This is a genomic window from Hyphomicrobium sp. MC8b, assembly GCF_905067615.1.
Lineage (GTDB): Bacteria > Pseudomonadota > Alphaproteobacteria > Rhizobiales > Hyphomicrobiaceae > Hyphomicrobium_B.
This window is the reverse complement of sequence record NZ_LR898465.1, coordinates 2,377,426-2,433,005: the sequence shown is the minus strand read 5'-3', so window position 1 is coordinate 2,433,005 and position 55,580 is coordinate 2,377,426. Positions and strand designations below refer to the sequence as shown.

General features: G+C 60.6%; 52 protein-coding genes and 1 tRNA gene (2 of these 53 only partly in view). 27 read left to right on the top strand and 26 right to left on the bottom strand.

Going from position 1 to position 55,580, the window contains the following annotated elements; translation table 11 throughout:
* The 3 genes from ACLB1Z_RS11700 to gltX form a co-directional block, all read left to right on the top strand.
* A protein-coding gene (locus ACLB1Z_RS11700; protein WP_409560013.1) for a class II 3-deoxy-7-phosphoheptulonate synthase crosses the window boundary here: on the top strand, positions 1-473 show its 3' end. 931 nt of this gene lie to the left of the window's left edge; the window shows 473 of its 1,404 coding nt (coding positions 932-1,404); the start codon falls outside the window, past its left edge; the stop codon is at positions 471-473.
* A 312-nt stretch (positions 474-785) separates the two neighbouring features.
* On the top strand, positions 786-2,510 hold the full coding sequence (locus tag ACLB1Z_RS11695; protein WP_409560012.1) for an NAD+ synthase: 1,725 nt from the start codon (positions 786-788) through the stop codon (positions 2,508-2,510).
* A gap of 213 nt (positions 2,511-2,723) precedes the next feature.
* On the top strand, positions 2,724-4,094 hold the full coding sequence (gene gltX / locus ACLB1Z_RS11690) for a glutamate--tRNA ligase (RefSeq protein WP_409560011.1): 1,371 nt from the start codon (positions 2,724-2,726) through the stop codon (positions 4,092-4,094).
* A gap of 66 nt (positions 4,095-4,160) precedes the next feature.
* On the opposite strand, the gene ACLB1Z_RS11685 is transcribed toward gltX, so the two are convergent.
* On the bottom strand, positions 4,161-5,447 hold the full coding sequence (locus ACLB1Z_RS11685) for a DUF2865 domain-containing protein (protein WP_409560010.1): 1,287 nt from the start codon (positions 5,445-5,447) through the stop codon (positions 4,161-4,163).
* A 258-nt stretch (positions 5,448-5,705) separates the two neighbouring features.
* Between ACLB1Z_RS11685 and cysS the strand changes: the two genes are divergently transcribed.
* Both cysS and ACLB1Z_RS11675 read left to right on the top strand, forming a co-directional pair.
* Positions 5,706-7,115, top strand: coding sequence for a cysteine--tRNA ligase (gene cysS / locus ACLB1Z_RS11680; RefSeq protein WP_409563265.1), 1,410 nt, complete (start codon positions 5,706-5,708; stop codon positions 7,113-7,115).
* A gap of 168 nt (positions 7,116-7,283) precedes the next feature.
* Positions 7,284-8,441, top strand: a complete 1,158-nt coding sequence (locus ACLB1Z_RS11675; RefSeq protein ID WP_409560009.1) for a hypothetical protein — start codon at positions 7,284-7,286, stop codon at positions 8,439-8,441.
* Between the two features lie 140 nt (positions 8,442-8,581).
* On the opposite strand, the gene ACLB1Z_RS11670 is transcribed toward ACLB1Z_RS11675, so the two are convergent.
* Entirely contained in the window at positions 8,582-9,472 is an 891-nt protein-coding gene (locus ACLB1Z_RS11670; protein ID WP_409560008.1) for an SDR family oxidoreductase, read from the bottom strand.
* Positions 9,473-9,562: 90 nt separating this feature from the next.
* Here ACLB1Z_RS11670 and ACLB1Z_RS11665 point away from each other — a divergent pair, with 90 nt between their 5' ends.
* Positions 9,563-10,399: a helix-turn-helix transcriptional regulator gene (locus ACLB1Z_RS11665; RefSeq protein ID WP_409560007.1), complete on the top strand. Its 837-nt coding sequence runs from the start codon at positions 9,563-9,565 to the stop codon at positions 10,397-10,399.
* Between the two features lie 39 nt (positions 10,400-10,438).
* Here ACLB1Z_RS11665 and ACLB1Z_RS11660 read toward each other — a convergent pair whose 3' ends face one another.
* The gene (locus ACLB1Z_RS11660; protein ID WP_409560006.1) at positions 10,439-10,876 is read right to left on the bottom strand and encodes a nuclear transport factor 2 family protein; all 438 of its coding nucleotides are present in this window, start codon (positions 10,874-10,876) and stop codon (positions 10,439-10,441) included.
* Positions 10,877-11,175: 299 nt separating this feature from the next.
* Between ACLB1Z_RS11660 and ACLB1Z_RS11655 the strand changes: the two genes are divergently transcribed.
* Complete coding sequence (locus ACLB1Z_RS11655) at positions 11,176-11,685, top strand: GNAT family N-acetyltransferase (RefSeq protein WP_409560005.1); 510 nt, start codon at positions 11,176-11,178, stop codon at positions 11,683-11,685.
* The gene (gene cimA, locus ACLB1Z_RS11650; protein ID WP_409560004.1) at positions 11,682-13,313 is read left to right on the top strand and encodes a citramalate synthase; all 1,632 of its coding nucleotides are present in this window, start codon (positions 11,682-11,684) and stop codon (positions 13,311-13,313) included. The genes ACLB1Z_RS11655 and cimA overlap by 4 nt, the downstream gene beginning before the upstream one ends.
* A gap of 25 nt (positions 13,314-13,338) precedes the next feature.
* Here the strand turns inward: cimA and ACLB1Z_RS11645 are convergent, their stop codons facing one another.
* From ACLB1Z_RS11645 to ACLB1Z_RS11620, 6 genes are all read right to left on the bottom strand, one after another.
* Entirely contained in the window at positions 13,339-14,622 is a 1,284-nt protein-coding gene (locus tag ACLB1Z_RS11645) for a cystathionine gamma-synthase family protein (RefSeq protein ID WP_409560003.1), read from the bottom strand.
* 165 nt (positions 14,623-14,787) lie between these two features.
* Positions 14,788-15,027 carry a hypothetical protein gene (locus ACLB1Z_RS11640; protein ID WP_409560002.1) on the bottom strand — a complete coding sequence of 80 codons (240 nt, stop codon included), beginning with the start codon at positions 15,025-15,027 and terminating at the stop codon, positions 14,788-14,790.
* A gap of 151 nt (positions 15,028-15,178) precedes the next feature.
* Positions 15,179-15,475, bottom strand: a complete 297-nt coding sequence (locus tag ACLB1Z_RS11635; protein ID WP_409560001.1) for a MoaD/ThiS family protein — start codon at positions 15,473-15,475, stop codon at positions 15,179-15,181.
* Positions 15,472-16,587 (bottom strand): WD40/YVTN/BNR-like repeat-containing protein, encoded by a 1,116-nt coding sequence (locus ACLB1Z_RS11630; RefSeq protein ID WP_409560000.1) that lies wholly within the window; start codon positions 16,585-16,587, stop codon positions 15,472-15,474. The genes ACLB1Z_RS11635 and ACLB1Z_RS11630 overlap by 4 nt, the downstream gene beginning before the upstream one ends.
* A 350-nt stretch (positions 16,588-16,937) precedes the next feature.
* Complete coding sequence (gene soxZ, locus ACLB1Z_RS11625; protein ID WP_409559999.1) at positions 16,938-17,264, bottom strand: thiosulfate oxidation carrier complex protein SoxZ; 327 nt, start codon at positions 17,262-17,264, stop codon at positions 16,938-16,940.
* An 11-nt stretch (positions 17,265-17,275) separates the two neighbouring features.
* Entirely contained in the window at positions 17,276-17,770 is a 495-nt protein-coding gene (locus tag ACLB1Z_RS11620; protein ID WP_409559998.1) for a thiosulfate oxidation carrier protein SoxY, read from the bottom strand.
* Positions 17,771-17,961: 191 nt separating this feature from the next.
* Between ACLB1Z_RS11620 and ACLB1Z_RS11615 the strand changes: the two genes are divergently transcribed.
* The 5 genes from ACLB1Z_RS11615 (at position 17,962) to ACLB1Z_RS11595 (ending at position 26,792) form a co-directional block, all read left to right on the top strand.
* Positions 17,962-19,293 (top strand): FCSD flavin-binding domain-containing protein, encoded by a 1,332-nt coding sequence (locus ACLB1Z_RS11615; protein ID WP_409559997.1) that lies wholly within the window; start codon positions 17,962-17,964, stop codon positions 19,291-19,293.
* 221 nt (positions 19,294-19,514) lie between these two features.
* Positions 19,515-21,992, top strand: coding sequence for an acyl-CoA dehydrogenase (locus ACLB1Z_RS11610; RefSeq protein WP_409559996.1), 2,478 nt, complete (start codon positions 19,515-19,517; stop codon positions 21,990-21,992).
* A gap of 37 nt (positions 21,993-22,029) precedes the next feature.
* Positions 22,030-24,048 carry a 3-hydroxyacyl-CoA dehydrogenase NAD-binding domain-containing protein gene (locus ACLB1Z_RS11605; RefSeq protein WP_409559995.1) on the top strand — a complete coding sequence of 673 codons (2,019 nt, stop codon included), beginning with the start codon at positions 22,030-22,032 and terminating at the stop codon, positions 24,046-24,048.
* Positions 24,049-24,102: 54 nt separating this feature from the next.
* On the top strand, positions 24,103-25,404 hold the full coding sequence (locus ACLB1Z_RS11600) for an acetyl-CoA C-acetyltransferase (protein WP_409559994.1): 1,302 nt from the start codon (positions 24,103-24,105) through the stop codon (positions 25,402-25,404).
* A gap of 74 nt (positions 25,405-25,478) precedes the next feature.
* Positions 25,479-26,792 carry a class I SAM-dependent methyltransferase gene (locus ACLB1Z_RS11595; RefSeq protein ID WP_409559993.1) on the top strand — a complete coding sequence of 438 codons (1,314 nt, stop codon included), beginning with the start codon at positions 25,479-25,481 and terminating at the stop codon, positions 26,790-26,792.
* A 126-nt stretch (positions 26,793-26,918) separates the two neighbouring features.
* On the opposite strand, the gene ACLB1Z_RS11590 is transcribed toward ACLB1Z_RS11595, so the two are convergent.
* Together ACLB1Z_RS11590 and ACLB1Z_RS11585 are read right to left on the bottom strand one after the other, a co-directional pair.
* Positions 26,919-27,359, bottom strand: a complete 441-nt coding sequence (locus tag ACLB1Z_RS11590) for a MerR family transcriptional regulator (RefSeq protein WP_409559992.1) — start codon at positions 27,357-27,359, stop codon at positions 26,919-26,921.
* Positions 27,356-29,080, bottom strand: coding sequence for a long-chain-fatty-acid--CoA ligase (locus ACLB1Z_RS11585; RefSeq protein ID WP_409559991.1), 1,725 nt, complete (start codon positions 29,078-29,080; stop codon positions 27,356-27,358). The genes ACLB1Z_RS11590 and ACLB1Z_RS11585 overlap by 4 nt, the downstream gene beginning before the upstream one ends.
* 331 nt (positions 29,081-29,411) lie before the next feature.
* On the opposite strand from ACLB1Z_RS11585, the gene ACLB1Z_RS11580 reads away from it, so the two are divergent.
* The 4 genes from ACLB1Z_RS11580 (at position 29,412) to ACLB1Z_RS11565 (ending at position 32,827) form a co-directional block, all read left to right on the top strand.
* Positions 29,412-29,681, top strand: coding sequence for an acyl carrier protein (locus ACLB1Z_RS11580; RefSeq protein ID WP_013947813.1), 270 nt, complete (start codon positions 29,412-29,414; stop codon positions 29,679-29,681).
* 93 nt (positions 29,682-29,774) lie between these two features.
* On the top strand, positions 29,775-31,022 hold the full coding sequence (locus ACLB1Z_RS11575; RefSeq protein WP_013947812.1) for a beta-ketoacyl-[acyl-carrier-protein] synthase family protein: 1,248 nt from the start codon (positions 29,775-29,777) through the stop codon (positions 31,020-31,022).
* A gap of 237 nt (positions 31,023-31,259) precedes the next feature.
* Positions 31,260-31,640: a cyclophilin-like fold protein gene (locus ACLB1Z_RS11570; protein WP_013947810.1), complete on the top strand. Its 381-nt coding sequence runs from the start codon at positions 31,260-31,262 to the stop codon at positions 31,638-31,640.
* A 116-nt stretch (positions 31,641-31,756) separates the two neighbouring features.
* Positions 31,757-32,827: an alpha-hydroxy acid oxidase gene (locus tag ACLB1Z_RS11565; protein ID WP_409559990.1), complete on the top strand. Its 1,071-nt coding sequence runs from the start codon at positions 31,757-31,759 to the stop codon at positions 32,825-32,827.
* A 7-nt stretch (positions 32,828-32,834) separates the two neighbouring features.
* Here ACLB1Z_RS11565 and ACLB1Z_RS11560 read toward each other — a convergent pair whose 3' ends face one another.
* A complete protein-coding gene (locus tag ACLB1Z_RS11560) occupies positions 32,835-34,061 on the bottom strand; it encodes an MFS transporter (RefSeq protein WP_409559989.1) in 1,227 nt (408 codons plus the stop codon).
* 309 nt (positions 34,062-34,370) lie between these two features.
* Between ACLB1Z_RS11560 and ACLB1Z_RS11555 the strand changes: the two genes are divergently transcribed.
* A complete protein-coding gene (locus ACLB1Z_RS11555) occupies positions 34,371-36,047 on the top strand; it encodes an autotransporter domain-containing protein (protein WP_409559988.1) in 1,677 nt (558 codons plus the stop codon).
* Between the two features lie 39 nt (positions 36,048-36,086).
* On the opposite strand, the gene ACLB1Z_RS11550 is transcribed toward ACLB1Z_RS11555, so the two are convergent.
* The 3 genes from ACLB1Z_RS11550 to ACLB1Z_RS11540 all read right to left on the bottom strand — a co-directional run bounded on the left by ACLB1Z_RS11550 (position 36,087) and on the right by ACLB1Z_RS11540 (position 38,906).
* Complete coding sequence (locus ACLB1Z_RS11550) at positions 36,087-37,061, bottom strand: substrate-binding domain-containing protein (RefSeq protein ID WP_409559987.1); 975 nt, start codon at positions 37,059-37,061, stop codon at positions 36,087-36,089.
* Positions 37,051-37,827 carry a transcriptional initiation protein Tat gene (locus tag ACLB1Z_RS11545; RefSeq protein ID WP_409559986.1) on the bottom strand — a complete coding sequence of 259 codons (777 nt, stop codon included), beginning with the start codon at positions 37,825-37,827 and terminating at the stop codon, positions 37,051-37,053. Before ACLB1Z_RS11545 ends, ACLB1Z_RS11550 begins: the two co-directional genes overlap by 11 nt.
* 68 nt (positions 37,828-37,895) lie before the next feature.
* Entirely contained in the window at positions 37,896-38,906 is a 1,011-nt protein-coding gene (locus tag ACLB1Z_RS11540) for a c-type cytochrome (protein WP_409559985.1), read from the bottom strand.
* A 48-nt stretch (positions 38,907-38,954) separates the two neighbouring features.
* On the opposite strand from ACLB1Z_RS11540, the gene ACLB1Z_RS11535 reads away from it, so the two are divergent.
* Positions 38,955-39,224, top strand: a complete 270-nt coding sequence (locus tag ACLB1Z_RS11535) for a hypothetical protein (protein WP_409559984.1) — start codon at positions 38,955-38,957, stop codon at positions 39,222-39,224.
* 55 nt (positions 39,225-39,279) lie between these two features.
* Complete coding sequence (gene fae / locus ACLB1Z_RS11530) at positions 39,280-39,819, top strand: formaldehyde-activating enzyme (protein ID WP_409559983.1); 540 nt, start codon at positions 39,280-39,282, stop codon at positions 39,817-39,819.
* 189 nt (positions 39,820-40,008) lie between these two features.
* Here the strand turns inward: fae and ACLB1Z_RS11525 are convergent.
* Together ACLB1Z_RS11525 and ACLB1Z_RS11520 are read right to left on the bottom strand one after the other, a co-directional pair.
* Positions 40,009-40,084, bottom strand: a tRNA-Ile gene (locus tag ACLB1Z_RS11525).
* A 97-nt stretch (positions 40,085-40,181) separates the two neighbouring features.
* Positions 40,182-40,949, bottom strand: a complete 768-nt coding sequence (locus ACLB1Z_RS11520; RefSeq protein WP_409559982.1) for a hypothetical protein — start codon at positions 40,947-40,949, stop codon at positions 40,182-40,184.
* 212 nt (positions 40,950-41,161) lie between these two features.
* On the opposite strand from ACLB1Z_RS11520, the gene ACLB1Z_RS11515 reads away from it, so the two are divergent.
* Positions 41,162-41,890, top strand: a complete 729-nt coding sequence (locus tag ACLB1Z_RS11515; protein ID WP_409559981.1) for an SIMPL domain-containing protein — start codon at positions 41,162-41,164, stop codon at positions 41,888-41,890.
* Between the two features lie 47 nt (positions 41,891-41,937).
* On the opposite strand, the gene ACLB1Z_RS11510 is transcribed toward ACLB1Z_RS11515, so the two are convergent.
* Genes ACLB1Z_RS11510 through ACLB1Z_RS11500 form a run of 3 tightly spaced genes read right to left on the bottom strand, consistent with a single transcriptional unit; the run spans position 41,938 to position 43,900 of the window.
* Positions 41,938-42,843 carry a carbon-nitrogen hydrolase family protein gene (locus ACLB1Z_RS11510; RefSeq protein ID WP_409559980.1) on the bottom strand — a complete coding sequence of 302 codons (906 nt, stop codon included), beginning with the start codon at positions 42,841-42,843 and terminating at the stop codon, positions 41,938-41,940.
* Entirely contained in the window at positions 42,843-43,451 is a 609-nt protein-coding gene (locus tag ACLB1Z_RS11505; RefSeq protein ID WP_409559979.1) for a GNAT family N-acetyltransferase, read from the bottom strand. The genes ACLB1Z_RS11510 and ACLB1Z_RS11505 overlap by 1 nt, the downstream gene beginning before the upstream one ends.
* Before the next feature lie 14 nt (positions 43,452-43,465).
* A complete protein-coding gene (locus ACLB1Z_RS11500) occupies positions 43,466-43,900 on the bottom strand; it encodes a ketosteroid isomerase-related protein (protein WP_409559978.1) in 435 nt (144 codons plus the stop codon).
* A 132-nt stretch (positions 43,901-44,032) separates the two neighbouring features.
* On the opposite strand from ACLB1Z_RS11500, the gene ACLB1Z_RS11495 reads away from it, so the two are divergent.
* Positions 44,033-44,653 (top strand): TIGR02466 family protein, encoded by a 621-nt coding sequence (locus tag ACLB1Z_RS11495; RefSeq protein WP_409559977.1) that lies wholly within the window; start codon positions 44,033-44,035, stop codon positions 44,651-44,653.
* Between the two features lie 6 nt (positions 44,654-44,659).
* Here ACLB1Z_RS11495 and ACLB1Z_RS11490 read toward each other — a convergent pair whose 3' ends face one another.
* Entirely contained in the window at positions 44,660-45,235 is a 576-nt protein-coding gene (locus ACLB1Z_RS11490; RefSeq protein WP_409559976.1) for a carboxymuconolactone decarboxylase family protein, read from the bottom strand.
* A gap of 87 nt (positions 45,236-45,322) precedes the next feature.
* Positions 45,323-45,742: a secondary thiamine-phosphate synthase enzyme YjbQ gene (locus ACLB1Z_RS11485; protein WP_409559975.1), complete on the bottom strand. Its 420-nt coding sequence runs from the start codon at positions 45,740-45,742 to the stop codon at positions 45,323-45,325.
* A gap of 37 nt (positions 45,743-45,779) precedes the next feature.
* Here ACLB1Z_RS11485 and greA point away from each other — a divergent pair, with 37 nt between their 5' ends.
* Entirely contained in the window at positions 45,780-46,238 is a 459-nt protein-coding gene (greA, locus tag ACLB1Z_RS11480) for a transcription elongation factor GreA (RefSeq protein ID WP_409559974.1), read from the top strand.
* A 10-nt stretch (positions 46,239-46,248) separates the two neighbouring features.
* Here the strand turns inward: greA and ACLB1Z_RS11475 are convergent, their stop codons facing one another.
* From ACLB1Z_RS11475 to ACLB1Z_RS11460, 4 genes are all read right to left on the bottom strand, one after another.
* Positions 46,249-46,743, bottom strand: coding sequence for a VOC family protein (locus tag ACLB1Z_RS11475; protein WP_409559973.1), 495 nt, complete (start codon positions 46,741-46,743; stop codon positions 46,249-46,251).
* A gap of 283 nt (positions 46,744-47,026) precedes the next feature.
* The gene (rpoD, locus tag ACLB1Z_RS11470) at positions 47,027-49,006 is read right to left on the bottom strand and encodes an RNA polymerase sigma factor RpoD (protein ID WP_013947763.1); all 1,980 of its coding nucleotides are present in this window, start codon (positions 49,004-49,006) and stop codon (positions 47,027-47,029) included.
* Between the two features lie 111 nt (positions 49,007-49,117).
* Positions 49,118-51,112: a DNA primase gene (gene dnaG / locus ACLB1Z_RS11465; protein ID WP_409559972.1), complete on the bottom strand. Its 1,995-nt coding sequence runs from the start codon at positions 51,110-51,112 to the stop codon at positions 49,118-49,120.
* A 232-nt stretch (positions 51,113-51,344) separates the two neighbouring features.
* Complete coding sequence (locus ACLB1Z_RS11460) at positions 51,345-51,782, bottom strand: GatB/YqeY domain-containing protein (RefSeq protein ID WP_409559971.1); 438 nt, start codon at positions 51,780-51,782, stop codon at positions 51,345-51,347.
* A 174-nt stretch (positions 51,783-51,956) separates the two neighbouring features.
* On the opposite strand from ACLB1Z_RS11460, the gene carA reads away from it, so the two are divergent.
* From carA to ACLB1Z_RS11440, 4 genes are all read left to right on the top strand, one after another.
* Complete coding sequence (carA, locus tag ACLB1Z_RS11455) at positions 51,957-53,156, top strand: glutamine-hydrolyzing carbamoyl-phosphate synthase small subunit (RefSeq protein ID WP_013947760.1); 1,200 nt, start codon at positions 51,957-51,959, stop codon at positions 53,154-53,156.
* 23 nt (positions 53,157-53,179) lie between these two features.
* Complete coding sequence (locus ACLB1Z_RS11450; protein WP_409559970.1) at positions 53,180-54,223, top strand: ChaN family lipoprotein; 1,044 nt, start codon at positions 53,180-53,182, stop codon at positions 54,221-54,223.
* 116 nt (positions 54,224-54,339) lie between these two features.
* On the top strand, positions 54,340-54,969 hold the full coding sequence (locus ACLB1Z_RS11445) for a hypothetical protein (protein ID WP_409559969.1): 630 nt from the start codon (positions 54,340-54,342) through the stop codon (positions 54,967-54,969).
* Positions 54,970-55,002: 33 nt separating this feature from the next.
* Positions 55,003-55,580 carry the 5' portion of a hypothetical protein gene (locus tag ACLB1Z_RS11440; protein WP_013947757.1) on the top strand. 124 nt of this gene lie beyond the right edge of the window, so 578 of the gene's 702 nt are visible here — the first part of the coding sequence; it begins with the start codon at positions 55,003-55,005; the stop codon falls past the right edge of the window.

Below are 55,580 nucleotides of genomic sequence, written 5' to 3'. Positions count from 1 at the left end.
ACCTTCTGAACCCGAAGGACGAACCGGGCCGCCTGACGTTGATTTGCCGCTTCGGCTACGACAAGGTCGAAACACACCTGCCTAAGCTGATCCGCGCCGTGAAGAAGGCGGGCCGCTCGGTCGTCTGGTCGTGCGATCCGATGCACGGCAACACGATCTCGGCTGTCACCGGCTACAAGACGCGGCCGTTCGACCGCATCCTGAAGGAGAGCCTGTCGTTCTTCGAGGTCCATCGCGCGGAAGGTACGCACGCGGGCGGCATCCACGTCGAGATGACCGGCCAGAACGTGACCGAATGCACCGGTGGCGCGACGGCGATTTCCGAGCAGGATTTGTCGGACCGCTATCACACCCATTGCGACCCGCGCCTCAATGCTGACCAGGCCTTGGAGCTGGCTTTCCTCGTTGCTGAGCAATTGAAGAAGGAGCGGAACGCGGACACGCACATGGAGCCGAAATCGCTGATCGCGTAACGGCGGGGCCTTTTGTTCGTGACGTTTGTGTGTATGCTGAACAGCGGCCCCGCTTGGCAGGGCCGCTGTTTTCATGTCGAGGGTTTGGCTCACATGGGATTGCACATCTTCGCCGCGCTGGCGGTTTGGACGTCCGCGGCCGCAGCCATCGCGATCGAGCGCCGCCCGGCGACGCTCAGCGTCGTCCAAGAGGGCGGGGGCATGTGTTGGGACCCCGACGTCGAGTTCCCGGTCCCCTGTGGCGACGACGGCGATTAAGCCAGCGGCTTCGCGGTTCTGGACCTCGGTCGCGCCGCGCCCTAAATAGCGGGCATGACATCACCCGCTTCGCTCAAGATCGCCCTCGCTCAGCTCGACCCCGTAGTTGGGGATTTGCAAGGCAACGCTGAACGCGCCGCCCGCGCCCACGCCCGCGCCAAGGAGCTTGGCGCGGACGTCGTCGTCTTCTCGGAGCTGTTTCTCAACGGCTACCCACCGGAAGACCTCGTTCTGAAACCCGCCTTCCAGCAGGCGACGAAAGCTAAGCTCGAATGGCTGGCAGCCGCCTGCGCCGATGGACCCGCCATCCTGATTGGAACGATCTGGACGGAAGGCCAAAAGGTGCATAACGCCGTCGCGCTGCTCGACGGCGGCCGCATCCAGGCGACGACGCTGAAGGTCGATCTGCCCAACTACGGCGTCTTCGACGAAAAGCGCGTGTTCGCACCGGGACCACAACCCGGTCCGCTGAATGTCCGCGGCGTACGCATCGGTGTGCCCATCTGCGAAGACATCTGGAGCACCGAAGTCGTCGAGACGCTAACCGAGACGGGCGCAGAAATTCTCGTTTCGCCGAACGGTTCGCCGTTCGATTGGCCGAAGCCCGACGCCCGCATGAATGTCGCCGTCGCGCGCGTCACCGAAAGCAACCTGCCGCTCGTCTATCTCAATCAGGTCGGCGGCCAAGATGAGCTTGTGTTTGATGGCGCGTCGTTCGTGTTGAATGCCGACCGCAGCCTCGCCGTGCAGCTTCCGGCTTGGCGCGAAGACGTATCCGTAACGGAGTGGACCCGCACGCCGTCGGGCTGGGTCTGCCGGAAGGATAAGGTCGCGAAGCTCACCGAAGGCAAAGCCGCCGCTTACCACGCCTGCGTTCTGGGTCTGAAAGATTATGTCGAGAAGAACGGCTTTCCGAGCGTCGTGCTCGGTCTGTCTGGCGGCATCGACTCCGCGCTCGTCGCGGCGATGGCCGTCGATGCGCTTGGACCGGAGCGCGTTCACGCCGTGATGCTGCCGTCGAAGTACACCTCCGACGATAGTCTCGAAGACGCCGCCGCCTGCGCCAACGCGCTCGGCATTCGCTACGACAAAGTTTCGATCGAGCCCACCGTCGCCGGCTTGACCTGGAGCCTGAAGGATCTCTTCACAGGGACCAACGCCGACATCACCGAAGAAAATCTGCAAAGCCGCGTGCGCGGCACGATCCTGATGGCGGTGTCGAACAAGTTTGGCGGGATGGTCGTGACCACCGGCAACAAGAGCGAAATGTCCGTCGGCTACGCGACGCTCTACGGCGACATGAACGGCGGCTTCAATCCGATCAAGGACCTCTACAAGACGGAGGTGTACGAGTTGGCGCACTGGCGCAACGCACACGTGCCGGAAGAAGCGAAAGGACCGGCGGGCATCGTCATCCCAGAGCGCATCTTGACGAAAGCGCCGACGGCGGAGCTTCGCGCCAACCAGACCGATCAGGATTCGCTGCCGCCCTATGCGGAGCTGGACGACATTCTGAATTGCCTCGTCGAAAAGGAAATGCCGCTTGCGGACGTCGTCGCGCGCGGCCATTCGGTCGAGACGGTGAAGAAGATCGAGCGGCTGCTGTACCTAGCCGAGTACAAGCGCCGCCAAGCCGCGCCCGGCGTCAAGATTTCCTCGCGCAACTTCGGCCGCGACCGCCGCTATCCGATCACGAACAAATTTCGTGAGGATGTGATGCAGGCGGACCAGAAAGCGTCTCCAGTCCCAAAACCTCCAATAGTTGCCAAAGGCGCCTGACGCCAAACCATCGCTCCGTCATGCCGACGGAGGTCGGCACCCAGACAATCTTCAGCATGCTCAATGTCGAAATTGTCTGGATCCCGGCCTGCGCCGGGATGACGGCAAGAATCAAGCGCCTCGCCGCCGCCTTACGAGGACGACGAACAGAACTTGCGTTCGACGGTGCGCACGCTAGGTTGCGCGCAAATCCGATCATCAATCGAGCTTTTCATGAAACCACGCGTCCGCTTTGCTCCGAGCCCCACGGGCCGCATCCATATCGGCAACATCCGGACGGCGGTGCTCAATTGGCTTCTCGCCAGAAAGTACGGCGGTACATTTCTGCTCCGGCTCGACGATACCGACACCGTGCGCTCGACACAGGAATACGCGGACGCCATCTGCGATGACCTGAAGTGGCTCGGTCTCACCTGGGACGAGTTCGCGCGGCAGCAGGATCGCACGGGCCTGTACGACGAAGCAGCTGAAGCTCTGAAAGCCAGTGGCGCGCTCTATCCATGCTTCGAAACGGAAGAAGAATTGGACCGCCGCCGCAAGCGCCAGCTCGCGATGCACAAGCCGCCGATCTACGACCGTGCCGCGTTGAAGTTGTCCGACGACGAAATCGCAACCCGCATCGGTCGTGGCGACAAACCGCATTGGCGCTTCCGACTTCCGAACACGGAAGAGGAGCGCGGTCTCGCGCCGCAGCCCACGCTCGTGTCGTGGAACGACTTGATCCGCGGCGATCAGACCGTCGATCTGGGCTCCCTGTCCGATCCGGTTCTGATCCGCGAGGACGGCACCTATCTCTACACATTTACCAGCGTCGTAGATGATGTTGCCTTCGGCATCACGCACATCGTGCGCGGTGAGGATCATGTCACGAACACTGGCGTGCAGATGGCGATCTTCGAAGCTATGGGCGCAACGCCGCCCGAGTTCGGCCATCACTCGCTGCTTGTCGGCGCGGATGGACAGGCGCTGTCGAAACGTCTCGGCGCGCTGTCCGTGCAGAGCTTCCGCGACGATGGGCTGGAGCCGATGGCGGTGCTCTGTCACGCCGCGCTCGTCGGCACCTCTGATGCGATCGAGCCATTCAAGTCGCGCGATGAGCTGGCCGCCAAACTTGACTTCGCAAAAATCTCGACCGCGCCAGGACGCTTCGACGTCGCCGAACTGAAGACGCTCAACAGCAAGCTGCTGCACATGCTCGACTACGCTGATGTTGCGGATCGCTTGCGCGCGCTCGGCATCGAGGGCCGCGAAGACTTCTGGAATGCCGTGCGCGGCAACCTCGAACTTTTTGCTGATACGCAGGACTGGTGGACGGTTGTGGCGGGAGACATCGATCCGGTCATTGAAGATTCGAAAGTGACCGTCGCGGGCGCGTCGCTGCTGCCGCCTGAGCCGTGGAGCGAAGCGACTTGGTCGGAATGGACCGGCGCGATCAAAGCTCAAACCGGCGCGAAGGGCAAAGCGCTCTTTCACCCCCTGCGCCTCGCGCTGACGGCACGTGAAGCCGGACCCGAGTTAAAATTCCTGCTGCCGCTGATGGGCCGCGACCGCGTTCTTGCCCGCCTGGAAGGTAAGAGAGCTTAGCGGATTGCCATCATCATCCCCGGCTCTCGACACGGCTGCGCCGTGCTCGGCCGAGGATGACGAAAGTTACTGCTGCGGCTGGGCTTCGGTTTGCCAGCCGCCGGCGCCGATGGACGGAGCGGTTTGCGGCTGCGCCTGCGGTTGTCCGCCCGCATCCGGGAGCGTTTCGCTCTGAACGGCGGCGGCCCCCGTTGTCATCGGCTGTTGCGACGTAGCCGCATCAGCCCGGTGCTGTCCTTGAAGCGTCTGTAGGGCGCCTTCAACCCTCTTGTCACCATCGGCGGGGGTATAGTCAGCCGCCTTGCACGAGCAGCCGTTGACGTATTCCTTGCGATAACGGAAAGCGAACTTGAGCTTCGTGTAGGGTTCCTGATCCTTCATCGCGACAGCTTGCTCAACGGTGCCGCCGGGATTGGGATAATAGAACAACTCCGACGGCGCCGCGCAGTGCGACGAGCAGACGTCCGCGTCATGATCGAAATGGCTGGGCAGCGTCGAGAAACTCACCGGAAAATAGAAGCCGTCGCACAGGCGAACGCACAGCGTGCGATACGTTTGCGCGCCGTTTGCAGCGCGCGGGTTCCAGGTATTGCCACCGCTGGACTCTTCGTCTTCCCACATGCCGCCGGTGTTGCCGTCTTCGCGCCGGGCCATCGCAGAGTAATTTGCGCCGCAGTTGTTGCGCGCAAGTTCGCGGATGATGTCGTCCTGATACGACCGGCCCGACGAGCCGAGGATATCCTGCCGCTGCGCATCGAGATCGGAAAGCCGCCGCTTCGAATTGTCGACCTGCCGGGCAAGGTCCTTACACTGCGGGATGTTCTTCAGCGACTTCGTGAACAGGAAGTATTCGTAGCAGCCACGATCGAGCCGCGCTTGCGTCTGGTCGACGGTGGTTTCGAGCTGGCGAATTTCGCCTTCGATGCGAGGCAGATCGGCCTGCGACTGGCCGTTTTTCTTGTTCTCCTGCACAAGCCGCTGCTCAAGCTGCAGACAGATCGGGTTGCGATAGCTCGATGCAGACGATTGCGGCGGCGCGCTGGGCTGCACGGGAACGCCGGCCTGGGGCGGGGCGGCCGGATAGCCGGGTTGCGGCGGAGCCGACGGATACGCGGCAGGAGGCTGCCCTTGCGGCGGAGGCATGGGGGCGGGCGCAGGTTCCCGGTAGACAGGCTCCTGCGGTACGGGCGGACGGTCGCCGCCGTCCTGCCGGTCGTCACCGCCGCCGCCGCCGAACGGCCACCAGCTCTGGGCCGAGGCTACTTCCGAGACGAAAAGCAAGGCAATTGCCGCGGCGGCAAGTGCAAGCGCCAGCCGGCGAACGGTCGTGTTGATTGGACTTCCTTGGCTCACGCCTGCTCCCAACGTCCCCTAGACGGTATGCGCGCGCAACGCTCGAAGGCGCTCAAAAATCACGCATTCCGGACCCTAAGCAGCGATTTGCTAGCGGGTCAATTGGGAGCAATTGAGACATTCCACGTTTTACAAGCGGTTTCAGCAGCTTGACGGATGTGGAAAGGAGCGGATAAGGCCCGGCGGCAGACTTATCCCCGCGCCGTGCAGCTATGGCATACTGCGGAAATCATGAATGACGATGGACGAGGTCCGGCTTTGGCGCTGAAACTTTACAACACGTTGACCCGGCAGAAGGCCGCGTTCGAGCCGATCGATCCGAATAATGTCCGTATGTACGTCTGCGGCCCGACGGTCTACGACTACGCCCACATCGGCAATGCCCGCCCGGTCATCGTGTTCGACCTGCTGTTCCGGCTGCTCCGCTATATTTTCGGGGCGGGCCACGTGACCTACGTCCGCAACATCACCGACGTCGACGACAAGATCAACGCCCGCGCTGCGCGCGACTATCCCGACTTGCCGCTGAATGAGGCGATCCGCAAAGTCACGCAGGCGACGGAAGATCAGTTTCACAAGGATATTGACGCACTCGGCGTTTTGCCGCCGACGTACGAACCGCGCGCGACCGAATACATCCGCCGTCCCGAAGGCGGCGAGGACATGGTCTCGATCATCGAGACGCTGGTGAAGAACGGCCATGCCTACGTCGCCGAAGATCACGTCCTGTTCGATGTTGCCTCGATGCCGGACTACGGCCGCCTGTCGAACCGCTCGTTGGATGAGATGGAAGCCGGCGCCCGCGTCGAAGTCGCGCCTTACAAAAAGGGGCCGATGGACTTCGTGCTTTGGAAGCCGTCGAAGCCCGGCGAACCGGCGTGGCCGTCACCCGCAGGGATCAAGACGCCGGGCCGTCCCGGCTGGCACATCGAGTGCTCGGCGATGTCCGGCGCGTTGCTCGGCCCTGTGTTCGACATTCATGGCGGCGGCATCGATTTGACGTTCCCTCACCACGAAAACGAAATCGCGCAGTCGCGCTGCGCCCACGGCACGCCGGTAATGGCGAACGTCTGGATGCATAACGGCTTTCTGCAGGTCGAAGGTGAGAAGATGTCGAAAAGCCTCGGCAACTTCATCACCATCCGCGAGCTGTTGAATGACGGTTGGCCGGGCGAAGTGCTGCGGCTCAATATGCTGCGCACGCACTATCGCCAGCCGATCGACTGGACGAAGAAAGGCCTGGAAGAGAGCCAGAAAATTCTCACTGCTTGGTTTGCACTCGAGGGCATCGATACCAACAATCGCAATGTGATTCCGCCCGCCGTTCTCGAAGCGCTCGAAGACGATCTCAACACGCCGAAGGCCATTGCAGAACTGCACGGGCTTGCGGCCGCCAAAGATGTGAAGGGGCTCGGCGCCGCGCTAGGACTCTTGGGCTTCGACGGCTCCTCTTTGAAGGCCGCCGACGCACGCGCGGCAGAAAGCGCTCAGGCTGTTGCGGCGACCATCGAGCCGCTAATCGTAGCGCGCCTCGAAGCTCGCAAACGCAAGGACTTCAAGGAATCGGACCGTATCCGCGATGAACTCGCTCGCATGGGCATCACGCTGAAAGACGTGAAAAACAAGGACACCGGCGAGATCGAAACCACCTGGGAAGTTGCTCGCTAGGCGACTGCAACCGAATCGAATCATCGACGCCGGCTATCAATGACTGTCAATAACCTCAGGCGGATAATGCACGTTTGATATAGGCTGACCAACAAATGTGGATGGCAGATATAGGCCGTTTGACATAGCTCCCACGCTGCCTCAGCCTGGAATGGTTGGGGGGGCCCCATGATCAAACGCGCAATTTTGCATATCGGTGGAGAGAAGACCGGTTCCACGACACTGCAGCGTTTTTTGACACGGAATGCCGCGCTTCTAAAGCAAGCGGGCTTCTTTTACCCTTGTGCGTCGAATGACATCTGCTTCGAGCACGATGCGCATTTTCCCGTTGCCGGCGCTCTCATCGACGGCGACGTTGAGTTCGTCTCTGCCAAACGCCAACCCATGCTACCGTCGGTGCTGGCGCATCTAGCGCAAAGCGCACGCGCGGCGAACGGCAATCTTATTCTGTCGTGCGAGCATTTCTCATCGCGCATCACGCGGCTGCAGCAACTTCAAAAGCTGCGCGACGCGCTGCCGACGGACGACATCAAGATTGTTTTTTACGCACGTGAGCCGTCGGAGCTGGCTTTGGCGTCGTGGTCCGAGAGCATTCGGAACGGGAGTCATCACAGGTTCAGTGCCGACCAGATTTTGCCTCAGGCTCGTTTCTTCAACCATTTGCAGACACTCGATTTATGGGCGGAAGCTTTCGGCAGAAGCAACTTGATCGTGCGAGAGTATGACAGGACGCAAATGGCAGATGGCGATATTCGGCGGGATTTCTGCGAGCAACTCGGCGTGGAGATCACAGATCCGCTGCTCGATGACGACCGGAATATCTCACTCGATTTGCAACGCCTTGAAGTTCTTCGCCACCTTAATGAAGCCCTGCCGAAGTTCAGCGAGTGCGCGGACGGTTGGCGGCGGGCGCAATGCATTCGAGTTTTGGTCACGGAATTTATCCCCGAAGGTGAGCCGCTCGGGCGCCTGCTGAGCAAGCACGAATCCAACGCGATCAAAGCGCGGTTCAGCGAGGTCACGCAAGAACTCAACAGGCAATATTTCGACGGTCGGCTGTCACGCAAATGGTTTCCGCAGGACAATCCCGCCGACCCCGAGCCAAATAGCGTCACGGCCCTGCAAGAGGCCGAGGTCATCCAGGCTTTGGTCGCTACGATCACGCGCATGGCAGAAAGAACGTCTGAGGATGGCACCTCGCATGCAGTCGGGGGGGCTCGGGCGTACCGGAAAAGACGGCTTCGCAACACTCGGCGGAAGTTGAAACAGGCTCTCCAGGTAACGAAACAACGGCTGTTAGCGCCGTTCGAAGCCCGCGGCGCTTGATTGAAGGTGAGCCGAACGGTCGCTCCGAATTCGGCGCGCGATAGTCGCTGAATATAAGGGCGAATGGGCTCCCTGGACGGGACCCGTTGAGCGGCCGTCGGGCGTACGGAAGACACGCCCGACGACAAAGACAAATCACCTCAACCCGCGAAATACCCCGGCTGCCCAATGTCGGCGATGAGCCCGATCTCTTTGGGCGTCCACCCAAGCCGCCGCTGCGTCAGAGCACTGGATGCCGGCATGTCGAGACCGGCGAACATCGCGAGCGGGCCGAAATATTCGCCGGCTTCTTCTTTCTTGATCGACAGCAGAGGCACGCCTACGGCGCGAGCGACGATCTCCATGACATTAAGCATAGGCACGCCTTCCTCGCTGACGGCGTGATATATGCTGTCCGCCGTCCCTTTCTCCAACGCGAGCTTATAGACGCGGGCCACATCCAAGACGTGCGCCGCTGACCACCGTTGGCTCCCGTCGCCGACATAAGCAGCCACGCCTTTCTGGCGCGCGCTTTCAACGAGATAAGAAATCAAACCGGCCTTTCCTTTGGCGCCATGCACTTGGGGAAGGCGTATCGCCATCGCCCGTGCGCCGCGCGGCGCGTAAGCCAGTCCTGCCTGTTCAGAGACGCGCGGTATGTGAAGGCCGGCCTCACGCCTCATGTCTTCGGTGACGACCACGCCAGGAGCGATCAACCCCGTTCCCGATGTGACGATGAAAGGCTTATTCGTGCCTTCGAGTGCATCCCCCATCGCTTCGATGGCGCGCTTGTCGATCTGTCCGTTCTCCGCGAATTTCGCGAAATCATGGATGAATGCGCAGTGGATTGTCCCATCGGTCTCGCGAGCGCCGACTTTAAGACTATCGAGATCTTGCAGGTCGCCACGGTGCACGTCGGCACCCGCCGCAGTCAGCGCCGCCGCCGCATCATCTGAGCGTGCCAAGCCCAGCACCTGGTGTCCGGCGCCAAGCAATTCATTGACGACAGCGGAGCCGATAAAGCCCGTCGCGCCGGTAATAAAAACACGCATGATATCCTCCTCAGTTACGTCGGAGGCTATCTCGTGCTAGCGTCTATGCTGGTAAAGACGTGAGTTTATACGGGTATAATCACTAATACGATGAGTTTATCGGACACCAAAGAAAGCGCGCTCGGCGCTTACCTGCGAGATCGCCGGACGAAGCTCGATCCCGCATCGTTCGGCTTGCCGCTCGTGCGCAGGCGCACGCCAGGACTCAGGCGCGAGGAGGTGGCACAGCGCGCCAACGTCAGCGCCACTTGGTACACGTGGCTAGAGCAGGGGCGCGGCGGTGCGCCATCTGCCGACGTGCTCGACCGTATCGCACGTGCGCTGATGCTGACGGACGCCGAGCGCGAGCATCTGTTCATTCTGGGCCTCGGTCGCCCGCCGGAGGTGCATATCAAGGAAGATGAAAGCATCACACCGCGTCTGCAGCGCGTGGTCGACGCTTTCGAGATCAGTCCCGCGATGATCAAGAACGCGATGTGGGATGTCGTCGCCTGGAACCGCGCGTTCGCAACCGTCCTGACCGACTATGGCAAGCTCCCGCCGGAGAAGCGCAACCTCTTGCGCGTCGTCTTTAGCGATCCTCAAGTTCGCTCGGTGCAGTACGATTGGGAGAGCGTCGCGCGGTTCATCGTGGGCGTTTTCAGGGCGGACGTGGCGCGGATAGGCGCGACTGCGCGCGTGAGTGCACTGGTCGATGAGCTTTGCCAGTCGAGCCCGGATTTCGCACGGCTATGGCGCGACAACGATGTGCGCAACTACGGGGGCGGAATGAAGAAGCTCCGGCATCCGGTTCTCGGCACCGTCAGTTTCGAATATTCGGCATTTGCCGTCGATTGCCGCCCTGATCTTGGAATGATCGTATACAACCCCGCAACGCCCGAAGACGCCGAGCGGGTAAAGTCTTTGATCCGTTCGGCCGGCGGTTGAATCCTAAAGCCTGTGTGCTTTTCGGGTGACGACCTAGGCCTACGAGCGGCCTTCGTGATGCGGCACTCCGTCAATCAGCCGGAAAAATGCCGTGAGGCGGGCAGCGTCATGAAACTGCTCCAACCGCGAGATCTGCATGCCGCGAAACATCACGATCTGACGATATGTGCCAGAATGACTTTGTCCCGTTTCTCTATCTTTCAGGAAATAGGAGACGCGCGAACGTCCTATACCGGCGTGAAATTGAAAAGCTTCAACCACCGCCATGCCGGTGGCCTTCGCGTTGATGTCTCTTAGGAAAACGCCCATGGCGTCCTTGCCCTGGATGACCAGAGGGGGAGAGGTGCTGTCGACTGCATTGCGCTGAAACCATAGATCATCGGCATAGGTGCGGAGGACACCCTCGATATCGCCGACGCTCCAGGCGCGGTGCGCCTCATCAATGATGGCTTTTGCCGTTGCGAAGTTCAGCGACATTCGTCGGTCTATTCAAAGGCCCGCTGTGTGCACGGTTAATCCGTACCGACAGTTTCGGACAGGCACTCGACAACGTCAAAGGAATTACGGCGGCGATTTTTGGTTATTCCGAGGGTAATGGCTCGGCGGAAGAGCGAAAAATATGGCACGGAAGGAGGTCAACAGGGGGCTTGCATCGGCCCCCGCATGGGGTTAGGCCCATCGCAGCATCCCATAAGCCCTGGCGACACCAGAGAAGGCCGGTTAACGCCGGTCCGCGCCGGTTTATTTAGCCCAGACGTTTACCCTCAGACGCAGCCATGTCCAACGAATACCCGCTCCGCCCCTTCCTGCCCGCCGATGCGATGGCACTGCGCGATCTTTTCGCCCAGTCCATCGACGAGCTGACGGTCGATGACTATGACGAAGATCAGAGGCTCGCTTGGGCCGCCAGCGCCGAAGATGCCGCCGAATTCCGCGCCCGCTTGGCGGCGGCCTTGACACTTGTCGTCCAACTCGACGGTGAATATCTGGGTTTCGGGTCCCTTAAGGACAATAAAACCATCGACATGCTCTACGTGCATCCCGACTACGCAGGCGAGGGGGTTGGCACCGCGCTGGCCGATGCGCTGGAGAAGATCGCAGGCGCCAGGGGCGCCGAGGCTGTCACGGTCGACGCAAGCGACACGGCCGTGCCGTTCTTTGAAAACCGAGGCTACGTCGCGACGCAGCGCAATTCTGTTCCGCGCGACGACCAGTGGCTTTCCAACACGACCATGATAAAGCGGCTCGCCGAGAGCCAACCGAAGAAAACGACCGAACCGTCATGAGCAAGGAACGCCTTTATCTTTTCGATACGACGCTGCGTGACGGCGCGCAGACGACGGGCGTCGACTTCTCGCTCGAAGACAAGCGCCGGCTGATGCGCGTGCTCGACGACCTCGGCATCGATTATATCGAAGGCGGCTATCCAGGCGCCAACACGACCGATACGGACCTGTTCGCGTCACGTCCGAATTTTAATTCGGCGCGCTTCACCGCGTTCGGCATGACGAAGCGGGCAGGGCGGTCGGTCTCGAACGATCCTGGCTTCCAGGCAGTCTTGCAGTCGGCAGCCGACAGCATCTGCCTCGTCGCCAAATCGTCGGACTATCAGGTTCGCGTCGCGCTCGGCATCACGAACGACGAAAATCTCGAAGCCGTTGATCAATCGGTGCGCGCCGTCGTCGAGACGCAGCGCGAAGCCATGATCGACTGCGAGCATTTCTTCGACGGCTACAAGTCAAACCGCGACTACGCCATCTCCGTCGCCAAAACCGCCTACGATGCCGGTGCGCGCTGGGTGGTGCTGTGCGATACCAACGGCGGCACGCTCCCGCATGAGGTCGAGCGCATCGTCGCCGATGTCGCCAAGCACGTGCCGGGTTCGCATCTCGGCATCCACACGCATAACGATACGGAAAATGCCGTCGCCAACACGCTGATGGCGGTCCGCGCAGGCTGCCGTCAGATCCAGGGCACGTTGAACGGCCTCGGCGAGCGCTGCGGCAATGCCAACTTGACGTCCATCATTCCGACGCTGCTCTTGAAAAGCGAGTTCGCGGAATACTTCGAAACCGGCGTCACGCCGGAGAAGCTGCGCACGCTGACGCATGCGAGCCGCGTTCTCGACGAGCTTTTGAACGAAGCGCCGAACCGCCACGCGCCGTATGTCGGCGAAAGCGCCTTCGCGACCAAGGCCGGCATTCACGCGTCGGCGCTTCTGAAAGCGCCAGAGACTTATGAGCACGTTCCGCCCGAGAGCGTCGGCAACGAACGGCGCATCCTCGTCTCGAAGCAAGGCGGGCGCTCGTCGCTGACGTCGGCGCTCGAACGCCTCGGCCTGCCCTCCGATAAGGACGACACGCGCGTGCAGGCGCTGCTGGACGAGGTGAAGGCGCGCGAGGATCAGGGCTATTCCTATGAGGCCGCCGAAGCCTCGTTCGAGCTTCTGGCCCGGCGCGCGCTCGCGACCGTGCCTCGCTATTTCTCGGTCGACAACTTCCGCGTAACGGTCGAGCGCAAGGAAGAGCGCTCCAGAGCCCGCAACGGCAACGGCACCGTTTCACAGGCTGTGGTCACCGTTTCGATTGCGGGTGACGACGCGGCGCTGGTGTCGGTCGGCGAGGGGAATGGTCCGGTGAACGCGCTCGATAAGGCGTTGCGCAACGACCTCGGTCGCTATCAGAAGCACATCGAGAATGTCGAGCTTGTCGATTACAAGGTTCGCATCCTCACGCAGACGCGCGATGGCGGTACCGCGTCCGTCACGCGCGTTCTCGTCGAAAGCCTCGACATGGAAACCGGTGAGCGCTGGACCACCGTCGGCGTCTCGCCCAACATCATCGACGCCAGCTTCGAAGCACTGCTCGATAGCATCAACTACAAGCTCCTGCGCGACAACGCCGTTGCAGGATGACCGCCTTCACTGCAAGCGCTGTCACCTAGACTGCCGAAAGCGCTTGCGTGAGATCGGCAACTAGGTCGTCAGGATGCTCAATCCCGATTGAAAGCCGGATCGTTCCTTCAGAGACGCCGATGGCTGCGCGAACGTCGGCCGGGACGCCGGAGTGCGTCGTCGAAGCGGGATGGCATGCCAGCGATTCCGTGCCACCCAAGCTAACCGCGAGCTTGAAAATTTCCAGCCGGTTCAAAAACTGAAAGGCTTGGCGCTCGCCGCCGGCAATGTCGAATGAGAATGTCGAGCCTGCGGCTTTGCATTGTGTTTTGAAGACGCGATGCTGCTTCGTTCGGGGTTCGAGGAAAGCCAGATAGTGGACTTTGGTAACCGCCGGATGATCGCGTAGAAACTTAGCGACGGCCGTCGCATTTCTGTTGGCACGCTCCATGCGAAGTTCCAGCGTTTCGAGCGAACGGCCAAGCATCCAGCAGGAATGCGGATCGAGTTGCGTTCCGATCGCGCCGCGCAAAAGTTTTACGGGGCGGGTCAGTTCCGTGCCGCCAAGAACGGCGCCGGCAATGAGATCGGAATGGCCACCGACGTACTTCGTCAGAGAGTAGATCGACAAGTCCGCTCCGAGCGCCAAGGGTTTTTGAAATAGTGGTCCTAGGAGCGTGTTGTCGCAAATGAGAATGGCGCGATGCCCTTGCTGCTTTGACGTTTCCTCCGCAATGCGCTTGACGAGCGCGATATCGACCAGCGTATTCAGCGGGTTTGACGGCGTTTCGATCAGGAAGAGCGCAATGCGCCCCTTCGTTTGCGCAAGTGCAACGGCCGCGCGCACGCTTGCTTCATCCACGCCATTGGCAAAGCCGACCGCACGAATGCCTAAAGGTTCAAGCGTCCGCGACAGAAGCGTTTCTGTGCCGCCATAGAGCGGCTGCGAGTGGACGATGACGTCGCCAGGCCGCGCAAAGGCCAGCACCGTCGTCGAGATGGCGGACATGCCCGACGAGAACAAGATGCACGCGTCCGCTTCCTCGTAGACCGCGAGACGTTCCTCCACAATCTCGCTGTTGGGATGGTTGAAGCGCGAATAGACGAGGCCCGCCGACGTCCCTTTTGGCGGCTGCTTTCGGCCCGCAACGTAATGAAAGAAATCGCGGCCTTCTTCCGCCGATTTGAACACGAACGTCGAGGTCAGGAACACCGGCGGCTTGACCGCGCCTTCCGACAGAAGCGGATCGTAGCCATACCCAAGCATCAAGGTTTCGGGGTGAAGTTTGTGCTTGCCGATATGGGTTTTAGACGGGCGCGGAGGAGCCATGACCGTGCGGCCTCGGGTTGGCGGCCGGGATCGCAAGGCGCTTAAGATTCGCAATCCGAGACGCGATTCAACGGAAAGACAGTATGTTTGTCTTTGAGCGGGGAGGAGTCAAACGAGGCGCGATGTTTTGGAATTGCCGGTCTGCGTAAAGCGCGCGCGGCAAGCCTACATCCAGCTCTTGCCGTCTTCCGCCTGGCATCCCGCGGGTGGTAGGGCGTTGGGAAAGTTCGCGTGCAGCTTATCGCAACCCCATTTGCGGACCGGTGTGGGGAGCGCGCTGTTGATCTGAATGCCCGTCTCATCATACGGGCTCGTCTTGTTCGTCACGTAACTATACCAGCGCTGACCGAAGAAAATAACGAACGCCACGATAGTGATAATGACGATACGGAGTGCTCTGCGCATGGGGGAATCCTAATTCATCTGCGAACGCCCCCGCCATGCCGCGCGAATGTGTCGAGGTCGCGACGCGGCGACGGTTGTCAGCTAAGAACGAAGCAACTCGGCCGTGCCCGGCGGCCAGCTCCCGGCGGGAGGCGGCGCACCGACAAAAAGCTTATCCCCCAGCAATCGCGCCGACGATGAGGAACGGCTGCGTGCCGCGAACGACGTCGTCTGGCAGCGGCGCATCCGGAGCATCGTGCGAAAGATCCCGCTGGCACGCGAAGAAGCGCAGGAACGGCCGCCGTTTTTGCGTGCCCTGATCGCGGATCGTACCCCGCAGCACCGGATACGTTTTCTCCAGCGCATCAAGCAGCGCCCGCTGCGTAACCGGCGCATCAACTTCAACGACCACCTCGCCGTTGATGCTGGCGTGCTTCTTCAGATGCGACGGCAGGACGACGCGGATCATGTCAGCGTTTGCACCTCGACGGAAAGCACAGCCGGCAGATCGCGAACGATCGTGCTCCACGTATCGCCGGCGTCGGCCGAACCGTAAACTTGTCCGCCAGTCGTTCCGAAATACACGCCGCACGAGTCCAGCGTATCGACGCACATCGCATCGCGAAGAACGTTCACATAGCAGTTGGACTGCGGCAGGCCGTTGGTCAGCGCTTCCCAATCGTTGCCGCCCGTTCTGCTCCTCCACACCTGGAGCTGGCCATCTATTGGAAAATGCTCAGCGTCGCTCTTGATGGGGACCACGTAGATCGTCTCGGGTTCGTGCGCGTGCACGTCGATGACGAAACCGAAATCGGTTGGCAGATTGCCACTGACCTCGCGCCACGAATTGCCCGCATCATCCGAGCGCATCACGTCCCAATGCTTCTGCATGTAAAGCACCTCGGGCCGCGTCGGATGCATTGCCAGGCGATGGACGCAATGCCCGACTTCCGCTGTCGGATCGGGCATGAATTCCGATTTCAAGCCTCGATTGATCGGCCGCCACGTTGCGCCGCCGTCGTCTGTTCGAAACGCGCCGGCCGCCGAGATGGCGATGAACATGCGCTGCGGATCTTTCGGGTCGAGCAGAATGGTATGCAGGCACATGCCGCCCGCACCGGGCTGCCAATGCGGACCCGAGCCGTGGCCGCGCAGGCCGGAAAGCTCCGCCCACGATTTGCCGCCGTCCTTCGACTGAAACAGCGCCGCATCTTCCACGCCCGCATAGACCGTATCGGGATCTGCGAGTGACGGCTCGATGTGCCAGACCCGCTTGAACTCCCACGGATGCGGTGTCCCGTCATACCATTGGTGCGTGCCGGGAACGCCGTCGTAGGCGAACGAATTATTGACGGCTTCCCACGTCTTGCCGCCGTCGTCGGAGCGCTGGATTTGCTGTCCGAACCAGCCGCTCGATTGCGATGCATAGATGCGGTTCGGATCGGCAGGCGAGCCTTTGAGATGGTAGATTTCCCAGCCCGCGAAATGTGGCCCGCTGACGTCCCAATTTTTGCGCGCGCCATCTGCCGTCAGAACGAATGCCCCTTTCCGCGTGCCAACCAGCAATCGAACGCCTGTCATGTCGCCTCCCGTTCTCGTTGTCCGGCGATCCGCTTTGTGGCCCCGACTGAAGGCCTTTTTTCGGTCGCAGTCCACTTTAAGACGAACGGCTACCGTCCATTCCGACAGGGCATCGCAAAAAAAATTGAACGACTTTCGTTATTTCGCCTTCTAAACACGCCCGAACACACAAGGTGTTTCATCAGATGACGGGTGAGTAAAAAAACACCGTCATCCCGGCGAAGGCCGGGATCCAGACAAACCGCAGCATGCCGGATGGGGAGGCTTGACTGGATGCCGACCTTCGTCGGCATGACGAAAGAGTTCTTGCCCGGCGGCCGGCTCCCCGGAAGGGAGTCGCCCGGCACCAATCAAGAAATCATCACCGGGGCTGTCGCAGCAACAGTCACGCCGTCATCGTCGATCCAGGCGATCTCGATCGTGCCGGGGCCTGAAATGCGCAACTGAAATGCGAGATAAGGGTTCGCCGAAATGCCCGGCCCGAACTCGGCGCGGAAAACCTGTTGGCCGTCGAATTTCGCAATGAACGTGTTGATGATATCGCGCGGGATTGATTTGCCGTTTTTGTCGTGGCGGTTGCCCGTTTCCATGACATGGCGAATGAGCGTCTTCACCTCGATGACGTCACCCGCCTTGATCGTATCGGGCAGCTTGATGCGGAGACCTGTGGCAGCCATCCGATCGCTCCCTAAATCCCGCAGCCGCCGATAAGCACTTTTACGCGGGTCGTCGACACCAGCATGTCGCCGCCGGAAAGCTCAGCCAGCACGATCACGTCCTGCGTCTTCGCTAGCCGCATGCGGCTCTGCACACGCGCGACGGCATTCACCGGCGACAGATGGAACGTGGCGACATGCGCATGCGGGTTCGCGGTCGAAAGAATATGAATGGCTTTGACGTGGTCTGCCTCCGTCATCGGGCTATCAACGGCAATGGTAATCGGCACGAAATTGCCGTTGTCCGCCGTCTCGGGAAGATCGACGCTGATCTTGCCCTCGATCGGCTTGGCGCTGCCGACGATGCGCGCGAAATCGTCCTTGAAGTCCTGGCTCGGCACGAATGCGTCGGATGCGCCGGCGTCCTCGTTGGCGCGCGCGATGAACGGCGCCAGACCAGCTGCCACCGCTCCGGCGATGACGAACGTCCGGCGGCTTAAGACGGCAATGTCGATCCGGTCACGCAAGCCAGCCTGCCTCAAATCGCCTTGATTGCTGTTCGATATATAGGAATGGGGTTCGCCGGACGCCCAACCTTACGATTTATTTTCCTGACATGCCCCGCTGCCCGTGGCAAATCTCGGTCAAAATGGCCGTTAAGAACGAAAAGAGGGCGCATGTCGGCGCACCAGCATCAGGCCAAATCTGGGGGCGGGGAATGACCGGGATCACGCGCCGTGAATTCAATGCATTGGCGGCGGGCGTCGGTGTTGCCGCCTTGACCGAGCTGCCGCGTCCCGCATTGGCCGCTGGCCCTGCGAAGATCGTCGTCATCGGTGGTGGACCCGGCGGCGCGGCCGTCGCCAATCGCCTCAAGTCGGCCGACGCTACGCTCGACATCACGCTGATCGAGCCCAAGGTAAAATATACAACCTGTTTCTATTCGAACCTGTATCTCGGCGGCTTCCGCACTTTCAAATCTATCACGCACGATTATGAGGGCGTGAAAAAGCGCGGCATCACGGTTCTGACCGACACCGCGACGGGCATCGACACGACGGCGAAAAAGGTGACGCTCGCCAAGGGGCCGACGCTGACGTATGACCGCCTCGTCGTTGCACCGGGCATCGATTTCAAATGGGATGCTATCGAAGGCTATTCGCCCGAAGCCGCCAAAATCATGCCTCACGCGTGGCAGGGCGGCCCGCAGACGTGGCTTCTGAAGGAAAAGCTGCTCGCGCTGCCTGACGGCGGCCTCGTCGTCATGGCCGTACCGCAGAACCCGTATCGCTGTCCGCCGGGCCCCTACGAGCGCGCCTGCATGATCGCGCATTTCCTGAAGACGAAGAAGCCGAAGGCTCGGCTCGTGCTTTTCGATGCCAAGAAAACCTATTCCAAGCAAGCCGTGTTCGAGGAAGCCTTCAACGAGTATTACAAGGACATCGTCGAGATCAATCTGACCAACGAGATTGACGATTTCTCGGTCATCAAAGTCGATGCGAAGACAGGCGTCGTCACCACGAAAGCCGGGCGGACTGAACGCGCCGCGCTCGCCAATATCATCCCGCCGCAGAAGGCGGGCGCCATCGCGGCGAGCGCCGGCTTGACCGAGGGCGACTGGTGCCCGGTCAATCCGGAGAATTTCACGTCGACCAAGGCAAAAGACGTCTACGTGCTCGGCGATGCTGCAATTGCGAACGAAATGCCGAAATCAGCCTATTCCGCAGTTAGCCAGGCGGGCGTCGTCGTCAACGACATGATCGCCGACCTGCAGGGCAAGCCGAGAACGGCCGGCCGTTTCCGCAACACCTGCTGGTCGATGCTCGCGCCCGACAACAGCGCCAAGATCGGCGGCGACTATGTGCCTGCAACCAAAGACGGAAAAGCATACCTGGAGATCAAGGACGGCTTCATCTCGAAGCCGGACGACAGCGCCGAGCTTCGCCGCCAGGTGAACGAGGAAAGCGCCGACTGGTATCAAACCATCATCGAAGACCTGTTCGATGAACCGTCCCAGCAGGTGACGCTTCCCAACTTCCGCAATCCTTAAGCTTTATCGCGCAGCATCTGGCCGGGCCGAAGGGACGGCCTATGTATCTGCAAGATTAGCGACTGCCGTACAAACGTGATTAATTAGGCTCAGAATAGACCCTGGAAGCCTTCGCCCTGGACATCTGGCGGCGGGCGACCCAAGTTGACGTATACGTCAACGGATGATAGGGCGCGCTGAGACTGATCGCCTAGCGGCAGCCCTGTTCGGGAGGCACGGAAATGGCACCCATTGTTCTGATCCTGGTGGCTTTTGCCGCTGTTTTGGCGCTGGGAATGGTACGAGCGCCCCTCTGGGGCTGGGCGGCCGCCGTCGGCGCCTGGACGCTGCTCGCGACGGACGGCCATATTGGTCTCGTCTCCTGGGCCGCGTGGCTGCCGTTCGTGGCGCTGGCCGTGCTGTCGATCCCGGCTGTGCGCCGCAGCCTCATCATCGCGCCGGTCTTCGCCCAGATCCGAAAAATTCTGCCGCGCGTCTCCGACACCGAAGCACAGGCCCTCGAAGCAGGAACCGTCGGCTTCGACGCCGAACTTTTTTCCGGCACCCCCGACTGGGACAAGCTCAAATCTGTGCCGCCGATCGAACTGACGCCCGAAGAGCGCGCCTTCCTCGACGGCCCGACCGAAGACCTCTGCCGTATGATCGACGACTGGCAGGTGCGCCATACGCTGCACGATGTGCCGGACGAGATCTGGGATTTCGTCAAGAGGAACGGCTTCCTCGGCATGCTGATCTCGAAGGAGCACGGCGGCCTCGGATTCTCTGCGCAGGCGCAATCGCTGATCCTCGGCAAGATCGCCTCGCGTTCGCCCGACGTCGTCACGATCGTCATGGTGCCGAACTCTCTTGGGCCGGGCGAACTCATCGAGAAATACGGTACCGACGAGCAGAAGCACTATTACCTGCCGCGCCTCGCCAAGGGTGAGGAAGTGCCGTGCTTCTCGCTGACCGGCCCGACGTCCGGCTCCGATGCCGCTACGATGCGCGATGTGGGTTACGTCACGCGCGGCAGCTACAAAGGCCAGGATACGCTCGGCATCAGCCTCTCGTGGGACAAGCGCTACATCACGCTCGGCCCGAAGGCGACGCTTGTCGGTCTGGCGTTCCGTCTGTTCGATAAAGACAACCTGCTTGGCAAGGGCGAGGACGTCGGCATCACGCTGGCGCTGATTCCGGCCGATCATCCGGGCATTAACATCGGCCGCCGCCATCTGCCGTCCGGCGCCGCCTTTCCGAACGGCCCCAACTGGGGCAACGATGTTTTCATCCCGATGGATTGGGTCATCGGTGGCGACAAGATGGCCGGCAACGGCTGGCGCATGCTGATGGAATGCCTTTCCGCCGGCCGCGCGATTTCGCTGCCGTCGTCCGGGACGGCCGGCGCCAAGATGATGCTGCGTGTGACGTCAGCTTATGCCCGCATCCGCAAGCAGTTCGGCCTGCCGGTCTCGCGCATGGAGGGCATCGAGGAAGCGCTCGTCCGTATGATCGAGACGGCCTATGTCAACGAAGCCGGTCGCGCGATGACCGCTGCGATGGTCTCACGCGGCGAGAAGCCGTCGGTCATCTCCGCGATGATGAAATACCAGACGACGGAGAAGCTCCGCCGCGCCGTCAACGACGCGATGGATATTCACGGTGGCCGCGGCATCTGCGACGGCCCCGCGAACTATCTGCAATCGGCGTATCAGATGGTTCCGGTCGGCATCACCGTCGAAGGCGCGAACATTCTCACGCGTACGCTCATCACCTTTGCGCAAGGTGCGCTGCGCTCGCATCCCTATCTCTATAAGGAAGTGCAGGCGGCCCAGAACCCCGACAAGAAGCGCGGGCTCGACGATTTCGAAAACGCCTTCAACAATCACATCGCCTTTTCGCTATCGAACGCGACAGGCGCGTTCGTGCACAACGTCACCGGCGGCGCTTTCGTGAAGGCGCCGGATCACGCGCTGCGCATGTCCGACTGGTATCGCCAGCTTGGCCGCGCCAGCCGCTCCTATGCCTTCGTCGCGGATCTGACGGTCGCGCTTCTGGGCGGCGGTCTGAAGATCAAGCAGAAGATCACCGGCCGCATGGCCGACGCGCTCTCCGAGCTTTACCTGCTGTCGGCCACTTTGAAGCGCTACGAAGACGACGGCCGTCCGGAAGGTGACGAGTTAATCGTCCAGCTGGCCGCCGAAAATGCGCTCCATCGCTACCAGGAAGCCATGAGCGGCGTGATCGACAATTTCCCGGTTCGCTGGGCGCGGCCGCTGATGCGCGCTGTCGTCTTCCCGCTCGGCCGCCGTCGTAAGCCCGCCTCCGATACGCTGGGGCATCGGGTTGCGCGCCACGCCTTGCAGCCGGGCGAAGTTCGCGACCGCCTGACGCGCGATATCTACGTCTCGAAGGACGTCAACGACCCGACCGGTATCCTGGAAGTGACCCTGGAAAAGGTGATCGCCGCCGAGCCCATCGAGAAAAAGCTCGAAAAGGCCATCCGCGACGGCGTCGTGCGCCGCTATCATGGCAACGACTGGTTTGCCGAAGCGGTCGCCAAGGCTGTGATCACCGAGGCGGAAGCCGAACAGCTTCGCGAGGTCGAACGGCTTGTCGCGCGTGTCATCGCGGTCGACCATTTCGATCCGGCGGAAGTAAAACCGAATTACGTGACGCTCGGCCACAACGTTCGTGGCGCCGAGAGCTTGGCAGCGGAATGACCACTACCGCATCCTATTTGTGTTGAGGTGACAAACGATGACGGAATTTGCGGCTGAGCCGAGCATTCTCGATCTCAAGGACTGGCGTTACTGGGTCGACGGCGAGGACATTGCCTGGGCCATATTCGATCGCGAAGGCGAGAGCATGAATTCGCTCGGCCGCCGTCCGATCGAAGAACTGGCGGCGATCATCACGCGGGCTGAAGCCGATGCCGCGTCCAAGAAAATCCGCGGCCTCATCATCATGTCGGGCAAGGATCGCGGCTTCGTCGTCGGCGCCGACATCCGCGAGTTCGAAACCTTCACCAGCGAGCAGGACGTGATCGCGGCGTTGAAGCCCGTCAACGAACTGTTTGAGCGCATCGAGAAGCTGCCTGTCCCAGTTGTCGCCGCGATCCACGGTGTCTGCGTCGGCGGCGGCCTGGAACTGATCCTCGCCTGCCACTACCGCATCGCCACCCGCGATGATTCAACTCGCGTCGGCTTCCCTGAAGTGAAGCTCGGCATCTTCCCCGGCTTCAACGGCACGGCGCGGTCGATCAAGCAAGCCGGCCCGATGGCCGCGATGCAGGCGATGCTGACGGGCGGCATGATCCGCGCGACTGTTGCAAAGGCGCAGGGCTTCCTCGATCAGCTCGTCGGCAGCCCCGGCGAATTGCATTGGGCGGCGCGCAAGGCGGTGCTGCAAAATCGCAAGTCGAAATCGGCGGGCGCAGCGAAGGCGCTGCTGGCGAAATGGCCGGCGCGCGGCTTCCTCGCAGGCAAGATGCGTCAGGAGACGGCAAAGAAAGTCCGCGAGGATCACTATCCCGCGCCGTTCCGCCTGATCGACCTGTTCGAAAAATACGGCGGCGACCTCCAGACCATGAAGCGCGAGGAAACGAAAGCCTTCGCGCCGCTGATGATGTCGGACACATCGAAAAACCTTCGCCGTGTCTTCCGCCTGACCGAACTTCTGAAAGGCCAGGCCCCGCGCGGGCTGAAGTGGCGTCCGAGCCGCGTGCACGTCATCGGAGCAGGCACCATGGGCGCCGACATTGCAGGCGTCTGCGTTGCCTCGGGCATGGAAGTGACGCTGCAGGATATTTCGCCCGAACAACTCGAAAAGGGCATCAAGGCTCAGGGCAAACTGTTCGCCAAGAAGTTCAAGACCAAGGCGACGCGCGACGCGGCCAAGGCTCGCCTTATTGCCGATCCGGAAGGCAAGGGCGTCGCCCACGCCGATGTGATCATCGAAGCGATCGTCGAGCGGCTCGACATCAAACAGAAGCTGTTTGCCGATCTCGAAACCAGGATCAAGCCCGGCGCTGTGCTCGCGACGAATACGTCGTCGCTGAAGCTCGAAGACATCGCTGCACCGCTGAAAGATCCCGGCCGCCTCATCGGCCTGCACTTCTTCTCGCCCGTCGCGCAGATGCCGCTGGTCGAAGTCGTGCGCGGAACGAATACGCGCGACGATGAAGTGAAGAAGGGCGCAGCCTTCGTCACATCCATCGACAAGTTCCCGCTGATAACGAAAGACGTGCCGGGCTTCCTCGTCAACAAGGTGCTGACGCCGTACATGTTCGCCGCGATGACGCGACTGGAGCAGGGCGAAGACAAGGAGAAGATCGACGAGGCAGCGCGCATCTTCGGCATGCCGATGGGACCGATTGAATTGGCCGATAACGTCGGTCTCGATATCTGCGCCCATGTCGCGAAAATTCTCGGCCAGTCGAGCGAAGGCTCGCGCCTCGATCGCCTTGTGGCGTCCGGTCGTCTCGGCAAAAAAACGGGCGAGGGCTTCTACATCTGGAAGGACGGCAAGCCCGTCAAATCCGACAAGAAATACACCAAAGCTGAACTCGACTCGTTGGGCCGCGATCTCGTCGCGCCGATGATCGACGAAGCGCAGAAGTCGCTGGATGAGGGCGTCGTCGAAACCGCCGACCTCGTCGATGCCGGCATGATCTTCGGCACCGGCTTCGCTCCCTTCCGCGGCGGCCCGCTGCACTACAAGAAAAACCTCGCCGCAAAAAGCCCGTCGCCCGCGACGCAAGCCGCCGCTGCTGAGTAATTTTTTATTCCCTCTCCCCGTTCCTACGCGCGAGGGGGATACTGGAGAAATGAGATGGCAAGAGAACTTCGGCGCGTTGCGGTGATCGGCGGTACTCGCATTCCGTTCTGCCGTTCGAACACCTTTTACGCCGACCAGTCGAACCTCGACATGATGGCAGGTGCGTTGAATGGGCTCGTCGATCGCTATGGCCTCAAGGGCCAGCACGTCGACGAAGTCGTCGGCGGCGCGGTCGTCACGCACTCGAAGGATTTCAATCTCGCGCGCGAAGCCGTTCTTTCGACCAAGCTCGCCCCTTCGACGCCGGGCGTCACGCTGATTCAGGCCTGCGGAACGTCACTGCAATCGGCGCTGATGTCTGCGGCCAAGATCGCAACGGGCGAAATCGAAAGCGCGATCTCCGTCGGTTCCGACACGACGTCGGACGCGCCGATCGTCTTCACGAAGAAATTTTCCAAGCGTCTGATCGCCGCCCAGCAGGGCAAATCGGCGATGGACAAGGTGAAGGCCTTCAAGGGCCTGTCGCCCGCAGAACTCGCGCCGCAGCCGCCCGCCGTGTCCGAGCCCCGCACGGGCTTGTCGATGGGGCAGCATTGCGAACTGATGGCGCAGGAATGGCATATCCCGCGCGCCGACCAGGATCAGCTCGCGTTCGAAAGCCACCGGAAGGGCGCCGCCGCCTACGACGAAGGCTACATGGATGACCTCGTCATTCCCTTCGCGGGCGTCTATCGCGACAATAACCTGCGCCCTGACATCACACTCGAAAAACTCGCATCGCTGAAAAACGCTTTCGAGAAATCGGATCGTGGCACGCTGACGGCCGGCAACTCGACGCCGCTGACCGACGGCGCGGCTAGCGTTCTGCTCGCGTCCGAAGAATGGGCGAAAGCGCGCAATCTGCCGATCCAAGCCTACATCACCTACGGTCAGCATATCGGCAACAATTTCGTCGGCGGCGACGGCCTGCTGATGGCGCCGACCATCGCCGTCTCCAAGATGCTCGACCGTGCGGGCCTCACGCTACAGGATTTCGATTTCTATGAAATCCACGAAGCGTTTGCCGCGCAGGTGCTGTGCACGCTGAAAGCCTGGGAAGACCCGGCTTACTGCAAGAAGCATATGGGCAAGGACACACCGCTCGGCTCGATCGACCGGACGAAGCTCAACGTCAAAGGCTCATCGCTCGCGTTTGGCCATCCGTTCGCCGCGACGGGCGCTCGGATCGTCGCGAATATGGCCAAACTCCTGTCAACGAAAGGCGGACGCGGGCTCATTTCGGTCTGCACGGCTGGTGGTATGGGCGTGACGGCAATCATGGAATCCCCAATGACTATCGAAGCCCAGGCCGCCTGAGGCCCTGACGGGAAGACTCTCGGCCTCCGATGCGCTATGTCCCTCGCGGCCACCGATCGCGAGGGAAGGGACGAATGGGCGCGAAAGACGATAAGCAACTCGAAGCCGCGCGCACGCTTGTCCACAGTCTGGCGGAGCGTTTGGACGTCGATGGCTGGGTGCGGCTGTGGGACGGCACGCGCCTGCCGCTCAGCAAAGCGCCGCAATCGAACTTCGAAATCTCGATCCGCGACCCCGGCGTGATCGGTGCGATCCTGCGCCGCCCGTCGCTCGATTCCATCATTCGCCAATACGTCGAGAAGGGCATCGACTTCTCCGGCGGCACGCTCGTCGATTTCGGCAAGGGCCTACAGGACGGCCGCAAGGGCGTGAAGCTGAAGCCGGGCGAGATCGCGAGTCTCGCACTGAAACTCTCGCCGTTCCTGTTCGCGAAACCATCGGAAGCACGGGACGCACACGGCTTTGAGGGCGAGATCACCGGCAAGAACCGCAAGACCGCCGACAACAAGGCCTACATTCAGTTTCACTACGACCTGTCGAACGATTTCTACGCGCTCTTTCTCGATCCCGAGATGGTCTACTCGTGTGCCTACTACACGGATTGGTCGAACGACATCGCACAGGCCCAGCACGACAAGCTGGAGATGATCTGCCGGAAGCTGCGTCTGAAGCCCGGCGACCGAATGCTCGACATCGGCGCGGGCTGGGGTGGCCTGCTGTGTCATGCCGTGCAGAACTTCGGCGTCACCGCACATGGCGTGACGCTCTCGGAAGAGCAGCTTGCGTTCGCACGTGAGAAGGCCAAGCGTCTCGGCATCGCCGACCGCGTGACGTTCGAACTGTCGGACTATTCGAAACTGACCGGCAAGTTCGACAAGATCGCCTCCATCGGCATGTACGAGCATATCGGACTTAAGAACATCCCGACGTATATGCAGAAGGTGCGCTCGCTTTTGAGCGACGACGGCCTGTTCCTCAATCACGCCATTTCGCGCCGTGCGCCGAAGCACAAGCCGGGTTTTTTCAAAGGCCGCATGCGACCGGAGAAAAAGGCCATCGCCAAATATATCTTTCCCGGCGGCGAACTCGACGACATCGGCCACTCGATCTCCGCCATGGAGCGCGCGGGCTTCGAAGTACACGACGTCGAAGGCTGGCGGCTGCATTACGCGCGCACGTGCCAGCTGTGGTGCGAGCGCCTGACGGAAAACAAGGACCAGGCGATTCAGTACGTGGGTGAGGAGAAGTATCGCATCTGGGTCGCATATCTCGCAGGCGTCAGCCTCGCGTTCTCGCGCGGCACGCTGCGGCTGTTCCAGACGCTCGCGTCGAAGTCGGCAAAACGCACGCCCATGCTACCGCCAACCCGCGCGGACCTTTATCGCTAGCGCCGCAAGCTCGATGGATTTGCAATAACTGTCGTCGTCGGGCTCGTCCCGTGGATCCATCGGGCATCCGCACGAGCATCGAAATGGATCCTCGGCCTAAAGCAGGCCATACGCGACAACGAGAATCTAACGCTCGCGCGCTTTCAGATGTGCATCGCAACGCGCGCGGATTTCGTTGAGATCGGCCAGCGACCGCTCGATGTCGCGCCGTTTCGTCTCAAGATCGTCGATCGCGTCCGTCACCTTGTCGAGCAGCAGCCGCGTCTGCGCTAATTGCCCCGGATCGGAATCGTAAAGCGACAGATATTCGCTGACGTCTTCGACGGTGAACCCGAGGTTTCGACCGCGCAGGATAAGAATAAGCCGCGCCCGGTCGCGCTTGGAATATTTCCGCGTCGTGCCGATCCGCTGCGGCGAGATCAAGCCGCGGCTCTCGTAAAAGCGGATGGTGCGCGTTGTGATCCCGAATTCCTTCGCCAGCGCCGAAATCGAATAGGCCGTGGCCTCCCGCGGATTCTCGCGTTGAAGCGCTTCGGTGCGCGCGAGCGGAGCGGTTTTGACCGTCATGCCGATTTGCCGCGCTGGGCTTCCTCGGCGGTCAACTCTTTCTTGGACAGCTTGCCGATCAAGGTCTTCGGCAGGCTGTCGCGGAACTCAATAGCCGCTGGCATTTCGATCTTCGAGATTTTGGCTTTCAGGAATTCGAGCATCTCCGGTGCCGTCGCCGTCATGCCGGCCTTCAATTTGACGAACGCCTTCGGCGCTTCGCCGCGGTAAGGGTCGGGAATACCGATGACGGTCACTTCCTCGACCGCCGGATGCGCATAAATCGCCTCCTCCACGCGCCGCGGATAAACGTTGAAGCCCGAGCAGATGATGAGATCCTTGATGCGGTCGACGATGGCGAAATAGCCGTTCTCGTCCATCACCGCGACGTCGCCGGTTCGCAAAAAGTCGCCGACGAACTGCTTCGCGGTTTCCTCCGGGCGCTTCCAGTAGCCCTTCATGACCTGCGGCCCTTTGGCGCAAAGTTCCCCGCGCTCGCCCTGCGCAACCTCCTTCGTCGGGTCATCCAGACTTCGCAGCGAAATCATGGTCCCTGGAAGCGGCATGCCGATAGAGCCCGAAACCGGCTCACCGTCGAGCGGATTGGCTGTCAAGACCGGAGACGTCTCGGAAAGCCCGTAGCCTTCCACGACCTTCGTCGATCCGGCTGCCATCGCCTCGAATTTGAGTTTCGTCTCGAGCGGCAGCGGCGCCCCGCCGGAAAGGCAGAATTTGAGCGACGAAAGATTGTACGACTTGATGTGCTCGAAATTGAGCATCGCCGTCAGAATTGTAGGCACGACCGGCATCATCGTCGGCTTTTCGCTGTTGATCAGCTTCAGCGTCTCGATCAGCTGGAAGCGGGGAATGAGCACGATTTTGGCTGCCAGCTCGACACCGACCGTCATGACGACCGTCATGGCGAACACGTGAAACAGCGGCAGGGCGCCCAGCACGCACTCCTCGCCGGGCTTCAGAACCGTGCCCCAGGCCACGACCTGCTTGGTGTTCGCAACGATATTTGCGTGCGTGAGCATGGCACCCTTGGGCGTGCCGGTCGTGCCGCCGGTGTATTGCAGAACGGCGATATCGTTGTCGGGGTCGATGGCAACGGGCGACAACGGGAATCGCGTCGCGGCTAGTTCGAGGCCATCGACCACTCGCGAAGCGCTGGGCGAGCGAGCGACGTTGGCGATGTCCTTGCGCTTGAAAATCCGGAACAGCACAGATTTCAGCGGCGAAAGCACGCTGGCGAACGGCACGACGATGGCGCGCGAAATGACGCTGGCCTGCAGCAAAGCCTCGATCTTGGTGAACAGCAGGGCCAGATCATGGGTAACCATGATCTCCGTTTCGCTGTCCCTGGCCTGGAACGTCAGCTCTTCGACAGTATAAAGAGGATTGAAGTTGACGACGGTTCCACCCGCTTTGAGTATCCCAAAATAATACACAATAAAAGTCGGGGTATTCGGCAGAAAAAGCCCGACTTTGGTGCCCCGTTTTACTCCGATCCGTTGCAAGCCGGCGGCCACACGGTCGACCTCGGCCGCTAGATTCGAATAGGACGTGGAGCGGCCCAGAAAGCCGATAGCGGGGTTTTGGGGGTAGCGGGCGGCGGCCTCGTCCAGCAGTCCGGGCACGGTCCCCTTGGGGATTGGCATGCGCCAATCGATGTCTGCCGGGTAATGATCTACCCACTGGGGCGACATCTGGGACACAGGTGAGGTGGCTTCTGCTGTCATGGTCTGTCCGGTCACTCGATTTTATTTTATCCGGATCGCGTTGACCTTCGCTGAAGATGTCTTAAACCGTGCAGTAACCAGCAAGGGACGCGCGAATATTAGACAATTTTCGGCGGCCAACGCTAGCGCTTGATCGCTCATGTAAACACCTGTCGATGAGGCAGCGAGCGGTCGAGGTCGGCGACGAGGGGGCAAGCGCGACGGTCCGTACCTAGACTTCGCGGTTGTTTAAGGATAAGTGACCCCCCCGCTTGCTGATCAAGGGCTCTTGATTTAGTAGATGCCAAGCAAAACTGGCCCGTCGCAGGGATTGCGAGGGTGGGAGAGGCCGATGGACGAAGTCGCGACTAAGGTTATTGAAATCCTCAAGAAGCATATGAAGGAGCCGCGCGACGATATCTCGCTCGACACCCAGCTTACAGATCTCAAGATCGAGTCACTTGATCTTGCTATGATCGTTTTCGACATTGAAGATGGCTTCGGGATTGAGATCCCATACAACGCCAATGAAGAAGTCGAAGCGTTCAAGACTGTCGGCTCAGTCGTTGATCGCGTGAAGTCGTTGATTGCCGAAAAGCAGGCTTCCGCAGCCAAGGCTTAATGGCCGCGAGCGATCTTCTGTCGAAATTAAATATGTGAAGGCCGGAACCCCCCTACCGGGGGTTTCCGCGCATTCGCTAGGCAAGAAAGATTGATGATGTCGAATAGTAAGCCGGGACGCCGTGTCGTCGTCACGGGTCTCGGAGTCGTAACTCCGATCGGGCAGAACGTTCCCGATTTCTGGGCTGGCATTAAGGCCGGCAAATCGGGTGTCAGTGAACTGGAAGGCTTTCCAGTCGACGATCTCAAAATTCTGATCGCCGCTCAGATCAAAGGATTCGATCCCAAGCAGCGCCTGAAGCACTTCAAGCGCGACCGGATCATCACCCTCGCTGACCGCTACTCCTGGTTCGCCGCCGCTGCTGCAGACGAAGCCGTGAAGATGGCAGGCCTCGAAATGCCGCTCGTCGATCCGTATCGCGCGGCATGCATCATCGGTTCGGGCGCGGGCGGTCTGACGACGTTTGAGACCGCCTATCGCGATCTCTTCATTCACAACAAGCGCGCCACGCATCCGCTCACGCTTTTGCGTATCATCGGTTCGTCGGCTGCGGCCCACGTCGGCATCGAATTCGGCGTCAAAGGCCCGACATTCGCAACCTGCTCGGCTTGCTCGACAGCGACGCACGCGATCGGTATCGGCCGAGATTACATTCGTGACGGCATGGTCGACGTCGCTCTCGTCGGAGCGTCTGAATCCGTCATCAACTACGGCACGATGAAAGCCTGGCAGGCGCTGCACGTGCTCTCCCCCGAAGGCTGCTTCCCGTTCGCGAAGAAGCGTAACGGTACCGTTCTTGCCGATGGCGCGGGCGTTCTCGTGCTTGAAAGCCTCGAACATGCCCAGGCCCGCGGTGCAACGATCCTCGCCGAACTCTGCGGTTATGGCATGGCGTCCGATAGCCAGGACATGGTGAAGCCGACGGTCGAAGGCCCGAGCGTCGCCATGAAGGATGCGCTTGCAGATGCCGGCATCACGCCCGAGCAGATTGACTATCTGAACGCGCACGGCACGGCGACCGCCGACAACGATCTCAACGAGACGAAGGCGATCAAGAACGTCTTCGGCGATTACGCCTACAAGCTCGCCATTTCGTCGACGAAGTCGATGCACGGCCATCCGCTCGGTGCGGGCGGCGGTATCGAAGCCGTCGCGACGATCATGGCGATGCGCGAAAACTGGGCGCCGCCGACTATTGGTCTCGATGAGCCCGGCGAAGGCTGCGATCTCGACTATATCCCGAACGTCGGCCGCGAAATGAAGCTCGGCTATACGATGTCGAACTCGCTCGCGTTCGGCGGCTTGAATACCTCGCTGGTGTTCGGACCTGCGCCGAAGTGATCGCATTGCAATTCGGCCGTTGCCAAATGACGCCAGGCGCGGCCGTCTTTCGCAATCGCAATAAACACATTGCGCCGCGCAAACGGCAAATCCTGCGCGATTTTCGAGCGCGCAGGACATTTTGTTCGCGTTCGAGACCCGTAAAAGGCTTGCTGACTGCGGTTCTCGATGAGAGACTTCCCCATTGCGGCCGCATTCTCATCCCGGTCGCGAAGTGCTGATCGGGATTTGTGCGGTATGCGAAAGATCGTGATCCGGGCCGGGAGTGTTGCCATTCGCGCAAGGCTGCTCGACACGCCTACGGCCGAACGGATATGGGCCGCACTGCCCATCGAGTCTGCGGCGCGGACTTGGGGCGGTGAAATCTATTTCGACGCTCCGGTCAGTTCAGCAGCCGAGCCTGATGCCCGTGTCACCGTCAAAGCCGGTGACATTGTTTTTTGGCCGGAAGGCGACGCAATTTCCATCGGCTTCGGTCCAACGCCACTGTCGCGCACACGGGGTGAAATCCGTTTGGCCGGACCCTGCAACGTCTGGGCGGAAGCGCTTGATGATGTCCGTCAGCTTAAATCGGTGCATTCCGGCGTTGTCATCTCCGTCAGCGAAGCCGAATGCTGATTTGATGCTGGTAGTGAGTTGCTGACGTGCTTCGATCAGGCTCCGCGGCCCTTAAATCGGTAGCTTGCATCGACGATCTCCGGCGTTTGGCGCACCGGCGCGTTCCAAGCGATTTCATGGGCTATTACGAGTCGGGCTCGTATTCCGAAACGACGCTCGCCGCCAATCTTCGCGATCTTCAGAACATCAAGATCCGCCAGCGCGTCTTGGCAGGCGCCGCCAATCGCAATCAAATCCAGACGGTGCTGGGTGAGACGCAGCCTTTGCCGCTTGTGTTGGGGCCGGTTGGTCTCAGCGGTATGGCCTATCGTGACGGCGAGATCGCTGCGGCACGCGCCGCCGAGAAGGCCGGTATTCCCTACACCCTGAGCACGCTCTCGATCTGCTCCATTGAAGACGTGGCCGAAGCCGTCTCGAAGCCGTTCTGGTTTCAGCTCTACTTCATGAAGGACCGCGGCTTCGTCGCCGATCTCATTGCGCGTGCGCGTAAGGCGAATTGCAGCGCATTGGTTTTGACGGTCGATCTTCAGGTGCTCGGCCAACGTCATCGCGACGTGCGCAGCGGCATGACCGTTCCGCCTCGCATCAAGCTAAAAACGATTGGTCGCATCGCGTCGAAACCTGCCTGGATCGCGAACGTGCTGATGGGCAAGCGCAAGACCTTCGGCAACGTCGCCGGGCGCATTCCCGGCACCGAAAATCTTCTCTCCTATATGGACTGGATCAACAGCCAGTTCGACCAGGCGCTGTCGTGGAACGACGTCGCCTGGATTCGTGAGCAATGGCCCGGCAAGCTCATCATCAAAAGCATCATGGACGCCGACGATGCGCGGATGGCCGTCAAAAGCGGTGCGTCGGCGATCGTCGTTTCCAACCACGGTGGCCGCCAGCTCGATGGCGCGGCCTCGTCGATCTCGATGTTGCCGCGCATCGTCGATGCCGTCGGCGACGACGTGGAAGTGCATTTCGATGGCGGCATTCGCTCCGGCCAGGACGTGTTCCGCGCCCTCGCGCTTGGTGCTCGCGCATGTTGGCTAGGCCGCAGCTATCTTTACGGGCTTTGCGCGGCAGGCGAAACAGGTGTGACCAAAGCCATCGATCTCATCGCCAAGGAACTCGATGTCACGATGGCGCTCGCGGGTATTCGCACCATCGACCAGATCTCGCGTGATTGTCTCGAAAACTGATTGTCCGTCATTCCAGACGCTGCAGGTTGCGCAGCACGGGAAAGAGCTTCATCCAGATCAGCGCCACCGCAATCGTACCGAGCCCGCCGAGAACGGCCGCGGGGACGGCGCCGAGCAAAGCCGCCGTCATTCCGCTCTCGAATTCACCGAGCTGGTTCGAGGCGTTGATGAACAGGAAGTTCACCGCGCCGACGCGCCCGCGCATATCGTCGGGCGTTGCCAGCTGCACCAGCGACACACGAATGACGACGCTGATCGTATCGGCTGCACCCATCACGGCGAGGGCGAGAACCGATAGCCAGACCTCTTTCGAAAGCGCGAACACGACAGTCGCGATCCCGAACACGATCACAGCTTGGAACATGCGCATGCCGACGTGCTTTGTAATCGCATGGCGCGCCAGAATGCCGGTCATGATCAAAGCGCCGATGGCTTGCGCACCGCGCAGCATGCCGAGACCCCAAGGTCCGGTGTGCAGGATGTCGCGCGCATAAATCGGCAGCAATGCCGACGCGCCGCCCAGTAACACCGCGAAGAGATCAAGCGAGATCGTGCCAAGGATCGCCGGATTGTTTCTGACGAAATGCGCACCCGCAAACAGCGCGCCGGCGGTCGGCGATTCGCGCGGCGCGACCGGCCGGTCGAGTACAATGGCGCCATTAAGCACTGACGCAACAATCCAGAACACGGTCATGATGACGTAAGGCACGGCAGGCGAAATGCCATACGCGAGGCCGCCGATTGCGGGTCCGCTGATCGCCGCGAACTGAAAAACACCGGTCGAAAGCGCCGTCGCCTTCTGCAGTAAGCCTTCCGGCGCAACGCCCGGAAGCAACGCCGCGGTCGCAGGGCTTTCGAACGCGCCAGCGACGCCGAACACCGCAACGGCAAGAAAGATCTGCGGCACCGTGATCCAGCCTTCATAGCTGCCCCACGCCAGAAAAACCGCCGCTGCTGCCTCAACGATCTGGCAAAGCTGGATGACGCGCTTGCGGTCATACCGATCGGAAGCGTGCCCGGCCACGAACACCAGAATGGCCGTCGGCAGAAACTGCACGAGGCCGACCATGCCGAGGTCGAACGCGCTGCTCGTCAGGTCATAGACCTGCCAGCCGACTGCAACCGTCAATATCTGCGAAGCGAATTTCGAAAAACCGCGCCCCCACAGGAAGTATTGCAAGGGCGGATGGCGCCAAAGCGTTTGCGGCTGGATCTGCGAGGATTGCGTGTCCATCAGGCGGCGGGCGCCGTCTCCCTAAAGCGGATTGTCTTGAAGCAGAAGCTGCCTTTGGCCGTGCCGAGAGGTTCGAGACTTGTTGAACGTTTCTGAGTTCTCCGAACGGAATGCACGCATCAAACGAGAAGTGTGCGGACTATATTTTTTAGAGGTTCCTGAGGCTTGAGTGACAAACTTACATCAAAAAATCAACAATCCACAGTAAGCCGCAAGGAGCTCTAGAGCAAAGCCGCGAATCGGCCAATTGAACGTATGTCAGAAGCGCCCGCGCGTCGATGCCCCCGGACGGTTGGATACGAAATCGGAATGAATACGCAGATGGTAGACTGGATCAATAGCGGCTTTTTCTCTCGGCTGCCGCGTCTTACGCGATCACTGTTGCGCCCCGCTGCCGTTGTGGCTCCATTCCTTGCGCTGGCGATGCCAGCAACCACTGCGTGTGCTCAGAACCTCATTCAGGATCCGAGCTTCGAAGCAAATGCACCGACGGCCTCCATTCAGCCGCCGTGGCACGTCGCCAGTGGAGCAGTCGACATTTGGACCGCCGGTATCACGTCTTTGACACCTCACAGCGGTAGCTATTTCGCCAACCCGTTCGGCAATAGCAGTGTGCTTACGCAGGATGTTTCAATCGCCAAAAGCGGAAAATATCAGTTCCAGTTTTTCTATGCGGCGACCGCGGGACAAACCTGGGCGCTGACGGCCAAGGTCGCGGGTATCACTGTCTTTGCAAAATCGGACATCACGAACACGGCGATGGAAAGTGCATCGTCCGTAGTGAAACTGAATGCTGGTTCTGCCCAGGTGCTGTTCGATTCGGAATTCGTCTCCGGCGCGACTTTTCCCGAATTCGGCATCGACGATGTAAGCCTGATTTACCTCGGACCGAATGCACTGTCTTTCGCATCTCTCAATCGTAATCAGACCGCTATGGCCTCGTCGATCAACGCCGCAATGGACGCCGGTGCTCTGACGACGGTCACCAATGCGCTGGCGGGCGCATCCGACCAAAAAGAACTGGCCGGCGCACTCAATCAATTGTCGCCTGAGATCTACAACTACGGCCTTGTTGAAACACTTTACGGGAGCCAGCAGTTCGCCAACGATCTGATGAGCTGCAAGGTCGCCGGGCAGCAGGGCGTGTCGATCGCGCGCGAAGGCCAGTGTCTGTGGGTTCGTGCCCGTGCGCGCTTCTCCGATTTCGACCGCACATCCGAAGACATTGGCGCGCACGCGACGACGGGCTCGTTCTCCGCAGGCGGCCAGATTGCCCTCGCGCCGGATTGGCGGCTCGGTTTCGCTGCCGGCTACGATAGCGTTTCCCTTTCGAGCGGTGTCGCAACGAGCGAAGGCGACCGCGCCAACGTCGGCGGCATCATCAAATACAATCCTGGCCAGTGGCTGTTTGCAGCGGGCGTCACTGGCGGCTGGAGCACTTACGACACCGACCGTACCATGCTGTTCGGTGACTTCAGCAGCGCGGCGCATTCCAAAAACGATATCAACTACGTGTCGGGCCAGTTGCACGCCGGCTATTCCTTCCAACACGACAACTATTATGTGAAGCCGCTGGTCGATGCAGCGATCACCAATGTCTCGCTCGACGGCTTCACTGAAAATGACGGCGGCGGAGCGGCGCTGGCGGTTGCTGGAAAAAGCGATACGGTCGTCAGCGTGTCGCCGGGCATCGAATTCGGCAGCGAGAAGAACGTCCACAATTTCGTAACGATCCGTCCGTTCGTAAGGGCGGGTTTGACGTGGCAGGACACGGATCAGTTTCTTCTCAACACCAATTTTGCCGACGCGCCAGACGTTGCTGGCTTCACGACGGCCACCAAGCTCGATACGCTCTTTGCGGATGTGAGCGCTGGCGTTGATCTCATCAATATGCACGGCGCAACGCTGAGCCTGCAGTACGACGGCCATTACGCCGAAGATACGAGCCTCAGCAGCATCAGCGTCAAAGGCAGTGCGCGGTTTTAAGCGCGCTGCCTTCAATGTCCTGACGCTCAATGCCTCCGCTCAAGCGGGCGTGAAGCCGTACTTTTCAAAAATCTTCAGTGCTGAAGGTGAGCGGATAAAGTCGAGCCACATCTTGGCCGCTTCTGGGTGGGCGGCGCCCTTGACCATCGCTCCGGCGTAAGTCGCAGTTGTGTTCTGATCCGTTGGAATGACGACGTTCGTAATCGGGTTTCCGACTTGCTCCTGGAACATCGCTTCCGACAGCCACGTCACGCCGGCATCGACGTGACCCTGCATCAGGAACAGTGGCGTCTGCCGGTGATGGATGTGCGTTAAAATCGTGCCGCCGTCGGCGACCTTCGTTTCGTAGACTTCCTTTTCGAGCGCCGCGCCGCCAGCTTTTTTCAGCGACGCCTTGATCTGCCGCGCCACGCCCTCGAATTCCGGGTTCGGCATCGCAATGCGCAAGCCCGCCCGCCCGAGATCCGCAAGTCCAGAGACGTGTCCAGGATTGTCCTTGGGGACCATGATCGTCAGCGTGTTCTTGACGTAAGGAACCGGAGGACCGGCTAGCGTGCCGTCATCGACGAGCCGCTTGACGGCAACAAGTCCGGCGAAATACGCATCCGGTTTTGCAGTCCACGTCATGTTTCCCGAGGTGACGACGCCGTGCGCCTTGATTTGATGCACGAGAAGCCCCGGCGGCAGCGTCTCCCAATAGATCCGGCCTTTGAATTCCGGATGCGCTTTCTCGAACTCATCCACCAGTGGCGCCATGGCGAAGAAGTAGTTGCCGCCGACGTAGAGCACGAGCTTGGGATCGGTGACGCTGCCGTGGAAATCAGCAAGGTTATCGACCTGCGGTACGGTGAATTCGAAGCCGCGGTCGGTCGCGTCGTTGTTGAAGCCGTGCTGCCAAGGCGGGAAAATATTCGGTGCGTTTTGCTCGGCGCTCTGTGCTGACATTGCACCCAGAGCCACTGCTCCGGCGATGCCTGCTCCGAAAACCGCTTTAACGATGGAATTAGCGCGCATAGTGGAACCCCGCTTGCTGCAGTTCAGGAAGTGTCGCGACGGCGCCGGGAATCAGAACCACGCCGGGGATCAGATGGTTCGTTAGCTCGGCCGCGAGCGCATCGACTTCAAGCTTGTCGGGATTAACGCCTTTTTCGTGCAGCTTGGTCGCCTGCTCCCAGATGGCGTTGTGGCACGACATGAAAACGGCGCCGCGCCTTTGCAGGGCCGGGATCGAGTTGTTCAGCGGGGAGAACACGCCCGTCGGGCTTTCATAGTCGGCAGAATTGGCGGACGCTGCGGGCTTATCGAGGATCAGCGTGTTCTTCTCGAAGCCTTTGCCGACGATCTTCGCAAACTGATATTTGTCCCACATCTCCTGATCGTAGAGCGCGTAATGCGCCGAGCCGTGCGTTGCCGAAACGACCAGAAAATCCGGATGCTTGAATGACCAGACCTGCGCATTGATGGAATTGCGCATCACATTGAGCCAAGGGCCTGCGATGTCCGTCACGTCCCAGGCCTGCTTGGTGATGGGCTTGTAGGCGAGGACTTCCTTCAGAGCCTCGTCATCCCATTGATCGGAATGATCGAGGATCATCGGCACGGTTTTGAAGTCACGGCGGCGCGGAGCCTTGGCGAGCCTGTCGGTGAGGTCTGCGAGAGCCGACGCGCCCGCTGGAATGTCATTGGGTGCAGCGGCGTCGGCTTCGCGTGTGAGGCCTCCGACTGAGGCCGCAGCTAGCGCCAGGCCGAATGCCTGTAACGCCTGTCGTCTGCCGGTCATGGTCATTTTCAACTCCGGGTCTTCATGTGAGGCCACTCGGAGCGCGAACGCACCGAAGGGCTGGGGAGCTAGTGCTTCGCGTCGTCCTTGAGCTTTTTGTCGGCGTCGATGATCGGCCCGAATGGCCCAAGCTTGTGCTCGCTCTCCGGCAGATCGTCCGCATAAGGCCCATAGGGCGTGTCGATGGGCTTTTGCAGGCGGTTCGGAAAGTCGCGACTGAGGTGCGCTTTTTGCGGCCGAGGTTGTGTGTCGATGTAGGCAGCGACGTCCCACGCATCCTCAGGCTTCAGCGCTGGATTTTTCCACGTCGTACCCGCTGGCATGTTGTTGTGAATGAAGTTGGCGGCGTCGATCAGCCTGTCCATGCCGGCGCCGTCGTTGTAGCTGTCAGGGCCCCAAAGCGGCGGGAAGATATAGCCCTTTGCATCGCCGACTTTGCCGACGCGCTGACCCAGGCCGTCGGCGCCGTGACAAGCGGCGCACATGTTCGCGTAGATCGTCTTGCCGCGGACGGGATCGGCGGCGCGATTGAGTTCGGGCATAGCGCCGGTGCCGCGCCCGAACGTTTTTGCGCCAACCGGAATGCCATCTGACAAAAACCTCAGATAGGAGAGCATCGCGATCATTTCCGGTCCGTCCTCGGGAAGTGCTTTGCCGTTCATGCTGCGCTGCATGCAGCCTTGAATGCGATCTTCCATCGAGCCGACGCTGCCCGACCGCTTTCGATAATTCGGAAAATCGGCATAAACGCCGACCAGCGCCAATCCGAACTGCTTCGTGCCGGCATTGATATGGCAGCTTTGGCAATTGAGGTTGTTGCCGGCGAAACGGTGCGCCGGATCTTTGACTTCGGGGCCGATTAGCGAGGATGTTTTGGCGATGAGATCGCGACCGTGACGCACGGTGCGGCCCCAATCATTATCCGGCAGCTTGTCGATGTCCGGTACGACCCAAGGCGTTTGATGGTCCTTGGCTGGCGCAGGCGCCACGCTGTCGGCGCGGCACACCTGCGATGTCGATAGAGCGATGAGCACCGCCGCGCCTACGAGGCCCAAAACTGCGTTGCTGGAACGAGGCATGTCGAAAAGTCCAAAAATGGCCATTGGAGTGAGCACCAACCGTGGGAGATGAACCTGCGCTGTCAGAAAGATCGGCGATTATTTCGCCGTATGCCAATTCGAAGTGATGATTGTTTTAAATTAACGATCAGATTAATCGCCAGCCGTGCAGACCAATTGAAACCACGGCAGTTCAGACAGCAGTACAGCATTGCCGCCCGCGCTGTACTGAGCGTGACACCATTAGGTGTCGGTGCGGCGCAACTCTATTGTTCGATTTTCTTCGTGGCGGCCGGTTGGTTGCAAGCTAAGAAAGCGGTGACCGGGCGCATCGTTTGAGGCTGATCCAGTCCACCGATCGCAGGCTGAAATGGAACCATCAAGAGAGGAATGCATGAGCGATATTATTTTCAAGGCCGGTGAGGCGACTGTACTCGCAGCTCCGGGTCAGTACACTGATGCTATGCCCGAGGTGCTGATCGGTTCGGTCAACGGCCCAGTGGGGCATGCATTCGCCAGCATGATGGGTCAGAGCGTCGGCCACACCCGGTTTTTCGCAATACGCGATCTCAACCAAATGGCGCGTCCGGCCACCATGATGACGACGAAGGTGACGATCGCCTCCGGCGAGTATGTCGAACTGCTCGGCGGTGTCGTGCAGGCCGCGATCGCTGATGCTGTCGTCGATAGCGTCGCTGAGGGAATTATTCCGAAGGCGATCGTCGATGAGATCTGCATCGTCGTGACGATCTGGCTGGACCCGCGCTGCGCCGACCACGCCGAACTCGACAAGAAAGATCTCTACAATACGAACTACAAGGCTATGAAGCTAGCGATCGAACGCGCCCTGAAGAGCGAGCCGTCGATCGATGAGCTGATCAAGAACCGCAAGACCATCAAGCACTACGCTTTGGACGGCGTCGTCGACTACTGACGCACGACGTCAGCTCTCCACCAGTTAAACGACGGAGCCGTGCGATCATCCGCGCGCTCCGTCGATGGGGCGCTGGCAGATGGATCAGGAGGGAAATTCAGCAGACGCGTAATAGGGGAGGTGAGAGGAGAAACCTCGAACCGGAACCATGGCGCACAGGGTCAATGTGGCGGCTGCGCGCAAAAAATGTGGTGGGCCCGCCAGGACTCGAACCTGGAACCAGACGGTTATGAGCCGTCAGCTCTAACCATTGAGCTACGGGCCCACGCGGTGCTTCTCATACCAGATGTTTGCCGGGCGGACAGCCTCAACGACGATTTTGTGTCAGGCATTCTGTCGCCGCTCGGCAAGCGCTAGCAAGGCTATTTCGTCCGGTTCCGCGCGCCCCGTTTGCCGTAGCGTTCATCGTACGTCTGCCCGGTCGCGATCCGGTAGGCCGTGTTCCGCCCCGCCCGGAAATAGCGCTGCAACCCCCGCCGCAATGTCCAGGCCGGACGCGTCTGATCGTGAATGCTGTCGTGCACGACGACGGCGTCGGTCGGCGCGTCATGCAACTCAATTCCGGCATACTTGAGCGGGAGCGTGCCGATGGCATAGCGTTCGGGGCTGTCGCCCATCACCTCGATCAGGATTGCTTCCGCGGAGTCTCCCTTGCCTGCGTACTGGGTTCCGGCCTCCCAGGCGGCAATGAACGCATCTGCGCCGGCCGTGGGGCGAAGCAGCAGCACGCGCGTCGTCGGCTTCAAGGCGCGCCGCGTTGTGCCAAGCGCCGTGCCCTTTGTCCGCATGGCAAGATCGCCGGGCGATTGCAGGATGCCGCTAATGTCGCCGCGCACGGTGCAATCGACGTCCATGAAAATTAGCGGCCGGTCCGGATAGTCGCGGCGTGCATCCGCCATGACCGTCGGCTTCTGTCGCGTCTGCGAATACCAACTGTCGCCGAGAACAGGGCGCGCGTAGAGATGGTGCGAGATGCGATGCTGGATAAGATTTTTCGAGAATGCAGCCGCCGCCGGTTCGTAATTCGGCGTGAAAAAACCAATGACCACGAAATCCGCACCGAACGATTGGCGAATATCGTTTCCATGGTTTCTGCTGTCACTGTCTGCGCGCGGCTTCGTATCGACCATTCTGACCGTCTCGGTATCCTTGGGAAGCCATGACGCCGCCCGGTCCGGCCCCAATAGCTGCAAATGCTATAGCAGGAGATCCGGGCGTCGCAAGGCGGCGAGCCCCGCTTTGCAACGGCCCGCGACGTGTCATTCATCCGAACGACAGTATTTCGCCCTCATTTGTCCTCGAAGCGACTATAGCCAGCGGGGAAAAACTGGCGGAGACACCCATGCTTAGCGCTTTGCGTCCTCGAGATATTGTTTCGGCTCTCGCAATTGGCGGCGTAGCAGCGCTGCTGATGTTCTCGCCCGCCATGGCGCGCGCGGAGGATAGACCATTGGAACGGACAATTACCGTCTCGGCGACGGGCACGGCCGAGGCAGAGCCTGATCGTGCGCGCATCACGTCCGGCGTTTCGACGGAAGCCGAGACCGCGCGTGACGCGTTAACGAAGAACAGCGAGACGATGACGAAGATCATCGACGAGCTGAAAGGCAAAGGCATCGACCCGAAAGATATTCAGACGGCATCGTTCAACGTCGAGCCGGTGATGGACTATAAAGAGGGCCAGCCGCCGAAGGTGCGCGGCTATCGCGTCAGCAATCAGGTGATCGTTCTGGTTCGCAAGCTCGATCAGCTCGGCGAGATCCTCGACAATGTCGTGAGCGCAGGCGCCAACCAGATTCAGGGCCTCGCCTTCGAGGTGTCGAAAGAAGATGCTCTGAAGGACGACGCGCGCAAGGAAGCCGTCGCCAACGCGCTGCGCCGTGCCAAGCTGCTCGCCGCGGCTGCGGGTGCCGAAGTCGGCGACGTGATCCAGATTTCGGAAGAGACGTCGTCGAACGGCCCGGTGATGTATGCGCCGCGGCTCGCAAAAGCTACCGCGTCCTCGGTGCCCATCGAAGCCGGTACCAGCACGCTCGAAGCGCGCGTGACGATTACCTGGGCATTGAAGTAAGAAATCGGCTTCCGGCCCGCTCCTCGGAAAGGAGTCGGAAGCCGAAACTAAATCAACTTTACGACGTCGACGTCGACTTTCGGCGTCGGAGCGCCGGGCTGCACCGACCAATCGCCGAAATTGTGCATCTCGGCCGAAACGCGCAAATGCGTAAGCCGCGCTATGTCGATCTCGGCGACGACCCACTCGGCCGCGTTGAGCGTGCCTTGCGCGAGTACGCCCGTGTCCGAAATGCCGTGCTCGGACGGCACGTAAATACCCGCCGCACCGGCATTGAAGTCGACAGCCGGAGACCACGGCGCATCGCCGACGGTTGGGCTCTGCACGGCCGCAATGGTGTTTTCGAGTGCACGCGCCATCGAGCCGGTGCGCACCCGGTGATAGCCCGAGATGCGCTCCGTGCATGACGGCACAAGCAACACTTGCGCGCCAGCTTCCGCCATCGCGCGAGAGATCAGCGGGAATTCGCTATCGTAGCAGATCGCGATGCCGAACGTGCCAATCGACGTCTCGAACACGCGCACCGTCTTGCCCGCCGTCACGCCCCAGTTCTTTTCGAACGGCGTCATGACGAGCTTTTCCTGCACGCCGACCGAACCCTTTGGCGTGACGAGCTGCGCCGAGTTGACGAACAATCCGTCTGCGGTCTTCTCAGGTCCCGAGCCGACGAGGATATGCACCTTGTACTTCTTCGCGAGATCGACGTGAAACTGAACGCGCGCGTCCTTGATCTGGGCAACCTTGGCAAGCGTCGCCTGCAGGTCGCTATAGACCTCCGGACCGAAGCACGCCGCCTGCTCGATCGCCGCGTACTCCGGAAAGACCAGAAGCTCTGCGCCCGTCGCTGCGCCATTCTTCACCCAAAGCGCAATCTTCTCTTCCCATTCGGCAAGCGTCTTCGGCTGGCCGATCGGGTACTGAGAGCTTGCAACTTTGAGTGTCTTCTTGGTCATCAGAGTTTCTTCATCCAGAATTGCATGTCGTGGGTCGTTTCGGCGGTCTGGTCGATATCCTGCCAGTCGTAGGTGGCGACGATGCCGTCGACCGGCTCATAGCCGCGCTTTCTCCAGAACGGATCAAGTGGGGCGTAATCCGCTGGTTTCAACGGATGGTCGTCAGGCCGAACGACGCGGCAGAACGACGAGTATTCAAAGCCGCCGAGCTTCTTCGCCTGCGCCTCGCGTCCGTCGAAGAATGCATGGCCGAGGCCGTGGCCGCGATGGCTTTTGAGCAGCACGCTCTCGCCGCAATAGAAGATCTTGGAGATGTCGTAGCCCGCTTTCTTGAACGGCTCGCCGAACTCGTCGGCATGCTCGATCATCGGCGCGCCGGTCGAAGCGCCCACCATCTGATCTCCGTCATAGGCGCAGACGACGACCGCGCCCTTCGCCTTGGCGAACTTCTCAAGATACTTCTGCTCGTATTCGAGCGTGCCTTCGTAGAGATAAGGCCAGTCCCGAAAGACGATCATGCGCAGGCGACTGAGATCGGGCAGGACCGGAAGGATATCCGCTCCTGTCACCGATTTGACCTCGAGCTTCTTCTTTTCGTCAGCGGCCATTCGCTCTCTAATCCTTAGCCTGCGACCTGTGCGATCCAGTCGGTCAGATTGTAATAGGTGGTGACGCGCGCAATCTTGCCGTCGCGGATGGCGAAGAACGTACCGGCCGGGAGAACATACTTCTGGCCGACTGCGTCGGGCAGACCTTCTTCCGTGTTCTTATAAACGCCGTGCACGTTGAATTCGGCCGAAGCGCGCAAGCCGTCCTTCGACACCATGACGACGATGTCTTTCAGCTCTTCCTTGTAGTTGTGCGTCATGCGCGCATTGAAGGCCCGGAACTTCTCGATGCCCTGACGGCGCTCGCCCTGGTTGACGTCGTGAATGACGTCGTCGGTCAGAAATTCGAGCATCGCGTCGGTGTCGCCGCGGTTGAAGGCCTCGTAATAGTCGCGGATGAGGGCGGCGGTTGCGACGCGGGCTGCAGATTCAGCGGACGTTTCGGACATCGGTCTTTCTCCGGTAGGCTTTTCGATTCGATCTGCCGGGGGTCTTAGCAGGTCGGGTCCCGGCCTTCCATGCGCAAGGATGCTGCGGTAAACGCGACATTTCACCTACCATCTCGAAGCCGGAAAGAGGCCATGGCGCGCATTCAAGAGCTTTTCGTTACCCACGTTTACCGTGAGGAGCTTCAGCGCGGCGCGACATCCGCGCTCATGGCCGAGCTTCTGGATGCCGCCCACGAAATCGCTGCCGCCGACCGGGCGGGGCAGGGATGGTCGAAAGCCAATGATTATGCTGGATATACATCCTATGCCTCGCTCAACGACCTCCCCGATCGGCATCCGGCCTTTGCCGATCTCGTCGCGGTGCTGGATCGCCAGGTCGCGGCCTTTGGCCGGACGCTGGAATTTGACCTCGATGGCCGCCGCCTCGTGCTCGACAGCCTCTGGGTCAACGTCCTGAAGCCCGGCGGCTATCACACGGCGCACATTCACCCGCATTCGGTCATCAGCGGCACGCTCTATCTCGCGGTGCCGAAGGACGCGAGCGCCATCAAATACGAAGACCCACGGCTGGCGATGCTGATGGCCGCCCCGCCGAAGAAGCCCTCGGCGAAGGACAAGAACAGGACGTTCGTCTCAGTCGCGCCCGCGCCGGGTACGCTGCTGCTCTGGGAAAGCTGGCTTCGCCATGAAGTACCGGTCAATCACGCCAAAGCCGAGCGCGTGTCTGTGAGCTTCAATTACCGATTGGATTGAGGACGCTCAATCCGCGGTTCCGTCGTCAGGCAACGGCACGTCGAAGCCATTGAGGATCACCGATACGGCACAATAAAGCCCGACGAGATAAATGAATTCCGCCGCTCCATCCTCACCGAACGCGCCGACGGCGCGGTTATATGTCAACGCCGGAAGCGTGCTCCCCGTCACGAGGCTCGACGCCAGATCATAGGCGACAGCTTCCTCTTCCGTCAGATCGTTCGGCCGGTTTCCGGCAATGATGGTCGTGATTTTTTCGTCGGGAAGCCCGCGCAGTTCCGCGATAAGCACATGCGCGTAGAGTTCATACGCCGCGTGAAACTTCGTGCCGGTGACGAGAATGGCGATCTCGCGCACCTGCCGCGGTAGCTTCGGCGATGCCGACATCGCCTTGGTATACTCCCACACCGCGCTGCCGAACTGCGGAAAGCGCAGCCACGGGTTCCATGGCCCGATAAGCTGGCCGGTCTCGTTGATCGCGGTGAAACCTTTGAAGTTGTTCTGGATGCCGTTCTTCATGTCGGCATAGAGCGTTTTCTGCTCGGGCGTCAGCGTATCCAGCGGGATCAGAGGCAGGCGCATCGCGGCACTCCTTTGGAGGAAGGGGAGGGGGGCAGTCTCGGCACCGTTAAGCTAGAGATGTTTCAGGCTGATGCCAAAGCGCAGACGTTAATCGCCGATCACATGCACGATGACATGTCGGTCGTGCGGATGCGCGCGATGCTCAAAAAGGTAAATGCCTTGCCACGTCCCGAGCATCAGCCGCCCGTTGGCGATCGGGATCGTCAGCGTCGTCTGCGTCAGCGCACTCTTGACATGCGCCGGCATGTCGTCGGCGCCTTCCGAACGGTGAATGAAGTGCGGATCGCCGTCCGGTACGAGGCGCTTGAAGAAGGCAATGAGATCGCGCTGCACGTCCGGATCGGCGTTCTCCTGGATCAGCAGCGACGCCGACGTGTGGCGGCAGAAAATATGCGCCAGTCCTACCTCGATCTCCGCGTCGCTGACGATCTGCACCACGTCTAGCGTAAACTCGGACAGACCCTGTCCGCGGGTGTTAAGGGTCAATGTTTGCTGGTATTGCCGCATTCTGGTACCGGCCTCGGAAAATGCTTATATTGGTTCGATGAGCAGAGCATTTGTCAGAGAATCCGATGCCGTCGAAGAGCTTCCCGAGAAGCTCGTGTCCGAGCATCGCAACCTCGTCACCCCGGAAGGCTTAGCGCTGATCCAGGCCGAGGTCGAACGCCTTCAGGATGAGCTGGCCGAGGGCCAGCGCGCTGGAGATCGTGACGCCATCCAGCGGACGTCACGCGATCTGCGCTATTGGAACCAACGTCTGACGACGGCGGAAGTCCAGGCCGCGCCGGCGAGCGCCTCGGTCGTCTCGTTCGGCTCGACTGTCACGCTCGAGCGCGACGACGGCCGTGTGCAGAAATTCCGCATTGTCGGCGAGGACGAATCCGACCCCTCGAAGGGCAGGATCTCTTACGTCTCGCCGCTCGCCCAGGCGCTGATGGAAAAAGCCGTCGGCGACACCGTTGCGGCCGGCGCGGGAGAGGCCGAGATCACCAAGATCGAGTAGTGCGATCAGCTCAAGACGTGCTGTCGGAAGACGGCATGAACTTCTTCATCGCCTCTTCGATCTCGCGTTCGCTCATATCGCGTTTATGCGTGGCGACCGACCATTTGTGCCCGAACGGGTCTTCGATGATGCCGTAGCGGTCGCCCCAGAACATGTCTTCGACCGGCATGCGCAGGATCGCACCGGCCTTCACGGCGCGCTCGACGAATGCGTCGACGTCGGCGACATAGAGGTGGATCGTGACCGGGCTGCCGCCGAGCGTGATCGGCGAAGATGAACCCCATTCCGGCAACTCGTCGACCAGCATGAAGCGGGCGTTGCCGACGCGAACGGCAGCATGCATCAGCTTCCCGTTGGCACCCGCCAGCCGCATTTCTTCTTCGGCGCCGAATGCCTTTTTGTAGAAGTCGATCGCGTCAGCCGCCCCCGCGCAGACGAGATGGGGGGTGATCGCTTGGCAATTTTCGCTTCGGATGCCGCCGGCATTCTCCTGAACTTGGGACACGGTTTCCTCCAATTCTTATGGGGCTGCCGTAACGCTCAAATCCGGGAAAAGCTGAGGTCTTTGACCTCGCCGCAGCCGATTTTCCCGGCTGTTCAGTCTCAATAACAATGACGGCGACTTGAGGGAGGGGCAAGACCTCTGTTTTTGCTAATAGCGAACATGGTTCAGCATTGGCAGCAATGGGAAAAAAATTCGAACGCGGGACAGTGTTCCAGTTCGTCCGCGGAGACTATGCGCTGAAACAGAAAAGGGCCGCTTTCGCGGCCCCTTTCGATAGTTTGGATCAGTTATCCAGGAAGCTCCGGAGCTTCCGAGACCGGCTCGGATGTTTCAGCTTCCGCAGCGCCTTGGCTTCGATCTGGCGAATACGTTCGCGCGTGACCGAGAACTGCTGGCCGACTTCTTCGAGCGTATGGTCCGTGTTCATGCCGATGCCGAAGCGCATGCGCAGCACGCGTTCTTCGCGCGGCGTGAGAGAGGCGAGCACGCGCGTGGTCGTATCGCGCAGGTTCGACTGGATCGCCGCTTCGATCGGCAGCACCGCATTGCGGTCTTCGATGAAATCGCCGAGGTGCGAATCTTCCTCGTCGCCGATCGGCGTTTCGAGCGAGATCGGCTCTTTCGCGATCTTCAGAACCTTGCGCACCTTTTCGAGCGGCATCGCGAGCTTTTCCGCCAGCTCTTCCGGCGTCGGCTCGCGACCGATTTCGTGCAGCATCTGGCGCGAGGTGCGGACGATCTTGTTGATCGTCTCGATCATGTGCACCGGAATACGGATCGTGCGCGCCTGGTCGGCGATCGAACGCGTGATCGCCTGCCGGATCCACCATGTCGCGTAGGTCGAGAACTTGTAGCCGCGGCGGTATTCGAACTTATCGACCGCCTTCATCAGACCGATGTTGCCTTCCTGGATGAGATCGAGGAACTGCAGGCCGCGGTTGGTGTATTTCTTCGCAATCGAGATGACGAGACGAAGGTTGGCTTCGACCATTTCCTTCTTGGCCTGACGGGCCTCGCGCTCGCCCTTCTGCACCGCTTTCACGATGCGGCGGTATTCCGGAATTTCCAGACCCGTTTCGGTTGCAAGCTGATGGATCTCGGCACGGATCTGTTCGACCTGGGCGCGTTCCACTTTGACGAACTGGCCCCACTTCTTGCCATTGTTGGCGACGCGGTCGAGCCACGTCTGGTCGAGTTCATTGCCGTAATATTCGTCGATGAAGTGCTGGCGCGGCACGCCGTAGCTGTCGGCGAGACGCATCAAGCGGCCTTCGAGACCGATGAGGCGTTTGTTGATCGCGTAAAGCTGCTCGACGAGGCTTTCGATACGGTTGTTGTTGAGCGACAGCGACTTCACGTCGACGATGATCTCGTCGCGAAGCTTCTCGTAAGCTTTCTGCTGCTGGCGCGAACCCTGCTCGCCGACGAGCTGCTGTTCGAGCTTTTTGTCCTGCTGCTTGCGCAGTTTTTTATAGGTGCCTGCGATCTGATCGAAGGTTTCGAGAACCTTCGGCTTGAGTTCGGCTTCCATCGCCGCAAGCGACATGGCGTTCTCGAACTCGTCCTCGTCATCGCTTTCGCCCGACTGCGATTCCTGCTCGCCCTCGGATTCCTCGCCTTCGCCGGACATCGCCGGCACTTCTTTGGCTTCCGGCCCTTCGTAGGTTGCTTCGAGATCGATAATGTCGCGAAGCAAAATCTTGCCGTCGTTGAGTTCGTCGCGCCAGATGATGATGGCCTGGAACGTCAGCGGGCTTTCGCAAAGACCGGCGATCATCGCTTCGCGGCCTGCCTCGATGCGCTTCGCGATGGCGATTTCGCCTTCGCGCGACAACAGCTCGACCGAGCCCATCTCGCGCAGATACATACGAACCGGATCATCGGTACGCTCTGCCGGTTCGGCTTTGCCTTCGGACTTAGTCAGCGCGGAGGAGCTTTGGGTGACGAGCGAACGGCCTTCTTCCTCGTCAACGAGGTCCTCGCCGCCTTCTTCCTTCTCTTCGCCTTCCTCGTTCTCGACGACAGTGATGCCCATGTCGGAGAGGGTGGCGTAGAGATCCTCGATCTGGTCGGACGAAACTTCCTCCGACGGCAACACCGAGTTGAGCTGATCGAGCGTAACGTAGCCCTTAGCCTTCGCCGACTTTAGAAGACGCTTGACCGCCTGGTCGGAAAGATCGAGGAGGGGGCTGTCGCGTTCTGGTGCATCGGCGGCCTGATCTTTGTCTTCTGTCTTCTGGACTGCCTGCTGGGCGCGTGCCATTTTCGTTCCTTGTCGTCTGCGCCGCTTCCGCACGGAAACGGCTCAATTCTGATTTAGGCTCCGAACTGCTGCCTGCCGCAGCGCGCCGAAGCCGGAATGCGAAATACGCGCCTATCCAGCGCGCTTTACCTCAGAAGCGTCGTCGTCGGGTTGCTCGAACTCTTCGTCCATTTGATCCATCGCCGCCTCGCGGGCGATCTGGCGTTTGATGTCGAGAAGGCGCATCTCGGCCTCTTCTGTGCAATCCCGATACCAAGCCTCCTCAGCTGCTTTCAGCGCAACGCCGAGCGCAGCCTGTCGCTGATGCAACGCCAGAATATGGTGCCAGGCGGCTTCGACATCGGCGGCGGAGGCATCGGGCTCGGCAAAACGGTCGCTGGCGTGCGTAATCGTTTGCGCGACGAGGTCCACCACCTTTGCAACCCCCGATTTGCTCAATTGGGTGCGTAAAGTTGCGCTGTCAAGTGAATTTTGGCGTGCATGAACCCCTAAAATTTCGTCGCGAAGCACCGAAAGCGCTGGCGCGGCAAACTCGATCGCCGCAATCGCCTCGGAATACTCATCAATCAACCACGGATGGTTAAGAAGGGTTTTCATGATCAGAGCTTCGCGCGGAGATATGCTCTGAAAATGGCTAGTGAGTTCAGGGCTGGCAAGGGGCAGGGTGCTGACCACGTCACGGCGGCTAGCAAAGCGCCGCTCGCTGGACGCACCCCCGAGCCGCGTGCGGTCACGCTGGCGCCAGTCGGGCGCCACCACAGGCCGCGCATAGGACCCTTGGCCCTTGCCGCCGTCAAAGCGTCCCGCCGAAACCGCGGCGCTGCGCATGGGCGAGCGTTGACGCCCAAGCTGATACAACCTGTCGCGAAGCTCCCGCGCGTAATGGTTGCGGACTGCCGCATCCTGGATGGAGTTGGTCAGTGCACCAAGCCGCGCTTCCAGCGCCGCCCGTTGTTCGGGCGTGGTCGTCGGCTGGGCGTTAAGCTCCCGCTCCCACAGCACGTCGATCAGCGGTCGTGTTTTTTCCAAAACCTCCGACATGACGGCCGCGCCCTGCTGGCGGATCAGATCGTCCGGATCGAGACCGTTCGGCAGAAAGGCAAAAGCCACACTGTGTCCGGGCTTGACCCAGGGCAGGGCCACCTCGACGGCACGGTTGGCCGCCTTCTGCCCGGCGCTGTCGCCATCGAAGCAAAGGATCGGTTCTGGTGCAATACGCCACAGAAGCTTCAACTGATCTTCCGTCAGCGCCGTTCCAAGCGGTGCAACGCTTTCGCCGAAACCGGCCTCGCTGAGCGTCACGACGTCCATATAGCCTTCAACGACGATGACACGGTTCTTGTCGTGCCCTGCCGACCGGGCGCGGGCGGCGTTGAACAGGATATGCCCTTTATGAAAAAGGGGCGTCTCGGGCGAATTAAGGTACTTGGCCGGGGCGTCCTTATCGAGCGCCCGGCCGCCGAACGCGATGACGCGCCCTTTGAGATCGAGGATCGGGAACATGACGCGGTTGCGGAACCGGTCATAAGGCTCAGGAATATCGGGCCCGGCGATCAACATTCCGGCCGTCGCCATGTCGGCGGGGGAAAAGCCTTTGCCTTTGAGAAATGCACTCAGCGCCGTCCGCGAATTTGGAGCGAAGCCAAGCCGGAAGCTTTGGATCGTCTCGGCAGCCAGTCCGCGCTTTTCGAGATAGCGGCGCGCTTCGCCGCCGGGACCCGCACGCAGCGAAGTCTCGAAGAATTCCGCCGACGCTTCGAGCAGCCGGTAAAGGCGTTCGCGCTGGTCTTCCTGCTCGATGTTACGCTCGGGCTGCTTCGGCATCGGCACGCCCGCTTCCGCCGCGAGCCGCTCAACCGCTTCGGGAAATTCCAGCCCCTCCGTCTTCATCACGAAGGTGAAGATGTCGCCGTGCTCACCCGACGCGAAGCAGTGATAGAAACCCTTCTGGTCGTTGACGAAGAACGACGGGCTTTTCTCAGCCTTGAACGGCGACAGCCCGCGGAATTCCCGGCCCGCCTTTTTCAGCGCAACTTTCCGGCCGACCACCTGGCTGACCGACAGCCGGGACCGGATCTCATCCAGAAAGTTTGGGCTGAAGCGCATGCGCGTAATAGGGCCTCAGGAGAGCGACGGACTGCGCCGCACCTTCTTGCGAAGGCCCGCAGTGAACCGATCAATAGGTGATTCGCTCAGAAGCCCGGCTATTCAACGCCTTGTTGCGTAAAGCCATACCCGCTTTCCACAGTGCCTACGCATTAGGCATTCCCGTCGCAGGTGTCATCCTCGAGCTTGGCCCGAGGATGACAGGATATGTATGTCTTTTTCTAGCCGGCGATCAGCCTAGCGCCGCCTTGACTGCCGCGCTGACCTTCTGAAAATCCATTTGTCCGGCGTACTTGGCTTTGAGCACGCCCATCACCTTGCCCATGTCCTTGGGCGACGCCGCACCCGTTTCCTTGATGGCCTCAGCAATGGCCACAGTGACAGCAGCATCATCCATCTGCTTCGGCAGGTATGCTTCAATAATGTCGATCTCGGCCTGCTCTGTCGCAGCCAGCTCCGGACGGCCACCGCTCGTATACTGGGCGATTGAATCCCGCCGCTGCTTCACCATCTTGGTCATGACCGCAAGGATCGCCGCGTCGTCGAGGTCTTTCTTCGCTTCGATTTCAGCGGATTGAATGGCCGCGTTGATGAGCCTGAGGGTGCCCACCTTCTGTTTTTCGCCGGCTTTCATGGCCGTTTTGATGTCTGCGTTGATCTTAGCACGCATGGGTAGGTCTCCTTGAGGTCAAGGCGCTGGTTTACGGTCTGCGCGCAGGCTGGGGCAAGCCTTTAACAAAGCACGGACTTTCTTGCCGTGTCCGGAATTGACGTTGTAAAGCCGTTCCCCTAGGTTCCGCCGCGACGAGCGACCCGCGCTTGCAATTCCTTGAATGGACGACAGATGACCGCACCTGAACCCTGGACAGAAGTGCCTCTAACCGCACGCCTTGTGCTTGATGACGGAACCGTCATCGCCGGACGCGGCCTTGGTGCTACGGGGACGGCCGTCGGCGAGGTCTGCTTTAATACGGCCATCACCGGCTACCAGGAAATTCTGACCGACCCGAGCTACGCCGGTCAGATCATCACCTTCACCTTTCCCCACATCGGTAACGTCGGCGCCAATCCGGAAGATACCGAGACATCGAACCTGGCATCGCGCTCGGGCGTCCGCGGCTGCATCCTGCGTGCCGATATCACCGACCCGTCGAACTATCGCGCCGCTGAAAATCTCGATGCCTGGCTGAAGACCCGCGGCATCGTCGCCATCGCTGGTGTCGATACCCGCGCTTTGACCGCACGCATCCGTGAGCGCGGCATGCCGAACGGCGTCATCGCGCATCATCCCGACGGTAAGTTCGATATCGAAGCGCTGAAGGCTGAGGCCAAGTCCTGGCACGGTCTATTGGGGCTCGACCTCGTCCCGGAAGTGACGAGTGGCCAGAGCTATTCCTGGGATGAGCAGCGTTGGGTCTGGAACAAGGGTTACCCGCGCAACGAAAACCCCGAGTTCCACGTCGTCGCCGTCGACTATGGTTTGAAGCGGAACATTCTGCGCTGCCTCGCATCTGCCGGCTGCAAGGTCACCGTTGTTCCTGCGAAGGAAAAGGCCGAGGACATCCTGGCGCGCAATCCTGACGGCGTCTTTCTGTCGAATGGTCCCGGGGATCCTGCGGCAACTGGCGAATATGCCGTGCCGGAAATCAAGAAGCTCGTCGACAGCGGCAAGCCGGTGTTTGGCATCTGCCTGGGACACCAGATGCTGGGCCTCGCGCTGGGCGCGACGACGAAGAAGATGCATCAGGGCCATCACGGTGCCAACCACCCCGTGAAGGACTTCACGACCAACAAGGTCGAGATCGTGTCGATGAACCACGGCTTCGCCGTCGATCGCGACAGCCTGCCCGATGGTGTCATTGAAACGCACATTTCTCTGTTTGACGGTTCGAACTGCGGCTTGGCCCTCGAAGGCCGTCCCGTGTTCTCCGTCCAACACCATCCCGAGGCATCGCCCGGACCGCAGGACAGCCATTATCTCTTCACGCGCTTCGTCAACATGATGCGCGAGCAGAAGGGGCTGCCGACGAGCCGCGAGCGCTGAGGGTCGCGTTTCCTGGGAAAGTAATGCACCTCGTCCATCGTATTATCGCTGCGACCCTGCTGTTGATCGGCTGGGCCGCCGATGCGAACGCCTGTTCGTCAGCCAAGCGCGGTCCCTTTTTGAAAGAGATCGCGCAGACATCGAAATCATGCGCCCATCCGCTCTGCGGGCAAATCTACGCCACCGCCCGGCCGGAGGCAGAAGATCCCAAAACGCCGTGTCCGGACGATCAATGGCAACGTCTCGAGGCGGCCGTGACGGCTGCGCTCTCGGCCGGTGGCGTCCTGATCCTCGGCGAGATGCATGACAACGCCACACACCATCTCTTGCAGGCGGCAGCCATTCGTGAGTTTGCGCTGTCGGAGCCTTCGAACGAAACCGCGATCGTATTCGAGCAGCTTCGTGACGATCAGCAACCCGGCATTGACAAATTTACCGCCAAGCAGCACAGCGGCGAGAAAGTAACCGTCGCCGACTTCAAGCTCGCCGTCGCCTGGCAGAAGTCGAACTGGCCGGACCTCTACGATCCGCTGTTCGAAACCGTGATCGCCGCCAAGCGACCGTTCTATGCAGGCGACGTGTCGCGCGCCGAAATCATGAAGGCGGCGAAAGACGGGGCAGGGGTGCTCCCGGCCGACGCTAGCAAGCGCCTTGCGCTCGACATCCCGCTGGGTGCGAAGTTCGACGCCGCGTCCATTAAGGAAATCGAGGACGCCCATTGCGGCGCGTTGCCGAAGGAAGCGTTCGACGGCATGGCGTTCGCGCAGCGGTATCGCGACGCGCATCTGGCCGATGCTGTCTTGAAAGCTTCGCAGCAGCACGGCTCCGCCATTCTGATTGCCGGAACGGGTCACGCCCGGACTGATCGCGCCGTGCCGTGGTATATCCGCAAGCGGACACCGGAGAAGAAAGTCGTGTCGGTGATGTTCGTCGAGATCGAGACGGACAACACCGATCCAGAGACGTATGTGCCGCGCGATCCCGATGGCCTGCCGGCAGCCGATTTCATCGTCTTCACACAACCGGCCGAGCGTGGCGATCCGTGCGAGAAAATGCGCAAGAAATAGCCGGACGGCGCCGCTGCTCATTTTTATGGCGCGCACTCATCAACCTTGCTGAACTTTAAGGTCGCGTCTGCGGCAAATTTGCTTATAACCCAGGGAAAAAATCTGGGAGGAATTTGATGCGCCTTTTCTTTGTCGCTGCCGCGGCACTCGCGGTCGCGACCCCGGCAGCTGCCGCCGGAACAGATTGCTCGGCTGATGTTCTTACCGCCATCAGGAAGCAGCTATCGTTGAAAGCTTTCCGGGTCGAATTTTCGCAGGAAACCGCCGAGGGCGAGGCCCACATGCGGATCGACTATATGCCGCCGCTGCGGATGCTCCAGACCGTGACGTCGCCTGCCATGCCGGGTGAGCAACAGACGATGCTGGTCGACAACCGGGCATTCTCGGGTTCGGGTGGCAGCTTCGAGGAACTGCAGCCGCAGTTCACCCAGTCGATCGTCGCCGAAGTGGCGGAAGCTTTGGCGCGGCCGAGCAAGCTCGAAGGTTACGACTGCATCGGCACGGTGAAGTACGAGAACCAGGACCTTGTCGGCTACCGCTTCGAGGACAAGACGCATCCGCAAACGGATCGCGCAAAGATCATGACGCGCACGATCTACGTCGATCCAAAGACCGGGCTGCCGGCTTATAATGTCATCGCCACCCTGGCCGAAAACGCCAAGCCGCTGCGCGAGGTCAAATATTCGTATCCGACAGACATCAACATCGTTGCGCCTCAAAACGCGCCGGTGCAAAAGCTCCGTTAACGCCGCTTATCCGGCTTCGTTTGGGATATTTCCATGCGCCGCAGTGCATTTGCTCTTATTTTAGTTGCCGTTTTCGCGGGTGACGCGGCGGCGCAAGTCCCGCCGACGGCGCCTGCAAAGCCGAACGCCAATCCATGTCGCGACGAAGTTTCGGCCGCGCTCCAGAAGCTGCGCAAATCATCGTGGTTCCGTATGGACACCCAGATGATCACGGAGAACGGTCCGACGTCGATGCAGGTCGATTACGTCCTGCCTGACCGGATGCGTCAGACAGTGACCGACAAGCTCACCAACAAGACCACGCAACTCATCCTGGTTGGTGACCACGCCTGGGCGGACCAAGGAAGCGGTTGGCGGCCGGTACCGCAACAGATTGCAGCGCAGCTCCGCGAGCAGATGGACGACACCGTCGTCAGACAGCAGACCGACGTCGGCGATTACTCCTGCAAAGGCCGCGCGCAGATCGATGGCCGCGATGTGCTCTCCTACAAGCTCGAAAGCGAGCCGGAGAAAGGTTCAAGCTCGCCGCAGAACCAAGCCTTCCGTATGTTCTACGTCGACGCGCTGACGGGTCTGCCGGCAAGCAATGCGCTGCTTGCGCCGGGCCACGA

Excerpts from the sequence above, each read along its gene's own strand:
- ACLB1Z_RS11695 (WP_409560012.1), top strand. The coding sequence starts at position 786 with ATGACATCACCCGCTTCGCTCAAGATCGCCCTCGCTCAGCTCGACCCC.
- gltX (WP_409560011.1), top strand. The coding sequence starts at position 2,724 with ATGAAACCACGCGTCCGCTTTGCTCCGAGCCCCACGGGCCGCATCCAT.
- ACLB1Z_RS11675 (WP_409560009.1), top strand. The coding sequence starts at position 7,284 with ATGATCAAACGCGCAATTTTGCATATCGGTGGAGAGAAGACCGGTTCC.
- ACLB1Z_RS11670 (WP_409560008.1), bottom strand. The coding sequence starts at position 9,472 with ATGCGTGTTTTTATTACCGGCGCGACGGGCTTTATCGGCTCCGCTGTC.
- ACLB1Z_RS11665 (WP_409560007.1), top strand. The coding sequence starts at position 9,563 with ATGAGTTTATCGGACACCAAAGAAAGCGCGCTCGGCGCTTACCTGCGA.
- ACLB1Z_RS11660 (WP_409560006.1), bottom strand. The coding sequence starts at position 10,876 with ATGTCGCTGAACTTCGCAACGGCAAAAGCCATCATTGATGAGGCGCAC.
- ACLB1Z_RS11655 (WP_409560005.1), top strand. The coding sequence starts at position 11,176 with ATGTCCAACGAATACCCGCTCCGCCCCTTCCTGCCCGCCGATGCGATG.
- cimA (WP_409560004.1), top strand. The coding sequence starts at position 11,682 with ATGAGCAAGGAACGCCTTTATCTTTTCGATACGACGCTGCGTGACGGC.
- ACLB1Z_RS11645 (WP_409560003.1), bottom strand. The coding sequence starts at position 14,622 with ATGGCTCCTCCGCGCCCGTCTAAAACCCATATCGGCAAGCACAAACTT.
- ACLB1Z_RS11640 (WP_409560002.1), bottom strand. The coding sequence starts at position 15,027 with ATGCGCAGAGCACTCCGTATCGTCATTATCACTATCGTGGCGTTCGTT.
- ACLB1Z_RS11635 (WP_409560001.1), bottom strand. The coding sequence starts at position 15,475 with ATGATCCGCGTCGTCCTGCCGTCGCATCTGAAGAAGCACGCCAGCATC.
- ACLB1Z_RS11630 (WP_409560000.1), bottom strand. The coding sequence starts at position 16,587 with ATGACAGGCGTTCGATTGCTGGTTGGCACGCGGAAAGGGGCATTCGTT.
- soxZ (WP_409559999.1), bottom strand. The coding sequence starts at position 17,264 with ATGGCTGCCACAGGTCTCCGCATCAAGCTGCCCGATACGATCAAGGCG.
- ACLB1Z_RS11615 (WP_409559997.1), top strand. The coding sequence starts at position 17,962 with ATGACCGGGATCACGCGCCGTGAATTCAATGCATTGGCGGCGGGCGTC.
- ACLB1Z_RS11610 (WP_409559996.1), top strand. The coding sequence starts at position 19,515 with ATGGCACCCATTGTTCTGATCCTGGTGGCTTTTGCCGCTGTTTTGGCG.
- ACLB1Z_RS11605 (WP_409559995.1), top strand. The coding sequence starts at position 22,030 with ATGACGGAATTTGCGGCTGAGCCGAGCATTCTCGATCTCAAGGACTGG.
- ACLB1Z_RS11600 (WP_409559994.1), top strand. The coding sequence starts at position 24,103 with ATGGCAAGAGAACTTCGGCGCGTTGCGGTGATCGGCGGTACTCGCATT.
- ACLB1Z_RS11595 (WP_409559993.1), top strand. The coding sequence starts at position 25,479 with ATGGGCGCGAAAGACGATAAGCAACTCGAAGCCGCGCGCACGCTTGTC.
- ACLB1Z_RS11590 (WP_409559992.1), bottom strand. The coding sequence starts at position 27,359 with ATGACGGTCAAAACCGCTCCGCTCGCGCGCACCGAAGCGCTTCAACGC.
- ACLB1Z_RS11585 (WP_409559991.1), bottom strand. The coding sequence starts at position 29,080 with ATGACAGCAGAAGCCACCTCACCTGTGTCCCAGATGTCGCCCCAGTGG.
- ACLB1Z_RS11580 (WP_013947813.1), top strand. The coding sequence starts at position 29,412 with ATGGACGAAGTCGCGACTAAGGTTATTGAAATCCTCAAGAAGCATATG.
- ACLB1Z_RS11575 (WP_013947812.1), top strand. The coding sequence starts at position 29,775 with ATGATGTCGAATAGTAAGCCGGGACGCCGTGTCGTCGTCACGGGTCTC.
- ACLB1Z_RS11570 (WP_013947810.1), top strand. The coding sequence starts at position 31,260 with ATGCGAAAGATCGTGATCCGGGCCGGGAGTGTTGCCATTCGCGCAAGG.
- ACLB1Z_RS11565 (WP_409559990.1), top strand. The coding sequence starts at position 31,757 with ATGGGCTATTACGAGTCGGGCTCGTATTCCGAAACGACGCTCGCCGCC.
- ACLB1Z_RS11560 (WP_409559989.1), bottom strand. The coding sequence starts at position 34,061 with ATGGACACGCAATCCTCGCAGATCCAGCCGCAAACGCTTTGGCGCCAT.
- ACLB1Z_RS11555 (WP_409559988.1), top strand. The coding sequence starts at position 34,371 with ATGAATACGCAGATGGTAGACTGGATCAATAGCGGCTTTTTCTCTCGG.
- ACLB1Z_RS11550 (WP_409559987.1), bottom strand. The coding sequence starts at position 37,061 with ATGCGCGCTAATTCCATCGTTAAAGCGGTTTTCGGAGCAGGCATCGCC.
- ACLB1Z_RS11545 (WP_409559986.1), bottom strand. The coding sequence starts at position 37,827 with ATGACCGGCAGACGACAGGCGTTACAGGCATTCGGCCTGGCGCTAGCT.
- ACLB1Z_RS11540 (WP_409559985.1), bottom strand. The coding sequence starts at position 38,906 with ATGCCTCGTTCCAGCAACGCAGTTTTGGGCCTCGTAGGCGCGGCGGTG.
- ACLB1Z_RS11535 (WP_409559984.1), top strand. The coding sequence starts at position 38,955 with ATGAACCTGCGCTGTCAGAAAGATCGGCGATTATTTCGCCGTATGCCA.
- fae (WP_409559983.1), top strand. The coding sequence starts at position 39,280 with ATGAGCGATATTATTTTCAAGGCCGGTGAGGCGACTGTACTCGCAGCT.
- ACLB1Z_RS11520 (WP_409559982.1), bottom strand. The coding sequence starts at position 40,949 with ATGGTCGATACGAAGCCGCGCGCAGACAGTGACAGCAGAAACCATGGA.
- ACLB1Z_RS11515 (WP_409559981.1), top strand. The coding sequence starts at position 41,162 with ATGCTTAGCGCTTTGCGTCCTCGAGATATTGTTTCGGCTCTCGCAATT.
- ACLB1Z_RS11510 (WP_409559980.1), bottom strand. The coding sequence starts at position 42,843 with ATGACCAAGAAGACACTCAAAGTTGCAAGCTCTCAGTACCCGATCGGC.
- ACLB1Z_RS11505 (WP_409559979.1), bottom strand. The coding sequence starts at position 43,451 with ATGGCCGCTGACGAAAAGAAGAAGCTCGAGGTCAAATCGGTGACAGGA.
- ACLB1Z_RS11500 (WP_409559978.1), bottom strand. The coding sequence starts at position 43,900 with ATGTCCGAAACGTCCGCTGAATCTGCAGCCCGCGTCGCAACCGCCGCC.
- ACLB1Z_RS11495 (WP_409559977.1), top strand. The coding sequence starts at position 44,033 with ATGGCGCGCATTCAAGAGCTTTTCGTTACCCACGTTTACCGTGAGGAG.
- ACLB1Z_RS11490 (WP_409559976.1), bottom strand. The coding sequence starts at position 45,235 with ATGCGCCTGCCTCTGATCCCGCTGGATACGCTGACGCCCGAGCAGAAA.
- ACLB1Z_RS11485 (WP_409559975.1), bottom strand. The coding sequence starts at position 45,742 with ATGCGGCAATACCAGCAAACATTGACCCTTAACACCCGCGGACAGGGT.
- greA (WP_409559974.1), top strand. The coding sequence starts at position 45,780 with ATGAGCAGAGCATTTGTCAGAGAATCCGATGCCGTCGAAGAGCTTCCC.
- rpoD (WP_013947763.1), bottom strand. The coding sequence starts at position 49,006 with ATGGCACGCGCCCAGCAGGCAGTCCAGAAGACAGAAGACAAAGATCAG.
- dnaG (WP_409559972.1), bottom strand. The coding sequence starts at position 51,112 with ATGCGCTTCAGCCCAAACTTTCTGGATGAGATCCGGTCCCGGCTGTCG.
- ACLB1Z_RS11460 (WP_409559971.1), bottom strand. The coding sequence starts at position 51,782 with ATGCGTGCTAAGATCAACGCAGACATCAAAACGGCCATGAAAGCCGGC.
- carA (WP_013947760.1), top strand. The coding sequence starts at position 51,957 with ATGACCGCACCTGAACCCTGGACAGAAGTGCCTCTAACCGCACGCCTT.
- ACLB1Z_RS11450 (WP_409559970.1), top strand. The coding sequence starts at position 53,180 with ATGCACCTCGTCCATCGTATTATCGCTGCGACCCTGCTGTTGATCGGC.
- ACLB1Z_RS11445 (WP_409559969.1), top strand. The coding sequence starts at position 54,340 with ATGCGCCTTTTCTTTGTCGCTGCCGCGGCACTCGCGGTCGCGACCCCG.